General features: G+C 69.9%; 59 protein-coding genes, 1 tRNA gene and 4 pseudogenes. 56 read left to right on the top strand and 8 right to left on the bottom strand.

The annotated features are described in order from the left end of the window. Positions 1-43: 43 nt before the first annotated feature. Positions 44-1,282 carry a pyridoxal phosphate-dependent aminotransferase gene (locus ABEB13_RS17980; RefSeq protein ID WP_345706308.1) on the bottom strand — a complete coding sequence of 413 codons (1,239 nt, stop codon included), beginning with the start codon at positions 1,280-1,282 and terminating at the stop codon, positions 44-46. Between the two features lie 255 nt (positions 1,283-1,537). Between ABEB13_RS17980 and ABEB13_RS17975 the strand changes: the two genes are divergently transcribed. The 11 genes from ABEB13_RS17975 (at position 1,538) to ABEB13_RS17925 (ending at position 16,269) form a co-directional block, all read left to right on the top strand. Then, positions 1,538-1,610, top strand: a tRNA-Trp gene (locus ABEB13_RS17975). Positions 1,611-1,757: 147 nt separating this feature from the next. Continuing rightward, on the top strand, positions 1,758-2,117 hold the full coding sequence (gene secE / locus ABEB13_RS17970; RefSeq protein ID WP_100889744.1) for a preprotein translocase subunit SecE: 360 nt from the start codon (positions 1,758-1,760) through the stop codon (positions 2,115-2,117). Between the two features lie 256 nt (positions 2,118-2,373). Beyond that, positions 2,374-3,219, top strand: a complete 846-nt coding sequence (nusG, locus tag ABEB13_RS17965; protein ID WP_345709714.1) for a transcription termination/antitermination protein NusG — start codon at positions 2,374-2,376, stop codon at positions 3,217-3,219. Between the two features lie 163 nt (positions 3,220-3,382). Further along, positions 3,383-3,817 carry a 50S ribosomal protein L11 gene (gene rplK / locus ABEB13_RS17960; RefSeq protein ID WP_100889745.1) on the top strand — a complete coding sequence of 145 codons (435 nt, stop codon included), beginning with the start codon at positions 3,383-3,385 and terminating at the stop codon, positions 3,815-3,817. 122 nt (positions 3,818-3,939) lie between these two features. Continuing rightward, on the top strand, positions 3,940-4,662 hold the full coding sequence (gene rplA, locus ABEB13_RS17955) for a 50S ribosomal protein L1 (protein WP_100889746.1): 723 nt from the start codon (positions 3,940-3,942) through the stop codon (positions 4,660-4,662). A gap of 214 nt (positions 4,663-4,876) precedes the next feature. Continuing rightward, positions 4,877-5,707, top strand: coding sequence for an SCO4651 family lipoprotein (locus ABEB13_RS17950; RefSeq protein WP_345706307.1), 831 nt, complete (start codon positions 4,877-4,879; stop codon positions 5,705-5,707). Positions 5,708-6,075: 368 nt separating this feature from the next. Then, positions 6,076-6,639 (top strand): 50S ribosomal protein L10, encoded by a 564-nt coding sequence (gene rplJ, locus ABEB13_RS17945; protein ID WP_100889748.1) that lies wholly within the window; start codon positions 6,076-6,078, stop codon positions 6,637-6,639. A gap of 114 nt (positions 6,640-6,753) precedes the next feature. Then, entirely contained in the window at positions 6,754-7,137 is a 384-nt protein-coding gene (gene rplL, locus ABEB13_RS17940) for a 50S ribosomal protein L7/L12 (protein ID WP_345706306.1), read from the top strand. A 654-nt stretch (positions 7,138-7,791) separates the two neighbouring features. Further along, on the top strand, positions 7,792-11,268 hold the full coding sequence (rpoB, locus tag ABEB13_RS17935; RefSeq protein WP_345706305.1) for a DNA-directed RNA polymerase subunit beta: 3,477 nt from the start codon (positions 7,792-7,794) through the stop codon (positions 11,266-11,268). A 103-nt stretch (positions 11,269-11,371) separates the two neighbouring features. Then, the gene (locus ABEB13_RS17930) at positions 11,372-15,265 is read left to right on the top strand and encodes a DNA-directed RNA polymerase subunit beta' (RefSeq protein ID WP_345706304.1); all 3,894 of its coding nucleotides are present in this window, start codon (positions 11,372-11,374) and stop codon (positions 15,263-15,265) included. A 260-nt stretch (positions 15,266-15,525) separates the two neighbouring features. Beyond that, positions 15,526-16,269, top strand: a complete 744-nt coding sequence (locus ABEB13_RS17925; protein ID WP_345706303.1) for an SIR2 family NAD-dependent protein deacylase — start codon at positions 15,526-15,528, stop codon at positions 16,267-16,269. A 21-nt stretch (positions 16,270-16,290) separates the two neighbouring features. Here ABEB13_RS17925 and ABEB13_RS17920 read toward each other — a convergent pair whose 3' ends face one another. Beyond that, the gene (locus ABEB13_RS17920; RefSeq protein ID WP_345706302.1) at positions 16,291-17,301 is read right to left on the bottom strand and encodes a hypothetical protein; all 1,011 of its coding nucleotides are present in this window, start codon (positions 17,299-17,301) and stop codon (positions 16,291-16,293) included. Between the two features lie 445 nt (positions 17,302-17,746). Between ABEB13_RS17920 and ABEB13_RS17915 the strand changes: the two are divergent. After that, positions 17,747-18,954: pseudogene (locus ABEB13_RS17915) on the top strand (cytochrome P450). Positions 18,955-18,963: 9 nt separating this feature from the next. Further along, positions 18,964-19,962 (top strand): ADP-ribosylglycohydrolase family protein, encoded by a 999-nt coding sequence (locus ABEB13_RS17910; protein WP_345706301.1) that lies wholly within the window; start codon positions 18,964-18,966, stop codon positions 19,960-19,962. Between the two features lie 22 nt (positions 19,963-19,984). On the opposite strand, the gene ABEB13_RS17905 is transcribed toward ABEB13_RS17910, so the two are convergent. The 3 genes from ABEB13_RS17905 to ABEB13_RS17895 are packed head-to-tail and all read right to left on the bottom strand — an operon-like array spanning position 19,985 to position 23,085. Next, positions 19,985-20,701: a VWA domain-containing protein gene (locus tag ABEB13_RS17905; RefSeq protein ID WP_345706300.1), complete on the bottom strand. Its 717-nt coding sequence runs from the start codon at positions 20,699-20,701 to the stop codon at positions 19,985-19,987. A gap of 25 nt (positions 20,702-20,726) precedes the next feature. Next, positions 20,727-21,761: an ADP-ribosylglycohydrolase family protein gene (locus ABEB13_RS17900; RefSeq protein ID WP_345706299.1), complete on the bottom strand. Its 1,035-nt coding sequence runs from the start codon at positions 21,759-21,761 to the stop codon at positions 20,727-20,729. A gap of 34 nt (positions 21,762-21,795) precedes the next feature. Beyond that, positions 21,796-23,085 carry a DUF2786 domain-containing protein gene (locus ABEB13_RS17895; RefSeq protein WP_345706298.1) on the bottom strand — a complete coding sequence of 430 codons (1,290 nt, stop codon included), beginning with the start codon at positions 23,083-23,085 and terminating at the stop codon, positions 21,796-21,798. Positions 23,086-23,303: 218 nt separating this feature from the next. On the opposite strand from ABEB13_RS17895, the gene ABEB13_RS17890 reads away from it, so the two are divergent. From ABEB13_RS17890 to tuf, 5 genes and pseudogenes are all read left to right on the top strand, one after another. Next, positions 23,304-24,182 (top strand): DUF1707 and DUF4190 domain-containing protein, encoded by an 879-nt coding sequence (locus ABEB13_RS17890; RefSeq protein WP_345706297.1) that lies wholly within the window; start codon positions 23,304-23,306, stop codon positions 24,180-24,182. A gap of 104 nt (positions 24,183-24,286) precedes the next feature. After that, entirely contained in the window at positions 24,287-24,658 is a 372-nt protein-coding gene (gene rpsL / locus ABEB13_RS17885) for a 30S ribosomal protein S12 (protein WP_014144289.1), read from the top strand. A gap of 2 nt (positions 24,659-24,660) precedes the next feature. Continuing rightward, a complete protein-coding gene (rpsG, locus tag ABEB13_RS17880) occupies positions 24,661-25,131 on the top strand; it encodes a 30S ribosomal protein S7 (RefSeq protein ID WP_030263556.1) in 471 nt (156 codons plus the stop codon). 39 nt (positions 25,132-25,170) lie between these two features. Continuing rightward, positions 25,171-27,276: an elongation factor G gene (gene fusA / locus ABEB13_RS17875; protein WP_345706296.1), complete on the top strand. Its 2,106-nt coding sequence runs from the start codon at positions 25,171-25,173 to the stop codon at positions 27,274-27,276. Between the two features lie 194 nt (positions 27,277-27,470). After that, positions 27,471-28,663 (top strand): annotated as a pseudogene (gene tuf, locus ABEB13_RS17870) (elongation factor Tu). 120 nt (positions 28,664-28,783) lie between these two features. Here the strand turns inward: tuf and ABEB13_RS17865 are convergent. Then, positions 28,784-29,380: a dTDP-4-dehydrorhamnose 3,5-epimerase family protein gene (locus ABEB13_RS17865; RefSeq protein ID WP_345706295.1), complete on the bottom strand. Its 597-nt coding sequence runs from the start codon at positions 29,378-29,380 to the stop codon at positions 28,784-28,786. After that, positions 29,370-30,245 (bottom strand): glucose-1-phosphate thymidylyltransferase RfbA, encoded by an 876-nt coding sequence (rfbA, locus tag ABEB13_RS17860; RefSeq protein ID WP_345706294.1) that lies wholly within the window; start codon positions 30,243-30,245, stop codon positions 29,370-29,372. The genes ABEB13_RS17865 and rfbA overlap by 11 nt, the downstream gene beginning before the upstream one ends. 99 nt (positions 30,246-30,344) lie before the next feature. On the opposite strand from rfbA, the pseudogene rfbB reads away from it, so the two are divergent. The 38 genes and pseudogenes from rfbB (at position 30,345) to truA (ending at position 54,179) form a co-directional block, all read left to right on the top strand. Continuing rightward, positions 30,345-31,318: pseudogene (gene rfbB, locus ABEB13_RS17855) on the top strand (dTDP-glucose 4,6-dehydratase). A 29-nt stretch (positions 31,319-31,347) separates the two neighbouring features. Then, entirely contained in the window at positions 31,348-32,190 is an 843-nt protein-coding gene (rfbD, locus tag ABEB13_RS17850) for a dTDP-4-dehydrorhamnose reductase (protein ID WP_345709713.1), read from the top strand. A 133-nt stretch (positions 32,191-32,323) separates the two neighbouring features. Next, positions 32,324-32,758, top strand: coding sequence for a DUF2304 domain-containing protein (locus ABEB13_RS17845; RefSeq protein ID WP_345706293.1), 435 nt, complete (start codon positions 32,324-32,326; stop codon positions 32,756-32,758). Beyond that, on the top strand, positions 32,755-33,543 hold the full coding sequence (locus ABEB13_RS17840; protein ID WP_345706292.1) for a glycosyltransferase family 2 protein: 789 nt from the start codon (positions 32,755-32,757) through the stop codon (positions 33,541-33,543). The genes ABEB13_RS17845 and ABEB13_RS17840 overlap by 4 nt, the downstream gene beginning before the upstream one ends. Position 33,544: 1 nt before the next feature. Further along, positions 33,545-34,429: a glycosyltransferase family 2 protein gene (locus ABEB13_RS17835; protein ID WP_345706291.1), complete on the top strand. Its 885-nt coding sequence runs from the start codon at positions 33,545-33,547 to the stop codon at positions 34,427-34,429. A gap of 3 nt (positions 34,430-34,432) precedes the next feature. Then, entirely contained in the window at positions 34,433-36,166 is a 1,734-nt protein-coding gene (locus ABEB13_RS17830) for a lipopolysaccharide biosynthesis protein (RefSeq protein ID WP_345706290.1), read from the top strand. 91 nt (positions 36,167-36,257) lie between these two features. Next, on the top strand, positions 36,258-36,566 hold the full coding sequence (gene rpsJ / locus ABEB13_RS17825) for a 30S ribosomal protein S10 (RefSeq protein ID WP_012785157.1): 309 nt from the start codon (positions 36,258-36,260) through the stop codon (positions 36,564-36,566). A 14-nt stretch (positions 36,567-36,580) separates the two neighbouring features. Beyond that, positions 36,581-37,227: pseudogene (rplC, locus tag ABEB13_RS17820) on the top strand (50S ribosomal protein L3). A gap of 5 nt (positions 37,228-37,232) precedes the next feature. Continuing rightward, positions 37,233-37,910 (top strand): 50S ribosomal protein L4, encoded by a 678-nt coding sequence (gene rplD, locus ABEB13_RS17815; protein WP_345706289.1) that lies wholly within the window; start codon positions 37,233-37,235, stop codon positions 37,908-37,910. Next, positions 37,910-38,233, top strand: a complete 324-nt coding sequence (rplW, locus tag ABEB13_RS17810) for a 50S ribosomal protein L23 (protein ID WP_380230719.1) — start codon at positions 37,910-37,912, stop codon at positions 38,231-38,233. Before rplD ends, rplW begins: the two co-directional genes overlap by 1 nt. 36 nt (positions 38,234-38,269) lie before the next feature. Then, complete coding sequence (rplB, locus tag ABEB13_RS17805; RefSeq protein ID WP_100889772.1) at positions 38,270-39,106, top strand: 50S ribosomal protein L2; 837 nt, start codon at positions 38,270-38,272, stop codon at positions 39,104-39,106. Positions 39,107-39,117: 11 nt separating this feature from the next. Next, complete coding sequence (gene rpsS, locus ABEB13_RS17800; protein WP_014136283.1) at positions 39,118-39,399, top strand: 30S ribosomal protein S19; 282 nt, start codon at positions 39,118-39,120, stop codon at positions 39,397-39,399. Positions 39,400-39,466: 67 nt separating this feature from the next. After that, positions 39,467-39,814, top strand: a complete 348-nt coding sequence (rplV, locus tag ABEB13_RS17795; protein ID WP_030232471.1) for a 50S ribosomal protein L22 — start codon at positions 39,467-39,469, stop codon at positions 39,812-39,814. Beyond that, positions 39,814-40,638, top strand: a complete 825-nt coding sequence (gene rpsC / locus ABEB13_RS17790; RefSeq protein WP_100889773.1) for a 30S ribosomal protein S3 — start codon at positions 39,814-39,816, stop codon at positions 40,636-40,638. Before rplV ends, rpsC begins: the two co-directional genes overlap by 1 nt. Positions 40,639-40,643: 5 nt before the next feature. Further along, the gene (gene rplP / locus ABEB13_RS17785; RefSeq protein WP_030232476.1) at positions 40,644-41,063 is read left to right on the top strand and encodes a 50S ribosomal protein L16; all 420 of its coding nucleotides are present in this window, start codon (positions 40,644-40,646) and stop codon (positions 41,061-41,063) included. Beyond that, positions 41,063-41,287: a 50S ribosomal protein L29 gene (rpmC, locus tag ABEB13_RS17780; protein WP_030263491.1), complete on the top strand. Its 225-nt coding sequence runs from the start codon at positions 41,063-41,065 to the stop codon at positions 41,285-41,287. The genes rplP and rpmC overlap by 1 nt, the downstream gene beginning before the upstream one ends. Then, a complete protein-coding gene (rpsQ, locus tag ABEB13_RS17775; RefSeq protein ID WP_014136278.1) occupies positions 41,287-41,559 on the top strand; it encodes a 30S ribosomal protein S17 in 273 nt (90 codons plus the stop codon). The genes rpmC and rpsQ overlap by 1 nt, the downstream gene beginning before the upstream one ends. A gap of 99 nt (positions 41,560-41,658) precedes the next feature. Further along, positions 41,659-42,030 carry a 50S ribosomal protein L14 gene (gene rplN / locus ABEB13_RS17770; RefSeq protein WP_100889775.1) on the top strand — a complete coding sequence of 124 codons (372 nt, stop codon included), beginning with the start codon at positions 41,659-41,661 and terminating at the stop codon, positions 42,028-42,030. A 15-nt stretch (positions 42,031-42,045) separates the two neighbouring features. After that, the gene (gene rplX, locus ABEB13_RS17765) at positions 42,046-42,357 is read left to right on the top strand and encodes a 50S ribosomal protein L24 (protein WP_100892787.1); all 312 of its coding nucleotides are present in this window, start codon (positions 42,046-42,048) and stop codon (positions 42,355-42,357) included. 58 nt (positions 42,358-42,415) lie between these two features. After that, a complete protein-coding gene (gene rplE / locus ABEB13_RS17760) occupies positions 42,416-42,925 on the top strand; it encodes a 50S ribosomal protein L5 (protein ID WP_345709712.1) in 510 nt (169 codons plus the stop codon). Positions 42,926-42,928: 3 nt separating this feature from the next. Further along, positions 42,929-43,114, top strand: coding sequence for a type Z 30S ribosomal protein S14 (locus tag ABEB13_RS17755; protein WP_030263476.1), 186 nt, complete (start codon positions 42,929-42,931; stop codon positions 43,112-43,114). Between the two features lie 261 nt (positions 43,115-43,375). After that, on the top strand, positions 43,376-43,783 hold the full coding sequence (rpsH, locus tag ABEB13_RS17750) for a 30S ribosomal protein S8 (protein WP_100889776.1): 408 nt from the start codon (positions 43,376-43,378) through the stop codon (positions 43,781-43,783). 22 nt (positions 43,784-43,805) lie between these two features. After that, a complete protein-coding gene (rplF, locus tag ABEB13_RS17745) occupies positions 43,806-44,345 on the top strand; it encodes a 50S ribosomal protein L6 (RefSeq protein ID WP_100889777.1) in 540 nt (179 codons plus the stop codon). 3 nt (positions 44,346-44,348) lie between these two features. Then, on the top strand, positions 44,349-44,732 hold the full coding sequence (gene rplR, locus ABEB13_RS17740; protein ID WP_100889778.1) for a 50S ribosomal protein L18: 384 nt from the start codon (positions 44,349-44,351) through the stop codon (positions 44,730-44,732). Positions 44,733-44,780: 48 nt separating this feature from the next. Next, on the top strand, positions 44,781-45,401 hold the full coding sequence (gene rpsE / locus ABEB13_RS17735; protein WP_345706288.1) for a 30S ribosomal protein S5: 621 nt from the start codon (positions 44,781-44,783) through the stop codon (positions 45,399-45,401). Then, positions 45,401-45,583 (top strand): 50S ribosomal protein L30, encoded by a 183-nt coding sequence (rpmD, locus tag ABEB13_RS17730; protein ID WP_014136270.1) that lies wholly within the window; start codon positions 45,401-45,403, stop codon positions 45,581-45,583. Before rpsE ends, rpmD begins: the two co-directional genes overlap by 1 nt. Position 45,584: 1 nt before the next feature. Beyond that, positions 45,585-46,037, top strand: coding sequence for a 50S ribosomal protein L15 (gene rplO, locus ABEB13_RS17725; protein WP_100889780.1), 453 nt, complete (start codon positions 45,585-45,587; stop codon positions 46,035-46,037). A gap of 310 nt (positions 46,038-46,347) precedes the next feature. Next, on the top strand, positions 46,348-47,661 hold the full coding sequence (gene secY, locus ABEB13_RS17720; protein WP_345706287.1) for a preprotein translocase subunit SecY: 1,314 nt from the start codon (positions 46,348-46,350) through the stop codon (positions 47,659-47,661). Next, positions 47,661-48,320, top strand: coding sequence for an adenylate kinase (locus ABEB13_RS17715; protein WP_100889782.1), 660 nt, complete (start codon positions 47,661-47,663; stop codon positions 48,318-48,320). The genes secY and ABEB13_RS17715 overlap by 1 nt, the downstream gene beginning before the upstream one ends. 128 nt (positions 48,321-48,448) lie before the next feature. After that, positions 48,449-49,285: a type I methionyl aminopeptidase gene (map, locus tag ABEB13_RS17710; protein ID WP_345706286.1), complete on the top strand. Its 837-nt coding sequence runs from the start codon at positions 48,449-48,451 to the stop codon at positions 49,283-49,285. A gap of 92 nt (positions 49,286-49,377) precedes the next feature. Then, on the top strand, positions 49,378-49,812 hold the full coding sequence (mscL, locus tag ABEB13_RS17705) for a large conductance mechanosensitive channel protein MscL (protein WP_345706285.1): 435 nt from the start codon (positions 49,378-49,380) through the stop codon (positions 49,810-49,812). A gap of 193 nt (positions 49,813-50,005) precedes the next feature. Further along, positions 50,006-50,227: a translation initiation factor IF-1 gene (gene infA / locus ABEB13_RS17700; protein WP_003956442.1), complete on the top strand. Its 222-nt coding sequence runs from the start codon at positions 50,006-50,008 to the stop codon at positions 50,225-50,227. Between the two features lie 35 nt (positions 50,228-50,262). After that, positions 50,263-50,376, top strand: coding sequence for a 50S ribosomal protein L36 (gene rpmJ / locus ABEB13_RS17695; RefSeq protein WP_003956441.1), 114 nt, complete (start codon positions 50,263-50,265; stop codon positions 50,374-50,376). 177 nt (positions 50,377-50,553) lie between these two features. Next, the gene (gene rpsM / locus ABEB13_RS17690; RefSeq protein WP_100889785.1) at positions 50,554-50,934 is read left to right on the top strand and encodes a 30S ribosomal protein S13; all 381 of its coding nucleotides are present in this window, start codon (positions 50,554-50,556) and stop codon (positions 50,932-50,934) included. A 72-nt stretch (positions 50,935-51,006) separates the two neighbouring features. Continuing rightward, positions 51,007-51,414: a 30S ribosomal protein S11 gene (rpsK, locus tag ABEB13_RS17685; RefSeq protein WP_014136257.1), complete on the top strand. Its 408-nt coding sequence runs from the start codon at positions 51,007-51,009 to the stop codon at positions 51,412-51,414. Between the two features lie 138 nt (positions 51,415-51,552). Then, positions 51,553-52,575 carry a DNA-directed RNA polymerase subunit alpha gene (locus ABEB13_RS17680; protein ID WP_100889786.1) on the top strand — a complete coding sequence of 341 codons (1,023 nt, stop codon included), beginning with the start codon at positions 51,553-51,555 and terminating at the stop codon, positions 52,573-52,575. A 126-nt stretch (positions 52,576-52,701) separates the two neighbouring features. Next, positions 52,702-53,187, top strand: a complete 486-nt coding sequence (gene rplQ, locus ABEB13_RS17675; protein ID WP_100889787.1) for a 50S ribosomal protein L17 — start codon at positions 52,702-52,704, stop codon at positions 53,185-53,187. A gap of 92 nt (positions 53,188-53,279) precedes the next feature. Next, positions 53,280-54,179, top strand: a complete 900-nt coding sequence (gene truA, locus ABEB13_RS17670; RefSeq protein WP_345706284.1) for a tRNA pseudouridine(38-40) synthase TruA — start codon at positions 53,280-53,282, stop codon at positions 54,177-54,179. A gap of 7 nt (positions 54,180-54,186) precedes the next feature. Here truA and ABEB13_RS17665 read toward each other — a convergent pair whose 3' ends face one another. Further along, entirely contained in the window at positions 54,187-55,179 is a 993-nt protein-coding gene (locus tag ABEB13_RS17665) for a hypothetical protein (RefSeq protein ID WP_345706283.1), read from the bottom strand. Positions 55,180-55,268 lie beyond the last annotated feature (89 nt).

Below are 55,268 nucleotides of genomic sequence, written 5' to 3'. Positions count from 1 at the left end.
AATGAGTTTCGACGGAACCAGGGGGCGGTCGGGGGATTTCCGGTCAGTCCCGGGCCTCGGCCAGCAGGTGCTGGATCCGGGTCACGCCCTCGATCAGGTCCTCGTCACCGAGGGCGTACGAGAGCCGCAGGTAGCCCGGGGTGCCGAAGGCCTCGCCGGGGACGACGGCGACCTCGGCCTCGTCGAGGATCAGCGCGGCCAGCTCGGCCGAGGTGGCCGGGCGGCTGCCGCGGATCTCCTTGCCGAGCAGCGCCTTCACCGACGGGTACACGTAGAACGCGCCCTCGGGCTCCGGGCAGAGCACGCCGTCGATCTCGTTCAGCATCTTGACCATGGTGCGGCGGCGGCGGTCGAAGGCCACCTTCATCTCGTCGACGGCGGTCAGGTCGCCGGCCACCGCGGCGAGGGCGGCGCGCTGGGACACGTTGGCGACGTTCGAGGTGGCGTGCGACTGGAGGTTGGCCGCGGCCTTGACCACGTCGGCCGGGGCGATCAGCCACCCCACCCGCCAGCCGGTCATCGCGTAGGTCTTCGCCACGCCGTTGACCACGATGCACTTGTCCCGCAGCTCCGGCAGCAGGGCCGGCAGCGAGGTGAACGCGGCGTCGCCGTAGACCAGGTGCTCGTAGATCTCGTCGGTGAGCACCCACAGGCCGTGCTCGACGGCCCAGCGGCCGATCGCCTCGGTCTCGGCGCGGGTGTAGACCGCGCCGGTCGGGTTGGACGGCGAGACGAACAGCACCACCTTGGTGTTCTCGGTGCGGGCCGCCTCCAGCTGCTCGACCGAGGCCTTGTAGCCGGTGGTCTCGTCGGTGACGACCTCCACCGGCACGCCGCCGGCCAGCTGGATCGACTCGGGGTACGTCGTCCAGTACGGCGCCGGGACGATGACCTCGTCGCCCGGGTCGAGGATGGCGGCGAAGGCCTCGTAGATGGCCTGCTTGCCGCCGTTGGTGACGAGCACCTGGGAGGCGTCCACCTGGTAGCCCGAGTCGCGCAGCGTCTTGGCGGCGATCGCGGCCTTCAGCTCGGGCAGGCCGCCGGCCGGCGTGTAGCGGTGGTTCTTCGGGTCGCGGCAGGCCTCGACGGCGGCGTCGACGATGTAGCCGGGGGTCGGGAAGTCGGGCTCGCCCGCGCCGAAGCCGATGACCGGGCGGCCGGCCGCCTTGAGGGCCTTGGCCTTGGCGTCCACGGCGAGGGTGGCGGACTCCGCGATGGCGCCGATCCGGGCGGACACCCGGCGGTCGGCGGGAGGGACGTTGGCGGGGGTGGGAGCGCTCATGCCTGCATCGTCCCAGAGAGGGTGCGGCCCGGGCACGACGGTTTCAGCATGTGTACGGCACTGTCCACGATGCGTACCCGAGCGGTCCCGTCCGGTCCGGCGCGGCCGTCCGGGAGAGGAGGTTCGACCAAACGCTCAAGAACCCGTACACTCAACGCTCGACGGCCCCCGAAGTGCGGCTCCGCCGATGCGTACACCACGCAGCGATCCGGATGCGGTAGGTTGGGGGTCAACTCCGGGGCCGCGAGGCACCGTAGGGCACTAGCTCAATTGGTAGAGCACCGGTCTCCAAAACCGGCGGTTGGGGGTTCGAGTCCCTCGTGCCCTGCTGCTTTTTCCGTACCGAGCCCGTTCGCTCCGCTGAGCGAGCGGGCTTGATGCGGAGAGGGCCCCACCCGCAATGCTTTTTCGCCGGATCGGTCGTGCCCAAGCCGGGTACGCACGCTCGGCAGGACCCGGATTCAGGTGAGGACGAGTGACGGAGACCACGGGCTCCACCGCGACGCCTGAGAGCGGCAACCCCGAGGGTGCCGACGGCGTTGACGCCACGCCTGACGGCGACGAGAAGACGCTCTCCCGACGTGACCGCAAGCGGGCGCGCAAGGGCGAGGGCGGCGACCGCAAGTCGGGCAAGCGCGCGAAGAAGGGCCTCTTCGCCCGCATCGCGGTGTTCTACCGACAGATCATCGCCGAGCTTCGCAAGGTCGTCTGGCCGAGCCGCAACGAGCTGATCCAGTACACGACCGTCGTCGTCGTGTTCGTCGTGACGATCATGCTGGTCGTCTACGGCATGGACACCGCTTTCGCCAAGCTCAGCCTGTGGATCTTCGGCTGACCTTCTGCCGCTGACGGGCCCCCACCGGGGCGCCCGCCGCGCCCGGCCTGTGCCGGACGCCGCCGCTGCCCGCCGCAGGGATGCCGCGTCCGGATACCGCCCGCCCTTCCGCTGCCGCCGCGACCGGCCCGCCCCCCGGGGGTCGGGTCCGGCGGGCTTTCGGCGCCGACCGGGCGGGCCAGCTACCGTTGACTCGGTACTGTTGAGGTATCCGTTCATTTCCCAGGAAAGAAGCAGCGCCCGTGTCTGAGTCCCCCTGTACGACGCCGACGAGACCGTCACTGAGGCGGATGTCGCGGCCGAGGCTGCCGACGACGAGGCTGCGGAGCAGATCGTCGACGCCGTGGACGCCGACGAGGACGAGGTCGAGGCTGCGGACGAGGACGAGGCGGGCGCGCCGGCCGAGGCTGCCGCGCTGCACGAGGTCCCCGACGTCGAGGCCGCCGCCGACGAGGCCGTCGACGAGGCGGTCGAGGTCGCCGAGGACGAGGCCGAGAGCGACCCGGTGGCCGAGTTCCGCGAGAAGCTCCGCCTCGCGCCCGGCGAGTGGTACGTCATCCACACCTACGCCGGCTACGAGAACCGCGTGAAGCAGAACCTGGAGCAGCGCTCCGTCTCGCTGAACGTCGAGGACCGCATCTTCGAGTCGGCCGTGCCGCAGGAAGAGGTCGTCCAGATCAAGAACGGCGACCGCAAGACCATCCGCCAGAACAAGCTGCCCGGCTACGTCCTGGTCCGCATGGAGCTGGACGCCGAGTCCTGGGGCGTCGTCCGCAACACCCCGGGTGTGACCGGCTTCGTGGGCAACGCCTACGACCCGTACCCGCTGACCCTGGACGAGGTCGTCAAGATGCTCGCCCCGGACGTCGAGCGTGCCGCGGCCAAGGAGGCCGGCAAGGCGTCGCCCGTCCGCCCGGTCGAGGTCCAGGTGCTCGACTTCGAGGTCGGCGACTCGGTCACCGTCACCGACGGTCCGTTCGCCACCCTCCAGGCGACCATCAACGAGATCAACCCCGACTCGAAGAAGGTCAAGGGCCTGGTCGAGATCTTCGGCCGCGAGACCCCGGTCGAGCTGTCGTTCGACCAGATCCAGAAGAACTGATCCAGATCTTCGTCTCCGGGGCGGGGCCGCGGCCCCGCCCCGGAGACGTTTTGGTCCAGGGCCGCATCAGCGGTTAGCCTGGTCCGATGTGTGTCCTGGCGGCCGGGTGTCGCCCCGATGCCGGGCGCATCAGCAATCACCTCTCGGAAGGACCCGGAGAGAAATGCCTCCCAAGAAGAAGAAGATCACGGGGCTTATCAAGCTCCAGATCAACGCCGGCGCGGCCAACCCGGCTCCGCCGGTCGGCCCCGCGCTCGGCCAGCACGGCGTCAACATCATGGAGTTCTGCAAGGCCTACAACGCCGCGACCGAGTCGCAGCGCGGCATGATCGTGCCGGTGGAGATCACGGTCTACGACGACCGCTCCTTCACCTTCATCACGAAGACGCCGCCGGCCGCGCGCCTCATCCTGAAGGCCGCCGGCGTGGACAAGGGCTCCAGCGAGCCGCACAAGACCAAGGTCGCCAAGCTCACCGGCGCCCAGGTCCGCGAGATCGCCACCGTGAAGCTCCCCGACCTGAACGCCAACGACCTGGACGCCGCGTCCAAGATCATCGCCGGCACCGCCCGGTCGATGGGCATCACCGTCGAGGGCTGACCAGCCCCCCTGTCCCGTCAGGGACTGTCACCGTGGTAGGGCCCAGCGCGGCCCGCTCCCACCACGAACTCCTCCTCCCTGCCCGGCACCGTGCGGGAGGGGCCCATATTTCAGGAGACGCAGTGAAGCGCAGCAAGGCTCTCAAGGCCGCGGACGCCAAGGTCGACCGCAGCCGCATCTACGCCCCGCTCGAGGCCGTCCGCCTCGCCCGCGAGACGTCGACCACCAAGTTCGACTCGACCGTCGAGGTCGCCATGCGTCTGGGTGTCGACCCGCGCAAGGCCGACCAGATGGTCCGCAGCACCGTGATCCTTCCGCACGGCACCGGTAAGACTGCTCGGGTCCTGGTCTTCGCGACCGGTGACCGTGCCGAGGCCGCGCGTGCTGCCGGCGCCGACATCGTCGGCTCCGACGAGCTGATCGACGAGGTCGCCAAGGGTCGTCTGGACTTCGACGCCGTCGTCGCCACCCCGGACCTCATGGGCAAGGTCGGCCGCCTCGGCCGCGTGCTCGGTCCCCGTGGCCTGATGCCGAACCCGAAGACCGGCACCGTCACCCCCGACGTCGTGAAGGCCGTCAACGACATCAAGGGCGGCAAGATCGAGTTCCGCGTCGACAAGCACTCGAACCTGCACCTGATCATCGGTAAGGCCTCCTTCACCGACGAGCAGCTGGTCGAGAACTACGGCGCCGCGCTGGAGGAGATCCTCCGCGCCAAGCCGGCCGCCGCCAAGGGTCGCTACATCAAGAAGATCGCCGTTGCCACCACCATGGGCCCCGGCATCCAGGTCGACCCGAACCGCACCCGCAACCTCCTCGTCGAGGAGGACCCGGCCGCCGTCTGAGCCCCCGTGCTCCGACCGTAGCCGCGTCCTGGGCGCAGCAGCAGTCCGTACCGACGGGCCCGCATCCCCCACGGGGGTGCGGGCCCGTCGGGCTTCCGGGGCCGGGGCGTGCGGCCGGTGTCGGACGTGGCAGGGTGGTGGGCCCGGGCGTGCACGAGGACGCACGCCGCTGGAGCGTCGGAGTCGTCCGCGGGGACGGCGGCAGGAGGCGGGGATGACGGGACGGGCGGTGGGCCGCGCCGCGGCGGCGGCCGTACTGGCCGCGCTGCTGGCGGCCTGCGGCGGCGCCGGCGGCGGGACGCCCGAGGCGTCGCCGAGCAGCAGCGCGGTCGATCCCACCGCGCTGCCGAGCCCGACCGACCGCTCCCCGCACGGGGTGCTGATGGCGGCCCAGCTGGCCATGCACACCGCCCGCCGGGCGAGGTTCAGCGGCAACCTCGGCTCCGACACCGTGGCCGGGATGCTGTTCTGGGCGCCGAAGACCGTGCTGGAGCTGAAGCGGCCCGGCACCACCGAGCAGGTCGTGGTGCTGGACACCACCGCCTACCGCGGCGGCGACGCGGCGACCGCGGCCCGGCAGGGCGGCCGGCACTGGGAGCGGTTCACCGCGGCGCCCGGCCCGGACGGCGCGCACGAGGTGCCGTACGCGAGCGCCTTCGACCGGTTGAACCCGGTGGTGGCGCTGACCGCGGCGGTGGCCGCGGCCGCGCCGCAGCGGCTCGGCGAGGAGCAGCTGGACGACAGCACCGTGCAGCACTACCGGGCGGACGTGACGGCCGCGGACTACGCCGCCGCGCAGACGCAGCTCACCCCGGCCCGCCGGACGGCCCTGCTCGCCTCGCTCGGCGGCGGCGGCGTGGTGACCCTCGACCTCTGGCTGAACGGCAGCGACCAGCTCGTGCAGCTGCACCGGACGGGCTCCGGCGCGGCCGGCCAACTGGACGACACCCTGCGGTTCACGGACTTCGCCGGCCCGCTCTCCGTCCAGGCACCGGCCGAGTCCGACACCCGGGACGCGGCCGGACAGGCCCTCCCGCCGCTGTAGCGGCCGGCCCGCGACGGCCGGCCCCGGCCCGCCGCGGGCGGGATTTGGCCGCCGCGCGGGGTTTCGAGTACGGTGGTGTCTGCCAAAGACCGCTGGTTGTTGCCATGCGCCGCAAGGGGGCAGGGCAGCCGAAGGATCTGCGAGTTCTCGCAGACGGCCCGCGCAGGAGTGTTTGGAGCTTGGACTTCCGGTCCGGTGCGATTCGTCGCGTTCGACCGTCGAGGTCGTTCAGAGCCCCGTGCGCCTGCGCACCGGGGCTCTCACTGTTTTCTGCTGAGGTTTCCTTCCGTCCGGCGCGTCGAGGCGTTGAATGGTCGACTGCTCCAAGGTCGGCCCGACTTCGACATCACGGAAGGAGGCGTACGCCTATGGCAAGGCCCGACAAGGCTGCTGCCGTCGCCGAGATCACGGACAAGTTCCGTGCCTCGAACGCGGCCGTGCTGACCGAGTACCGCGGTCTGACGGTGAAGCAGATCAAGACTCTGCGTCGCTCGCTGGGTGAGAACGCCCAGTACGCCGTGGTGAAGAACACGCTGACCAAGATTGCGGCCAATGAGGCCGGGATCTCCGAGCTGGACGACCTGTTCGCGGGTCCGACGGCTGTCGCCTTCGTCACCGGTGACCCGGTGGAGTCGGCGAAGGCTCTGCGTGACTTCGCCAAGGAAAACCCCGCTCTCATCATCAAGGGCGGTGTCCTTGACGGCAAGGCGCTGTCTGCCGATGAGATCAAGAAGCTCGCGGACCTCGAGTCCCGCGAGGTGCTGCTCGCCAAGCTGGCGGGTGCCATGAAGGCCAAGCCCTCCCAGGCTGCCGCGCTCTTCCAGGCCCTGCCGTCGAAGCTCGTCCGCACCGTGGACGCGCTTCGCGACAAGCTCGAGCAGGGCGGTGCCGGTACGCCGGCTCCCGCCGCCGAGGACGAGGCTGCGGAGTAGTTTCCGCAGGCTCACGCCTCGCCGCGGGCCCGTCTACGCGGCAATGCCGTAAGGCACCACGCCCGCCCGACATGTACATCCGGCACCTGCCGAATTAGTGGAAGGACCGCCATCATGGCGAAGCTCAGCCAGGACGACCTGCTCGCGCAGTTCGAGGAGATGACCCTCATCGAGCTCTCCGAGTTCGTGAAGGCGTTCGAGGACAAGTTCGACGTCACCGCTGCCGCCCCGGTCGCGATCGCCGCCGCCGGTGGCCCGGCCGCCGCTGCCGAGGCCGTTGAGGAGCAGGACGAGTTCGACGTCGTCCTCGAGGGCGCCGGCGACAAGAAGATCCAGGTCATCAAGGAGGTGCGCGCCCTCACCTCCCTCGGCCTGAAGGAGGCCAAGGACCTCGTCGACACCGCTGGTGCGAAGGTTCTGGAGAAGGTCGCCAAGGACGTCGCGGAGAAGGCCAAGGCCCAGCTCGAGGCTGCCGGCGCCAAGGTCGTCGTCAAGTGACTCGCCGCCCCCGCTGAGGGGCGCGGGGCCGGGCCGGCCACCCTTCGGGGTGGTCGGCCCGGCCTTTTCGCGTCCGGGGCCGGGCCGCTGTGGGCTCGGCCACTGTCGGTGGGGGCGAGTAGGGTGATCGCTGTCGCTCGGAGCGGCTCCTGCCACGGCGTCTGTAACGCGGGGCGGGCCCGGAGCGATGGTCAGATCGAGGTCCACACCCTGGTGGGGGCCTTGACGAACCGCATCCGGCGCGCGATTCTCGACTCGCGTGCCTCACTGCGGTACGAGTCGGACCGGCCGTGGATGCATATTCGGCAGCGGCGCTGGGAACCTACTCAGTGACTCGTCGTGAGGTGCGGTGGCCCGGGATCACCCGGGCCGTCGGTTGTACGGGAGGAGCGTCCGATTCGGTCTCCGAATCAGGGCTTGTCAGCAGTGTCGCCATTGGCTACACTGTCCCTTTGCGCTGCCTGTTAGCTGCTCCGTGACTCGTCGCCCGGAGTCTGCGCTGCCCTGTAGGGGTCTGGCACCGCCTCCGTAAACCGGCTCCGACCTGGGGATTCAAGCCCCCGGTGGTGGAGGTTCCCGGAGGTGGGATCGGCTCCCGTCATGGCCCGGCCGGTACGCGCGTAGTGAGCTCCGAGCCCTCGGAAGGACCCCCTCTTGGCCGCGCCGCGCAACGCCTCGAACAATTCCGCCGCATCCACCGCCCCGCTCCGCGTCTCGTTCGCGAAGATCAAGGAGCCCCTTGAGGTCCCGAACCTCCTGGCCCTGCAGACCGAGAGCTTTGACTGGCTGCTCGGCAACGCGGCCTGGAAGGCCCGGGTCGAGGCGGCACTGGACAACGGTCAGGACGTCCCCACGAAGTCCGGTCTGGAGGAGATCTTCGAGGAGATCTCCCCGATCGAGGACTTCAGCGGGTCGATGTCGCTGACCTTCCGCGACCACCGTTTCGAGCCGCCGAAGAACTCCATTGACGAGTGCAAGGACCGCGACTTCACGTACGCGGCCCCGCTCTTCGTCACGGCCGAGTTCACCAACAACGAGACCGGTGAGATCAAGTCTCAGACGGTCTTCATGGGCGACTTCCCGCTCATGACCCACAAGGGCACGTTCGTGATCAACGGCACCGAGCGCGTCGTCGTGTCGCAGCTGGTGCGTTCCCCCGGCGTGTACTTCGACTCCACCCTCGACAAGGTGTCCGACAAGGACATCTACTCCGCCAAGATCATCCCCTCCCGCGGTGCCTGGCTGGAGATGGAGATCGACAAGCGCGACATGGTCGGTGTCCGCATCGACCGCAAGCGCAAGCAGTCGGTCACCGTCCTGCTCAAGGCGCTCGGCTGGACCAACGAGATGATCCTCGAGGAGTTCGGCGAGTACGAGTCGATGCGCGCCACCCTGGAGAAGGACCACACCCAGGGCCAGGACGACGCGCTTCTCGACATCTACCGCAAGCTGCGCCCCGGCGAGCCGCCGACCCGTGAGGCCGCGCAGACGCTGCTCGAGAACCTCTACTTCAACCCCAAGCGCTACGACCTCGCCAAGGTCGGCCGCTACAAGGTCAACCGCAAGCTCGGCAACGGCGAGTCCCTGGACTCCGGCGTGCTCACCGAGCCGGACATCATCAACACCATCAAGTACCTGGTGAAGCTGCACGCCGGCGAGACCGACTGGCGCGACGACGAGGGCCGCGACATCGTCATCGAGGTCGACGACATCGACCACTTCGGCAACCGGCGCCTGCGCAACGTCGGCGAGCTCATCCAGAACCAGGTCCGTACGGGTCTCGCCCGTATGGAGCGCGTCGTGCGCGAGCGCATGACCACCCAGGACGTCGAGGCGATCACGCCGCAGACCCTGATCAACATCCGGCCGGTCGTCGCCTCCATCAAGGAGTTCTTCGGCACCAGCCAGCTGTCGCAGTTCATGGACCAGACGAACCCGCTGTCGGGGCTGACCCACAAGCGTCGTCTGTCCGCGCTCGGCCCCGGTGGTCTGTCCCGTGAGCGGGCCGGCTTCGAGGTCCGTGACGTGCACCCCTCGCACTACGGCCGCATGTGTCCGATCGAGACCCCCGAAGGCCCGAACATCGGTCTGATCGGCTCGCTCGCCTCCTACGGCCGGGTCAACGCGTTCGGTTTCATCGAGACCCCGTACCGCAAGGTCATCGAGGGTGTCGTCACCGAGCAGGTCGACTACCTCACCGCCGACGAGGAGGACCGCTACGTCATCGCGCAGGCCAACGCCCCGCTCACCGCGGAGCTGACCTTCGCGGAGCCGCGCGTCCTGGTCCGCCGTCGTGGCGGCGAGATCGACTACATCCCCGGCACCGAGATCGACTACATGGACGTCTCGCCGCGCCAGATGGTGTCGGTCGCGACCGCCATGATCCCGTTCCTCGAGCACGACGACGCCAACCGCGCGCTCATGGGCTCCAACATGATGCGTCAGGCGGTGCCGCTGCTGAAGAGCGAGGCCCCGCTGGTCGGCACCGGCATGGAGTACCGCTGCGCGGTCGACGCCGCCGACGTCATCACCGCCGAGAAGGCCGGTGTGGTGCAGGAGGTCTCGGCCGACTACGTCACCGTGGCCAACGACGACGGCACGTACACCACGTACCGCGCCGCCAAGTTCACCCGCTCGAACCAGGGCACCGCCTTCAACCAGAAGGTGCTCGTCGACGAGGGCGCCCGCGTCGAGGTCAACCAGGTCCTCGCCGACGGTCCCTGCACCGACGAGGGCGAGATGGCGCTCGGCAAGAACCTCCTCGTGGCGTTCATGTCGTGGGAGGGCCACAACTACGAGGACGCGATCATCCTGTCGCAGCGCCTCGTCCAGGACGACGTCCTCTCCTCGATCCACATCGAGGAGCACGAGGTCGACGCCCGTGACACCAAGCTGGGCCCCGAGGAGATCACCCGGGACATCCCGAACGTCTCCGAGGAGGTCCTCGCCGACCTCGACGAGCGCGGCATCATCCGGATCGGCGCCGACGTCGTCACCGGCGACATCCTGGTCGGCAAGGTCACGCCCAAGGGCGAGACCGAGCTCACCCCGGAGGAGCGCCTGCTCCGCGCGATCTTCGGTGAGAAGGCCCGCGAGGTCCGCGACACCTCGCTGAAGGTGCCGCACGGCGAGTCCGGCAAGGTCATCGGCGTCCGCGTCTTCGACCGCGAAGAGGGCGACGAGCTGCCCCCGGGCGTGAACCAGCTGGTCCGCGTCTACGTGGCGCAGAAGCGCAAGATCACCAACGGTGACAAGCTCGCCGGCCGTCACGGCAACAAGGGTGTCATCTCCAAGATCCTCCCCGTCGAGGACATGCCGTTCCTCGAGGACGGCACCCCGGTCGACATCATCCTCAACCCGCTGGGTGTCCCGTCCCGCATGAACCCGGGGCAGGTCCTGGAGATCCACCTCGGATGGCTCTCCAAGCAGGGCTGGGACGTCTCCGGCCTCGCCGACGAGTGGGCCCAGCGCCTCCAGGCGATCGGCGCCGACGTCGTCGAGGGCGGCACCAACCTCGCCACCCCGGTGTTCGACGGCGCCCGCGAGGACGAGATCACCGGCCTGCTGGACCACACCACGCTCACCCGCGACGGCGAGCGCCTGGTGAACTCCACCGGTAAGGCCCGGCTGTACGACGGCCGCTCCGGCGAGCCGTTCCCGATGCCGGTCTCGGTCGGCTACATGTACATCCTCAAGCTGCACCACCTGGTCGACGACAAGCTCCACGCCCGTTCGACCGGTCCGTACTCGATGATCACCCAGCAGCCGCTCGGTGGTAAGGCCCAGTTCGGTGGCCAGCGCTTCGGCGAGATGGAGGTGTGGGCCCTGGAGGCGTACGGCGCCGCCTACGCCCTGCAGGAGCTCCTCACCATCAAGTCCGACGACGTGCTCGGCCGCGTGAAGGTCTACGAGGCCATCGTCAAGGGCGAGAACATCCCCGAGCCGGGCATCCCCGAGTCCTTCAAGGTCCTCATCAAGGAAATGCAGTCGCTCTGCCTCAACGTGGAGGTGCTGTCCTCGGACGGCCAGTCCATCGAGATGCGCGACTCGGACGAGGACGTGTTCCGCGCCGCCGAGGAGCTCGGCATTGACCTGTCCCGGCGCGAGCCGAGCAGCGTCGAAGAGGTCTGACGGAGGTCGGGCCGGCTGCCCCTGAACCAGGCAGCCGGCCCGCCCCCAGGCCCCCTCAGACCACAGACAAACTCTCGAATCACGAAAGAGGGCTTGACGACCAGTGCTTGACGTCAACTTCTTCGACGAGCTCCGCATCGGCCTGGCCACCGCCGACGACATCCGCCAGTGGTCGCACGGCGAGGTCAAGAAGCCGGAGACCATCAACTACCGCACCCTGAAGCCCGAAAAGGACGGACTCTTCTGCGAGAAGATCTTCGGCCCCACCCGGGACTGGGAGTGCTACTGCGGCAAGTACAAGCGCGTCCGCTTCAAGGGCATCATCTGTGAGCGCTGCGGCGTCGAGGTGACCCGCGCCAAGGTGCGCCGTGAGCGGATGGGCCACATCGAGCTCGCCGCCCCGGTCACCCACATCTGGTACTTCAAGGGTGTCCCGTCCCGCCTGGGCTACCTGCTCGACCTGGCGCCGAAGGACCTCGAGAAGGTCATCTACTTCGCCGCCTACATGATCACCTGGGTCGACGACGAGCGCCGCCAGCGCGACCTCCCGTCCCTGGAGGCGCACGTCTCGGTCGAGCGCCAGCAGATCGAGAACCGTCGCGACTCCGACCTGGAGAACCGCGCCAAGAAGGCCGAGTCCGACCTCGCCGAGCTGGAGGCCGAGGGCGCCAAGGCCGACGTGCGCCGCAAGGTGCGCGAGGGCGCCGAGCGCGAGATGAAGCAGCTGCGCGACCGCGCCCAGCGCGAGCTGGACCGCCTCGACGAGGTGTGGACGCGCTTCAAGAACCTCAAGGTCCAGGACCTGGAGGGCGACGAGCTGCTCTACCGCGAGCTCCGCGACCGCTTCGGCACCTACTTCTCCGGCTCGATGGGCGCGGCGGCCCTCAAGGACCGCCTCGAGTCCTTCGACCTGGCGGAGGAGTCCGAGCGCCTGCGCGAGATCATCCGCACCGGCAAGGGCCAGAAGAAGACCCGTGCGCTCAAGCGCCTCAAGGTCGTCTCCGCGTTCCTGCAGACCACCAACAAGCCCAAGGGCATGGTGCTGGACTGCGTCCCGGTCATCCCGCCGGACCTGCGTCCGATGGTGCAGCTGGACGGTGGCCGCTTCGCGACCTCCGACCTGAACGACCTGTACCGCCGCGTCATCAACCGCAACAACCGCCTGAAGCGCCTTCTCGACCTCGGTGCCCCCGAGATCATCGTGAACAACGAGAAGCGCATGCTCCAGGAGGCCGTCGACGCGCTCTTCGACAACGGCCGCCGCGGCCGCCCCGTCACGGGCCCCGGCAACCGCCCGCTGAAGTCGCTGTCCGACATGCTCAAGGGCAAGCAGGGTCGTTTCCGTCAGAACCTGCTCGGCAAGCGCGTCGACTACTCGGCCCGTTCGGTCATCGTCGTCGGCCCGCAGCTCAAGCTGCACCAGTGCGGTCTGCCGAAGGCCATGGCGCTGGAGCTCTTCAAGCCGTTCGTGATGAAGCGCCTGGTCGACCTGAACCACGCGCAGAACATCAAGTCGGCCAAGCGCATGGTCGAGCGCGCCCGCCCCGTGGTGTGGGACGTCCTCGAAGAGGTCATCGCCGAGCACCCGGTGCTGCTGAACCGTGCGCCCACCCTGCACCGCCTCGGCATCCAGGCCTTCGAGCCCCAGCTGGTCGAGGGCAAGGCCATCCAGATCCACCCGCTCGTCTGCACCGCGTTCAACGCGGACTTCGACGGTGACCAGATGGCCGTCCACCTGCCGCTCTCCGCGGAGGCGCAGGCCGAGGCCCGCATCCTGATGCTGTCCTCGAACAACATCCTCAAGCCGGCCGACGGCCGGCCGGTCACCATGCCGACCCAGGACATGGTCCTCGGTCTGTTCTTCCTCACCTCGGACCGGGACGAGGTGAAGGGCGCCGGCCGCTCCTTCTCCTCCACCGCCGAGGCGATCATGGCCTTCGACGCCCGCGACCTGGACGTCCAGGCCCCGATCGAGCTGCGCCTGCCCGCGGGCACCGTGCCGCCGCGCGGCTGGGTCGCCCCGGTCGACGAGGACGGCCAGACCACCTGGTTCGAGGGCGAGCCCTTCCGGCTCACCACGACCCTGGGCCGCGCGCTCTTCAACGAGCTGCTGCCCGAGGACTACCCGTTCGTCGACTACGAGATCGGCAAGAAGCAGCTCTCGGCCATCGTCAACGACCTGGCCGAGCGGTACCCCAAGGTCGTCGTCGCCGCGACGCTCGACAACCTGAAGGCGGCCGGCTTCCACTGGTCGACCCGTTCCGGTGTCACCGTCTCGATCTCGGACGTCATCGTCCCGCCGAGCAAGCCCGCCATCCTGGAGGGCTACGAGGCGCAGGCAGAGAAGGTCCAGAAGCAGTACGAGCGCGGTCTGATCACCAACGACGAGCGCAAGAACGAACTGGTCATCATCTGGACCCGCGCGACCAACGAGGTCGCCGAGGCCATGTCCGCGAACTTCCCGAAGACGAACCCCATCTTCATGATGGTCGACTCGGGTGCCCGTGGAAACATGATGCAGATGCGTCAGATCGCCGGTATGCGTGGTCTGGTGTCGAACGCCAAGAACGAGACGATCCCGCGTCCCATCAAGGCGTCGTTCCGTGAGGGCCTGTCCGTGCTGGAGTACTTCATCTCCACCCACGGTGCCCGTAAGGGTCTCGCGGACACCGCTCTGCGTACCGCCGACTCCGGCTACCTCACCCGTCGTCTGGTCGACGTCTCCCAGGACGTCATCATTCGCGAGGAGGACTGCGGCACCGAGCGCGGCCTCAAGCTGTCGATCGGCTCCGTGGGCGCCGACGGCGTGCTGCGCAAGGCCGACGACGTCGAGACCAGCGTCTACGCCCGCATGCTCGCCGAGGACATCACGGTGGACGGCAAGCTCCTTGCCACCGCCAACACCGACCTCGGTGACGTGCTGATCGACGAGCTGATCCGGCACGGCATCAGCGAGGTCAAGACCCGCTCGATCCTCACCTGTGAGTCGGCGGTCGGCACCTGCGCCATGTGCTACGGCCGTTCGCTGGCCACCGGCAAGCTGGTCGACATCGGTGAGGCGGTCGGCATCATCGCCGCCCAGTCCATCGGTGAGCCCGGCACCCAGCTGACCATGCGTACCTTCCACACCGGTGGTGTGGCCGGTGACGACATCACCCAGGGTCTGCCCCGTGTCGTCGAGCTCTTCGAGGCCCGTACCCCCAAGGGTGTGGCCCCGATCTCGGAGGCCGCGGGCCGCGTCCGCATCGAGGACACCGAGAAGACCCGCAAGATCGTCGTCACTCCGGACGACGGCAGCGACGAGATCGCCTACCCGGTCTCCAAGCGCGTCAAGCTGGAGGTCTCGGAGGGCGAGGCCGTCTCCGTCGGTCAGAAGCTGACCGCCGGTGCGACCAACCCGCACGACGTCCTGCGCATCATGGGCCAGCGCGCCGTCCAGATCCACCTGGTCGCCGAGGTCCAGAAGGTCTACAACTCGCAGGGTGTGTCGATCCACGACAAGCACATCGAGATCATCATCCGGCAGATGCTCCGCCGCGTGACGATCATCGAGTCGGGCGACGCCGAGCTGCTCCCGGGCGAGCTCGTCGAGCGCGGCCGCTTCGAGACCGAGAACCGTCGTGTGGTCTCCGAGAGCGGTCACCCCGCCTCGGGCCGTCCGCAGCTGATGGGTATCACCAAGGCCTCGCTGGCCACCGAGTCCTGGCTGTCGGCCGCCTCCTTCCAGGAGACGACCCGGGTGCTCACCGACGCGGCGATCCACGCCAAGTCGGACCCGCTGCTGGGCCTCAAGGAGAACGTCATCCTCGGTAAGCTCATCCCGGCCGGTACGGGTCTGCCCCGCTACCGCAACATCCGGGTCGAGCCGACCGAGGAGGCCAAGGCCGCGATGTACTCGGCCGTCGGCTACGACGACTACGACCTGTCGCCCTTCGGCGCCGGCTCCGGCCAGGCGGTTCCGCTGGACGACTACGACTACGGCCCGTACAGCGGCTGATGGTCAGGTCCCGATCGCAGGGCGGTCACCCCGGAAGGGGTGGCCGCCCTGCGGCGTTCCCGCCCGGGCCCCCGCCGGGTGTCGCGGCCGGGCCCGGCCGTCAGCGCATCCGGAGGACCGGTCCGCGCGGGGTCAAGGGCAGCACGGCGCCCGCCGGGACGAGGTAGGCGTGCTCGCGGCGCACCCGCAGCAGGTCGCAGTCGGCGCGCACCCGGTTTTTCGGTGGCGCGGGCCTTCGCACGCCGCGTACCGTCCCGGCCATGAACGCCAAGCGACCCCTGGTCGCCGTGCTGACCGGCGCGGGGATCTCCACCGACTCCGGCATCCCCGACTACCGCGGCCCGCAGGGCCTCTGGCAGCGGGACCCGAGCGCGCAGGAAATCGTCACCATCGGCCCGTACCTCGCCGACCCGGACGTGCGCCGGCGGTCCTGGCTGATGCGGCGCGACGTCGCCGCGGCCGTCACCGGGCCCAACGCCGGGCACCTCGCCCTGGTCGAACTGGAGCGCAGCGGACTGCCGGTGCGGGTGCTGACGCAGAACGTCGACGGCCTGCACCAGCGTTCCGGCCTGCCCGACCGCAAGGTCTTCGAACTGCACGGCACCGCGCAGCAGGTGCAGTGCGTCGGGTGCGGCGCGCGCGGGGCGACGGCCGACGTCCTGGCGCGGGTCGCGGCCGGCGAGGCCGACCCCGCCTGCACGGCCTGCGGCGGCGTGCTGAAGCCGTGCACCGTGATGTTCGGCGAGACCCTCGACCCGGTGGTCCTGGGCAACGCCGAGGCCGTCGCCCAGAACTGCGACCTGTTCGTCGCGGTGGGCACCCTGCTCAAGGTCCACCCGGTGGCCGGACTCGTCCGCCTCGCCGTGGACGCGGGGGCCCGACTGGTGATCGTCAACGCCGAGCCGACCCCCTACGACCCGCTGGCGGACGAGGTGATCCGCAAGCCGATCTCCACCGCACTGCCGGCGCTCGTCCGCCGGATCATCGCCGACAGCCGGGCCTGAACCCCCGTCACAGCCAGGCGATCAGACGGGGCGCGCCCCGGTCGGTGCCCGGCAGGACGGTGCGGGCACTGTCCGAGGGAATCGGCCCGGCGGACGGGATCCGGGAGACCCGCACGGGCCGGGCACCGGCTGCCAGGTCCAGCCGGTACAGCGAGGTCTCGCCGTCCTGTGCGGTGAGGTACGCGAGGGACCGCCCGTCGGGGGAGGCCACCGCGTCGGTGGTGCGGGGCCGCCGGCGGGCAGCAGCGGCTCGGCCTGCCGGACGGCACCGAAGTCGTCGGCGAGCGTCACCCGGTAGAGGTTGTCCGCCGAGATGCAGAGCAGGGTCCGCGGACCGAGCCAGAGCCGGGGCCAGCACCGGGGCAGCTGGTCGGCGCCGGGCAGCCCGGAACCACTGTCGCCGCGGCCGAGCCGCACCGGCTCGACGTACTGCTGCCCGTAGGAGGACGCCGGGTCGGTGCGGTGCCAGAGCACCGCGCCGCCGCCCGCCTCCCCGGCGGCGACCTCGCCGCCGGGCACGACGACCACCCCGTCGGCCTTGGTCTCCAGCGGACGCCGGGACCAGACCCTGTCGCCGTCCAGCGCGAAGTCCGGCCCCGGTACCTGCCCTTGGGGCGCCGGTGCGGCCCCGGGCACCGCGAGGTCGTGGGCGGCGACCCGGCCGTCGGCCCGGGCGTACCAGAGGGCGGAGCTCCCGGTGCGGAACAGCGGCCCGCGTCCGTCGGCCACCGTGCCCGGCTCCGGGGCGGTGGCCCGCCCGTCGGAGAGCGCGAACGCGGCGGCGGCCCGGCCGCCGCCCGGCGCGGGGACGGTACCGGCCAGCAGCGTGAGGTCGGCATTGAACATCTGCCGGTCGGCGGCGGCGGAGGTGGACCGGGGCGGCCCGCACAGCCCCGGCGCGGTGGCGCCGTCCGGCAGGACGGCGGAACGCCCCTCCAGCGGCCGGTGCTCGTCCATGCCGTACGCGTGCACGGTCACCAGGTCGGCCTTGCCGCCGGCGGTGGTCGGCGAGGCGACCCCCAGCGGTCGCACCAGGCGATGACCAGCCGCCCCGGCCCGGCGATCGAACCGCCGACGCCCGGTACCACCGGGCCCGCCGCGGCGCTTTGCGGCCCGGTCGGCGTCGGCCCGCCACCGGGTCGGCAGGCCGGCACGGCGGCCAGCAGGACGGCGACGGGCACGACGGCCACCAGCCGGCCGCCCCTGAGCCGGCCACCGCCCATCCGACGGCCCGCGCCCCGCGCATCCGCGATCCGACTGCCCGCGATCCCCCTGCCCGTACTGCGACTGCCCGTGCTGCGACGCACCCCTGGCCCCCCGGCCCCCGAACGCGCGCGGCCGCGGCGCGGCTCCACCCCTGAACGCGTTCGAATTCTCTGGGCGGGCACGCTACCAGGCCGCCCGCCGACCGGGACGGGCCCCCGCGTGGGATGACGCGCGTAGCATGTCAGCGCCCCGAGCAGCAGGGAGTTCACCCATGGCAGCAGCCTTCGACCCGTGGTCGCCCGCCTTCGTCGCCCACCCCTACGACGCCTACGCGGAGCTCCGGGAGAAGACCCCCGTCCACTTCTACGAACCCAGCGGACAGTGGCTGATCTCCCGTCACGCCGACGTCTCCGCCCTGCTGCGCGACCGGCGGCTCGGCCGCACCTACACCCACCGCTTCACCCACGAGGAATTCGGCCGCCCCGCCCCCGACCCCGCCCACGAGCCGTTCCACACCCTCAACGACCACGGCCTGCTCGACCTGGAGGCCCCGGACCACACCCGGATCCGCCGCCTCGTCGCCAAGGCCTTCACCCCGCGCATGGTCGAGGCGCTGCGGCCCACCGTCGCCCGCCTCGCCGGCCGGCTCGTCGACGACCTGCTCGCGGACGGCGGCGGCGACCTCGTCGCCACCGTCGCCGAACCCTCCCGGTCGCCGTGATCGCCGAAATGCTCGGCGTCCCCGAGAGCGACCGGCACCTGCTGCGGCCCTGGTCCGCCGACATCACCGGCATGTTCGAACTCAACCCGGGCGAGGAGACCGCCCGGCGGGCCGTCCGCGCCAGCACCGAGTTCTCCGACTACCTGCGCGCCCTGATCCGCGCCCGCCGCACCGACCCGGGCGACGACCTGATCAGCGCCCTCGCCCTGGTCACCGACGACGGCGACGTGCTCAGCGAGCAGGAGACCGTCTCCACCTGCGTCCTGCTGCTCAACGCCGGCCACGAAGCCACCGTCAACACCACCGGCAACGGCTGGTGGGCGCTGTTCCGCAACCCCGGCCAGCTCGCCCGGCTCCGCGGCGCCGTGGACGCACTCCTGCCCACCGCCGTCGAGGAGCTGATGCGCTACGACACCCCGCTCCAGATGTTCGAACGCTGGGTGCTGGAGGACATCGAGGTCGGCGGCACTCTCATCCCGCGCGGCAGCGAGGTCGCCCTGCTCTTCGGCTCCGCCAACAGCGACCCGGAGCGCTTCACCGACCCCGACCGGCTCGACGTCGGCCGCACCGACAACCCGCACATCACCTTCGGCGCCGGAATTCACTTCTGCCTCGGAGCCCCGCTCGCCAGAATGGAGCTCGCCGAGTCGTACGGCGCACTGCTGCGGCGCGCGCCGGGCCTGCGGCTCGTCCGCGAGCCCCGGTGGCGACCCGGCTACGTCATCCGGGGGCTCCAGGAGCTCCTGGTCGAGATCTGAGGAGGGGCCATGGGCGCGGCGACCGGAGCACTGCTGGGGCTGGCGATCGGCGACGCCCTCGGGCACCCCACCGAGTTCGAGGAGATCGAGCACGTCGCGGCGTACTGCCCCGACTGGCGCCGACTCCCGCTCCCCGAGCCCGCCCTGGTCACCGACGACACCCAGATGACCCTCGCCCTCGGCCGCGGCCTGCGCACCGCCCTGGAGCGCGGCCCGCTCACCCCGCTGCGCCTGGAGCGGCCGGTGCGCGAGGAGTTCGTCGACTGGTGGCGCTCGCCCGCCAACAACCGCGCCCCGGGCGCGACCTGCCTGCGCTCGTGTTGGCGCCTCAGCAAGGCCGAGCGCCGCTGGCAGGAGGCCAGTGACGTCGGCTCCAAGGGCTGCGGCGCCAACATGCGGGTCGCCCCGCTCGGCCTGGTGCGCGACCTGACGATCGGCCAGCTCGCCGGACCGGCCCAGCTCCAGTCCGCGCTCACGCACGGCCACCCGACCGCGCTCGCCGCGAGCGAACTCACCGCGTACACCGTCCGGCTGCTCGCCGACGGCACGCCGCCCGCCGAACTGCCGGCCCGGCTGCGGCAGCACGCGCACGCCAACCGCAGCCGCTACGACGCTTTCTGGCTCGGCGACCTCGCCGCCCACGCCCAGGACCACAGCCCCGAGGAATTCATCGCCCGCGGTTGGGCGGACTGCCTCTTCGTCCTCGACCGGCTCGACGCCGCGCTCGCCCGCCCCTCCGTCGAGACCGACCCGTGCGAGATCACCGGCGAGGGCTGGATCGCCGAGGAGGCCTTCGCCACCGCGCTGCTCTGCTTCCTGCTGCTCCCGGACGACCCGGTGGCCGCCGTCCGCCGCGCCGCGTACTCCAGCGGCGACTCCGACTCCATCGCCTGCCTCACCGGCGCCTTCGCCGGCGCCCGCCACGGCGAGGCGGCCTGGCCCGAGGAGTGGGCCGGCCGCATCGAGTACCGCGACGAACTGCTCGCCCTCGGCGCCCTCTGGGACTGACCCGCGCGAGGGTGCCCAGGCCCTAGGCCAGCACCCCCGCCGCGCGGGCCTCGGCCAGCCAGTCGCCGAAGCCCGCCAGCAGCCGGTCGTACAGCTCCGCGTCGGCCACCAGGCGCGGATCTGCGCCGGCCGGGAAGAACCCCGCGTTGTCCACCAACCGGGCCCCCGGCACCGGCAGTTCGTCCAGCCGGTGGAGGAACGAGAACTCCTGGTCGGCCGGGTCGCCGAACCCCACGAACTGCCAGAACACCGGCAGTTCGGCGGCCAGGCAGAGCAACTCCCGGGCCGCGCCCCGCGCACTCGGGCCGCCGTCCGTCTGGAACACCACCAGCGCCGGCTCGACGGCACCCGACATCAGGTAGTGCCGGATCACCGCCTTCATCGCCAGGTGGTAGTTGGTCCGCCCCATGTGCCCGTACGAGGCGTGCAGGGCGCCGATCCGGTCCCGGTAGCCGCCCAGCTCCAGCTCGGCGACCCCGTCCACCGCGGTGGAGAAGAACACCACCGGCACCCGGCCGTCGTCGTCCAGGTGCGCGGAGAGCGCCAGCACCTGCTCGGCGAAGTGCTGCACCGTGCCGTCCCGGTAGAAGGGCCGCATCGACCCCGACCGGTCCAGCACCAGGTACACCGCAGCCCGGACCCCGCCCAGGCCCGCGCGCGCCACCCCGTCCCGGGCACTCTTGTACAGGCTCACCAGCCCCGGCGCCTCGGCCGCGACCCTCTCCGGGCTCAGCGCCATGCCGGCCGCCCCGGCACGGAGCCCGTCACACCGACACCGGGTAACGCGCACCGAGCACCGCACGGTCGCCCTCCGCGCACGCCACCAGATCGTCCGCCACCCGCAGCAGCACCTCCCGGCCCTCCACCCCGCCCGTCCACTCGGCGGGCAGCCCCGACAGGCCGTAGACCGCGCCGACCAGGTTCCCGCAGACCGCGCCGGTGGAGTCGCTGTCCCCGGAGTGGTTCACCGACAGCAGCAGCGCCTCCCGCGGGCCCGCCGCCAACGCGCAGTACACCGCGATCGCCAGGCACTCCTCCGCGATCCAGCCCAGCCCCACCCGCTCGACCGCCTCCGCCGACGCACCGCCCTCACCGGCCACCCGCACCGCCCGCCGCAGCGCCTCCACCAGCTCCCCGCCGCCCGGGAACGCCGCGGCCTGGTCGATCACCGCCGCCACCGCCTCCGGCAGCGGCACCCCCGCCACCACCCGCTCCACCAGCGCCGCGAAGGCGCCCGCCGCCAGGTAGCCGGTCGGATGACCGTGGGTCAGCTGCGCACACTCCGCGGCCAGCCGGAACGCGTCGTCCGCACCCAGCCGCAGCAGCCCGAACGGCGCCGAACGCATCACCGTCCCGCACCCCTTGGAGTGCGGGTTCACCGGACCGGCCGAGCCGAACGGCGCCGCCGGCACGTACCGCGGCCACCCCGCGATCCCGCTCGTACAGGCGTTGCCCGGCGCCCGCGACGCGTACAGGAACGGATGCCCCAGCAGCCAGCCGTCCGGCTGCCGCTCCGGCCCGGACAGCCGCTGCGTCAGCAGCCAGCGGTGGTACGCCGCGTGCAGCGCCGCCGGCGTGGCGCCCCGCAGCAGCCCCTCCGCCGTGAACAGCGTCATCTGGGTGTCGTCGGTGACCTGGTCCCCCTCCGCCCCGCCGCGGCCCGGCAGCCCGGTCACCCCGTCCGGGCCGAACCGCGCCCGGATCTGGTCGAGCCGCTGGAACTCCACCGGCCAGCCCAGCGCGTCGCCGACCGCGCCCCCCAGCAGCGCACCGCGCACCCGGTCCCGGTAAGCCGTCATCCGTCCCCCTCGTCGATCCTCCGGCGACCCGGCCTCAGCGCCGGATCTCGCCCGCCCCGCCGTGCAGCGCCGCCCGGTCGGCGGCGGCCCGTCCGGCCATCCACCCCTCACCGTCGCTCACCCGCACCCGCTGGGACACCAGTTTCGGGAACATCCTGCCCACCGTGTCGTCCACCGCCTGCTCCCGGGCGGCCAGCACCGGCAGCAGCCGCTCGTCCGGCACCACCTGCTCCGCCGTGCCGTCCTCCCGGAGGTGGCGTCCGGCCGCCGCGTCCGCGGTGGCCTGCTCGACCGCCTCGGACAGCCGCTCGCGGATCCGTGCCGCGTACGAGATCAGGAACGACTGCCGGAAGGCCTTCGTCCGCGGCGCGCCGTCCCGGTGCCGACGGCTGCCGGCCCGGCTCATCGTCGCCGTCGCCTGCACCAGCAACGAGGTGTACAGCAGCTCCACCGCGTCCAGGTCCCCGTCGAACCCGATGATGGTGCAGAAGCCGAACTCCTTCGCCCACACCACCCGGCACCGGTTCGCCGCGGCCACCGCGTCCAGCAGCATCGCCTTCGGGCTCTCGTACGGGTTGTCGATCCCGATCCGCAGCGCCGCGGGAGAGTCCTTCGACGGCGCCCCCACCGACAGCAGCGCATCGTCGATCGAGTGCTGCGCCATCAGCTGCTGGGCCTTGGCGGACAGCGCCTCCGCCTCCTCCGGGAACTCCGTCGACTCGGCCTTGGCCAGCAGCGCCCGGATCCGGCCGAGCATCCGCGGCTCGCCCGCGACCCGCACGTTCGACGCCACCGCACTGCGGCCGGGCGCCGGCCCGACCGGCGCCACCGGCGGCAGCAGCGCCCACGCCCGCAGCAGCTCCAGCGCCGCCGTCGCCACTGCGAACCGGTCCAGCCGCTGCCGGCCGCCGAACTCCGACAGGAACTCCGCGTCGTCCGCCCACCACACCTCGACGGCCAGCTCCCGCAGCTGCTCGTGCCAGCGCCGGTCCAGCGCGGCCGCAGCGTGCCGCCGGCCCTCCGCCGCGATCAGGTCCACCGCCAGCGCCAGGTGCGCCGCCCCGAGCTCGCGCCGCACCACCCGCACCAGGTCGGCCGGCCGCCACCCCGCCGCCCAGCACCGGCCCACCGCCTGCTCCGCGTGCCCGAGCAGGGCCCGGCTCACCTGCGGCCACCGCTCGGCCGACGCCGCCAGCAGCGACGCACCGACGTCCAGCGCGAGGTCCAGCCCGTCCGGCTGCGCCGCCACGACCTGCTGCACCGCCTGCGCCAGCAGCCCGTCGGCGGCCGAGCCCTGCTCGTCCCTGCTGCTGCGCCTGCCCACGGTGTCTCCTGCGTTCGGTGCCGATCCCCGCTCCATGATGCCGGAGCGCGCGGGCCGCCCGGCCGGCGCGACCCGGCGGCGGGCGCCCCGGACCCTGCCGGGTCGTCACCGGCGAAGCCGGAACGGCGGATCGGCAACTACTCGACCCGCCCACTCGTCCTGCATCCTGTAGGCACACGCGCGGGGACCGCGCGACGGGGCGTCGGGAGGTGGCCGCAGTGGCCGTACAGCCGTGGGGGCAGCAGCCTCAGCAGCCGCAGCACCCGTACGGACAGCAGGCCTGGCAGCCTGCCCCGACCCCGCAGTCCGCGATGCGGGCCGCGCACGCCGACCGGGAGCGGACGGTGGACGTGCTGAAGGCGGCGTACGCCGAGGGGCGGCTGGCGGCGGAGGAGTACTCGCAGCGGTTCGACGCCGCGCACCGCGCGCAGACCTACGGTCAGCTCGCGCAGCTGGTGGCGGACCTGCCGTCCGGTCCGATGGTGGCCCCGCAGCAGGCCCCGGTGCCGGTCGTCCCGATGGTGCCGCAGACCTTCCTGCCGCCGCCGCTGCCCTACGTCCCGCGGCGGACCAACGGCATGGCGGTCGCCTCGATGGTGCTCGGGCTGCTCTGCCTGCCGACCGGCGGGATGCTCGGGGTGCCCGCCGTGGTGACCGGCCACATCGCCAAGAACCAGCTGCGGCAGAGCGGCGAGGAGGGCGACGGGATGGCCACCGCCGGCCTGGTGATCGGCTGGCTGTCGGTCGGGGGTGGGCGCTGCTGTTCCTGCTCATGGCCGTGTCGATGGCCGCGGGCGGCTGACCCCCGCGCCGTCCGGGAGGCCGGGGCCGGGGCGCCGCCGAGTGGCAGCCCGTGGCCCCGTGTGGTAGGACGGTCGGAGGTTCTCAGGACGTTCCGGTGGCGCGGCGCCATCCCGGGTGAGCTGCGGCGTTGCATTTGTTTTGACCGCCGCCGATGCGCTAGGTACGCTCTGATTCGTGCCTGGGGTGTCCCCGGGTCCTTGTGCGTGCCAGTAGACCGGCCGCCGGAGCAGAGCGCTCATACCGCTCTCGCTGTGCGAGCGCCGACGCTGTCCTTAGCTCATGGGATTCCGTGATTCCTCCGCCAGGAGGCTCAACACACCCGACCGCGTGGGTCGGAGCGTTGGGGTCGCCACAGGTTAGTTTTACGCAGCCTTGGCACACAGAAAACGGAGAAACGGTGCCTACGATCCAGCAGCTGGTCCGAAAGGGCCGGCAGGACAAGGTCGAGAAGAACAAGACGCCCGCCCTCAAGGGCTCGCCGCAGCGTCGTGGCGTCTGCACGCGTGTGTACACGACCACCCCGAAGAAGCCGAACTCGGCGCTTCGTAAGGTCGCCCGTGTGCGCCTCACCAGCGGGATCGAGGTCACCGCTTACATCCCGGGCGAGGGCCACAACCTGCAGGAGCACTCCATCGTGCTGGTGCGCGGTGGTCGTGTGAAGGACCTTCCTGGTGTCCGCTACAAGATCATCCGCGGTTCCCTCGACACCCAGGGTGTCAAGAACCGCAAGCAGGCTCGCAGCCGCTACGGCGCCAAGAAGGAGAAGTAAGAATGCCTCGTAAGGGCCCCGCCCCGAAGCGCCCGGTCATCATCGACCCGGTCTACGGCTCCCCGCTGGTGACCTCGCTGGTCAACAAGATCCTGCTGCACGGCAAGCGCTCCACCGCCGAGCGGATCGTGTACGGCGCCCTCGAGGGCGTCCGCGAGAAGACCGGCGCCGACCCGGTGGTCGCGCTCAAGCGCGCCCTGGAGAACGTCAAGCCGACCCTCGAGGTCAAGTCCCGCCGTGTCGGTGGCGCCACCTACCAGGTGCCGGTCGAGGTCAAGCCCGGCCGCGCCAACACCCTCGCGCTGCGCTGGCTCGTCGGCTACTCCCGCGCCCGTCGCGAGAAGACCATGACCGAGCGCCTGCTCAACGAGATCCTGGACGCCAGCAACGGTCTGGGCGCCTCGGTGAAGCGTCGCGAGGACACCCACAAGATGGCCGAGTCCAACAAGGCCTTCGCGCACTACCGCTGGTAGTCCGAACCCCGTCACTAGACAGAGAGAGAACGAGCCACCATGGCTGCAACCTCCCTTGACCTCGCCAGGGTCCGCAACATCGGGATCATGGCGCACATCGACGCGGGCAAGACCACCACCACCGAGCGGATCCTGTTCTACACCGGTGTCTCGTACAAGATCGGTGAGGTCCACGATGGCGCTGCCACCATGGACTGGATGGAGCAGGAGCAGGAGCGCGGCATCACGATCACGTCGGCCGCGACGACCTGTCACTGGACGCTCGAAGGCGTCGACAACACCATCAACATCATCGACACCCCGGGCCACGTCGACTTCACCGTCGAGGTGGAGCGTTCGCTGCGCGTGCTCGACGGTGCGGTGACGGTGTTCGACGGCGTCGCCGGCGTGGAGCCCCAGTCCGAGACCGTGTGGCGGCAGGCCGACCGCTACGGCGTCCCGCGCATCTGCTTCATCAACAAGCTGGACCGCACGGGCGCCGACTTCTACTTCTGCGTGCAGACCATCGTGGACCGCCTCGGCGCCACCCCGCTGGTCATGCAGCTGCCGATCGGCGCGGAGTCCGACTTCGTCGGCGTCGTCGACCTGGTGAAGATGAAGGCGCTCGTCTGGTCGCCCGAGGCCACCAAGGGCGAGATGTACGACACCGTCGACATCCCGGCTGAGCTGGCCGACAAGGCCGCGGAGTACCGCGAGGCGCTCCTGGACACCGTGTCGAACGTCAGCGACGAGGTGATGGAGCTCGCCCTGGAGGGCGAGGACATCCCCGAGGAGCTGCTGGTCGCCGCGATCCGCAAGGGCACCCTCGAGTCGTCCTTCACGCCGATCTTCTGCGGCACCGCGTTCAAGAACAAGGGCGTTCAGCCCCTGCTCGACGCGGTCGTCAAGTACCTGCCGTCGCCGCTGGACATCGAGTCCATCGAGGGCACCAAGCCCGGCGACGACTCGGTCAAGATCTCGCGCAAGGCCTCGGACGAGGAGCCGCTCGCGGCGCTCGCGTTCAAGATCATGTCCGACCCGCACCTGGGCAAGCTCACCTTCGTCCGGGTCTACTCCGGTCGTCTTGAGGCCGGCACCGCCGTCCTCAACGCGGTGAAGGGTCGCAAGGAGCGCATCGGCAAGATCTACCGCATGCACGCGAACAAGCGTGAGGAGATCGACTCGGTGGGCGCCGGCGACATCGTCGCTGTCATGGGTCTCAAGCAGACCACCACCGGCGAGACCCTGAGCGACGAGAAGCAGCCGGTCATCCTGGAGTCCATGGACTTCCCGGCCCCGGTCATCCGCGTCGCGATCGAGCCGAAGTCGAAGGGTGACCAGGAGCGTCTGGGCACCGCGATCCAGCGGCTGGCCGAGGAGGACCCGTCCTTCCAGGTCAACACCGACGAGGAGACCGGCCAGACCATCATCGCCGGTATGGGCGAGCTGCACCTCGAGGTGCTGGTCGACCGTATGAAGCGTGAGTTCAAGGTCGAGGCCAACGTCGGCAAGCCGCAGGTCGCGTACCGCGAGACGATCCGCAAGGCCGTCGAGCGCATCGACTACACGCACAAGAAGCAGACCGGTGGTTCGGGTCAGTTCGCGAAGATCCAGATCGCGATCGAGCCGATCGAGTCCGGCGAGGGCTACGAGTTCGTCAACAAGGTCACCGGTGGCCGCGTGCCGAAGGAGTACATCCCCTCGGTCGACGCCGGTTGCCAGGAGGCCATGGAGTTCGGTGTCCTCGCCGGCTACCCGCTCCAGGGTGTCCGCGTGACCCTGCTCGACGGTGCCTCGCACGATGTCGACTCGTCCGAGCTCGCCTTCAAGATCGCCGGTTCCATGGCGTTCAAGGAGGGTGCTCGCAAGGCCGGCCCGGCTCTGCTCGAGCCGATGATGGCCGTCGAGGTCACCACGCCCGAGGACTACATGGGCGATGTGATCGGCGACATCAACTCCCGCCGTGGCCAGATCCGGGCCATGGAGGAGCGTCACGGTGCCCGCGTCGTCAAGGCGCTGGTGCCGCTCTCCGAGATGTTCGGCTACGTCGGTGACCTGCGCAGCAAGACCTCTGGTCGCGCGAGCTACTCGATGCAGTTCGACTCGTACGCCGAGGTTCCGCGGAACGTGGCGGACGACATCATCGCCAAGGCCAAGGGTGAGTAAGTCCTGACAATCAGGACTTTCCCGACCCCTTAGGCTAGAAGGAGGCACCCCGGGGGAATCCCACCGGATTCCCCCGGGCCCTCCGGCACCCCACCCCGCGGGACGGCAAGGGGCGCGACCAGCGCCCCCTTCCCAATCCCATCCAGACCAACTGACGTCGTACGGCGTACAGAACTGTCCTCAGGAGGACTGCAGTGGCGAAGGCGAAGTTCGAGCGGACGAAGCCCCACGTCAACATCGGCACCATCGGTCACATCGACCACGGTAAGACCACGCTGACCGCGGCGATCACCAAGGTGCTGCACGACGCGTACCCGGCGATCAACCCCTTCACGCCGTTCGACCAGATCGACAAGGCGCCGGAGGAGCGGCAGCGCGGTATCACCATCTCCATCGCGCACGTCGAGTACCAGACCGAGGCGCGTCACTACGCCCACGTTGACTGCCCGGGTCACGCGGACTACATCAAGAACATGATCACCGGTGCGGCCCAGATGGACGGTGCGATCCTCGTCGTCGCCGCCACCGACGGCCCGATGCCGCAGACCAAGGAGCACGTGCTCCTGGCCCGCCAGGTCGGCGTCCCCTACATCGTCGTCGCCCTGAACAAGGCCGACATGGTGGACGACGAGGAGATCCTGGAGCTCGTCGAGCTCGAGGTCCGTGAGCTCCTCTCCGAGTACGAGTTCCCGGGCGACGACCTGCCGGTCGTGCGCGTCTCGGCGCTCAAGGCGCTCGAGGGCGACGCCGAGTGGGGCCAGAAGCTCCTCGGCCTCATGGAGGCCGTGGACGAGGCCATCCCGACCCCGGCCCGTGCCACCGAGCTCCCGTTCCTGATGCCGATCGAGGACGTCTTCACGATCACCGGTCGTGGCACCGTCGTCACCGGCCGCATCGAGCGTGGTGTCCTCAAGGTCAACGAGACCGTCGACATCATCGGCATCAAGACCACCAAGACCACCACCACGGTCACCGGTATCGAGATGTTCCGCAAGCTGCTCGACGAGGGCCAGGCCGGTGAGAACGTCGGTCTGCTCCTCCGTGGCATCAAGCGCGAGGACGTCGAGCGCGGCCAGGTCATCATCAAGCCGGGTTCGGTCACGCCGCACACCGACTTCGAGGCCCAGGCCTACATCCTGTCGAAGGACGAGGGTGGCCGTCACACCCCTTCTTCAACAACTACCGCCCGCAGTTCTACTTCCGTACCACGGACGTGACCGGCGTCGTGACCCTCCCCGAGGGCACCGAGATGGTCATGCCGGGCGACAACACCGGCATGACGGTGGCGCTGATCCAGCCCATCGCCATGGAGGAGGGCCTCAAGTTCGCCATCCGTGAGGGTGGCCGCACCGTCGGCGCCGGCCAGGTCACCAAGATCATCAAGTAATGATCTGACCCTGGTCTGTCGACGACAGGCTCGCCGCAAGGCAAACGGAAGGGCCCGCCCCCTCCGTCCGCGAGGACGGGGAGGGCGGGCCCTTCCGCGTGCGCCGGCCCGGCCGGCCGGTCAGAGGCCCGCGGTGTACGCCCGGCACTCCTCGTACGACGGCAGCAGGCCGCCCGCCAGCGCCTCGGCCAGCGAGGGCGCGGCCGCGTCGCGGTCCGACAGCTGCGGCGTGCCGGCCGGCCAGTCGATGCCGAGCTCCGGGTCGAGCGGGTGCACCGCGTGCTCGCCCACCGGGTTGTACGTCTCCGAGCACAGGTAGGAGAGCGTCGCGTCGTCGGTGAGCGCGCAGAATCCGTGCCCGATGCCCTCCGGGACGTACACCGCCCGCCGGTCCACGTCGTCCAGCCGGAAGCCCTCCCAGCGGCCGAACGTCGGCGAGCCGACCCGCAGGTCCACCAGCACGTCCAGCACCGCACCGCGCACACAGCTCACGTACTTGGCCTGGCCCGGCGGCACGTCCGCGAAGTGCACCCCGCGCACCACGTCGCGGGCCGACACCGACAGGTTGCCCTGGGCGAGGCGCAGCGGATGCCCGACCACCTCGGCGAGCCGGTCGAAGCGGTACCACTCGGTGAACAGCCCGCGCGGATCCCCGTGCAGCTGCGGGGTGACCTCGAAGGCCCCTCGATCAACGACTCGCGGAACTTCACCGCTCATCCTCCTCGTCCAACAGGTCCAGCAGGTACCGGCCGTACCCGCTCTTGAGCAACGGCTCGGCCAGCGTGCGCAGTCGGGCCGAGTCGATCAGCCCGCGCCGCCAGCAGGCCTCCTCGATGCAGCCGATCTTGAAGCCCTGTCGCTCCTCCATCACCCGCACGAACTCCGACGCCTGCACCATCGACACGAAGGTGCCGGTGTCCAACCAGGCTGTGCCGCGGTCGAGTCGGGTCACCTGGAGCTCACCCGCCCGCAGGTAGGCGTCGTTGACGGCGGTGATCTCCAACTCGCCCCGGGCGCTGGGCCGCAGGCCACGCGCTATCTCCACCACGCGGTTGTCGTAGAAGTACAGGCCCGGCACCGCGTACCGCGACTTCGGCCGCTGCGGCTTCTCCTCGATCGAGATCGCCCGGCCGTCCGCGTCGAACTCCACCACGCCGTACGCGGTGGGATCGGCCACCGGGTAGGCGAACACCACGCCGCCCTTCGGATCGGCGTGCTGCGCGAGCCTGGTGCCCAGGCCGCTGCCGTGGAAGATGTTGTCACCGAGGATCAGTGCCACCGGCTCGTCCCCGATGAAGTCCGCACCCAGCACGAAGGCCTGCGCGATCCCTTCCGGCCGCTCCTGGACGGCGTACTCCAGCCGCAGACCGAACTGCGAGCCGTCACCGAGCAGTCGCACGAACTGCGGCTGGTCCTCGGCCGTGGTGACGATCAGGACCTCGTCGATGCCCGCCATCACCAGGGTGGACAGCGGGTAGTAGATCATCGGCTTGTCGAAGACCGGCAGCAGCTGTTTCGAGACCGCGCGGGTCAGCGGCCACAGCCGCGACCCGGTACCGCCGGCCAGCAGGATTCCACGCATGGACAGCAGCCTAGGGCTTGCCCCGGGCCCGCCCCCGCCGTGCCCTGCCGAGCATCGGCCGAACACCGCCCGGACGGGCGCGGCTAGACTGCCCGGACTATGCGCATCCTGGTCACCGGCGGTGCCGGCTTCATCGGGTCCGAGTTCGTCCGCGCCCAGCTGGGCGCCGACCCCTCGGCTGAGATCACCGTCCTCGACAAGCTCACCTACTCGGGCGTCGAGGCCAACCTCGACCCCGTGCGCGAGCACCCCGGCTACCGCTTCGTCCGCGCCGACATCTGCGACGAGCAGGCCGTGGACGCCGCCGTCGCCGGCCACGACGTCCTCGTGCACTTCGCCGCCGAGTCGCACGTCGACCGCTCCATCGAGGGCGCCGGCCCGTTCGTGCAGACCAACGTGGTGGGCACCCAGGTCCTCCTCGACGCCGCCCGCCGGCACGGCGTCGGCCGCTTCGTCCACGTCTCCACCGACGAGGTCTACGGCTCGATCACGGAGGGCTCCTGGACGGAGGACTGGCCGCTCGCGCCGAACTCCCCGTACTCCGCCTCCAAGGCCTCCTCCGACCTGCTGGCGCTCGCCTACCACCGCACCCACGGCATGGACGTGGTGGTCACCCGCTGCTCCAACAACTACGGGCACCACCAGTTCCCGGAGAAGGTCGTCCCGCTGTTCACCACCAACCTGCTCGACGGGCGGAAGGTGCCGCTGTACGGCGAGGGCGGCAACGTCCGCGACTGGCTGCACGTCTCCGACCACTGCCGCGGCATCGACCTGGTGATGCGCGGCGGCCGGCCCGGCCGCGTCTACAACATCGGCGGCGGCACCGAGATCACCAACAAGGAGCTCACCGGCCTGCTGCTGGAGGCGGCCGGCGCGGGCTGGGAGATGGTCGAGCACGTCCAGGACCGCAAGGGCCACGACCTGCGCTACTCCTCGACATCACCCGGATCCGCGAGGAGCTCGGCTACGAGCCGCAGGTCTCCTTCGCCGACGGCCTGGCCGACACCATCGCCTGGTACCGGGACAACCGCGCCTGGTGGGAGCCGCTCAAGGCCCGGGCGGCCCTCGCGTGAGCGCCGTCCTGGTCACCGGCGCGGGCGGGATGCTCGGGCGGGACCTGCTCGCCGTCCTCGACGCCGCCGGGCGCAAGGCCACCGGGCTCGACCGGGCCGCCCTCGACGTGACGGACGCCGACGCCGTCCGCGCCGCCGTCGCCGGCCACGACACCGTCGTCAACTGCGCCGCCTGGACGGACGTCGACGGCGCCGAGAGCGCCGAGGCGGCCGCCACCGCCGTCAACGGCACCGGTGTCCGCCACCTCGCGCTGGCCTGCCGGGAGACCGGCGCGCGCCTGCTGCAGGTCTCCACCGACTACGTACTGCCCGGCGACACCGACCGGCCCTGCCCGGAGTCCGCCGCCACCGGCCCGGTCAACGCCTACGGCCGCTCCAAGCTGGCCGGCGAACAGGCCGTCCTGGAACTGCTCCCCGACACCGGGTACGTGGTGCGCACCGCCTGGCTGTACGGGGAACACGGACCCAACTTCGTCGCCACCATGCTCCGGCTCGCCGCCGTCCGCGACACCCTCGACGTCGTCGACGACCAGCACGGCCAGCCCACCTGGTCCCACGACCTCGCCCGGCAGCTGCTCGCCCTCGCCGACGCCCGGCACGCGCCCGCCGGGATCTACCACGGCACCGCCGCGGGCCGCACCACCTGGTACGGGCTCGCCCGGGAGGCCTACCGGCTGGCCGGCCTCGACCCCGAACGGATCCGCCCCACCACCTCCGCGGCCTTCCCCCGGCCCGCCGCCCGGCCCGCCTGGAGCGTGCTCGGCCACGACCGCTGGGACGCCGCCGGGATCGCCCCGCTGCCCGACTGGCGCAGCTCGCTGGCCGAGGCCCTGCGGCGCCCCGCCTTCCGGGCGCTCGCCGCGGCGCCGTAGGCGCACCGCCCGGCCGGCCACCGGCCCCGGGGCCCGCCCCGCATCAGGCCGACCACCCGTTCGAGCGCGGGCGGCCGCTGCCTTAGGCTGTTGGCCACCCACGGGGACCCCGGCACGGAAGGCGCCACCGGCAGTGCATCTGTCCATCCTCACCTCGATCACCGGCGTCGCGGTGCTCGCGTACATCGTGGAGCTGCTCCGCCGTCAGCAGCTCCGGGAGAAGTACGCCGCGATCTGGCTCACCATCGGCCTGGCGATAGCACCCCTCGGGTTCTTCCCGTCGCTGCTGGACTCCACCGCCCGCCGGCTCGGCGTCGCCTCCGGCGTCAGCCTGGTGCTCTTCGCCGGCTTCGTCCTCGTCCTGCTGGTCAGCCTCCACCTCAGCTGGGAGGTCAGCCGCCTGGAGTCGGAGACCCGCACCCTGGCCGAGGACGTCGCGCTGATCCGCGCGCACCTCGCCGAACACGGCGCCCTCCCGGCCCGGCCCGAGCACACCGGCCCGTCCGAGCACACCGCGCTGCCCGAGCACACCGCCGGCACCGCCCGCACCCCGGAGGCCACACCGTGAACGACGGGCGCCGCGTCCTGATCATCCTCCCGGCCTGGAACGAGGCCGACGGCCTGCCCGCCGTCCTCGGCGAGATCAAGCGCCAGCTCCCGTACGTCGACACCCTCGTCGTCGACGACGGATCCACCGACCGGACGTCCGAGGTCGCCGCCGCGGCCGGCTCCGCCGTCGCCCGGCTGCCGTTCAACCTCGGCGTCGGCGGCGCCATGCGGCTCGGCTACCGCTACGCCCAGCAGCACGGCTACGACGTCGCCATCCAGGTCGACGCCGACGGCCAGCACGACCCGTTCTACATACCCGTCCTGCTGGAGCGCCTCGGCGAGGCCGACCTCGTCATCGGCGCCCGCTTCGACGGCGAGGGCGACTACCGGGTCCGCGGCCCCCGCCGCTGGGCGATGCGGCTGCTCTCCCTGGTGCTGTCCCGGATCACCCGCACCCGGCTCACCGACACCACCTCGGGATTCCGCGCCTGCAACCGCCCGATGATCGAGTTCTTCGCCCGCTGGTACCCCGTGGAGTACCTCGGCGACACCGTCGAGAGCCTGGTCGGCGCCGCCCGCTGCGGATTCACCGTCCGCCAGGCCCCGGTCGCCATGCGCGCCCGCACCACCGGCCGGCCCAGCGCCTCCCCGGTGAAGGCCATGGTGTACCTCGTCCGGGCCGGTCTCGTCCTGCTGCTCGCCATGATCCGCCGGATGCCTCCGCACCTGAAGGACTTCGCGCCGGGCTCGCCGTACTACCTCTCCGCCACCACCGGTCCCGCCGCCTCCCCGGCCGAGGTCTGACGTGTCCCGTTACGAGATCCTGCTCCCGTACTACGGCGACGTCCGGCTGATGCAGGACGCCGTCCGCAGCGTGCTCGCCCAGAGCGGCGACGACTGGCGGCTCACCGTGGTCGACGACGGCCGCGAGAGCGGCGTCCCCGAGTGGTTCGAACAGCTCGCCGACCCGCGGGTGCGGTACCTGCGCAACGAGACCAACCTCGGCGTCACCGGCAACTTCAACCGCTGTGTCGGCCTCGCCGAGTACGAGTACCTGGTGATCATGGGGTGTGACGACCTCATGCACCCCGACTACCTGGACGTCGTCCGGGCCGCCGTCGCCCGCGAGCCGAAGGCCGCGATGATCCAGCCCGGAGTGGAGGTCATCGGCACCGACGGGGAGCCCTTCGACACCCTCGTCGACCGGACCAAGCGCCGCCTGTACGCCCCCAAGGGGCCCGGCCGCGCCCTGCTCGCCGGCGAGGACCTCGCACTCAGCCTGCTGCGCGGCAACTGGCTGTACTTCCCGTCGATCTGCTGGCGCACCGCGGCCGTCCGGCGGTTCGGCTTCCGCGCCGACCTCGGCGTCATCCAGGACCTCGCCCTGGTCGTCGACCTGCTGCTCGCGGGGGAGTCCCTCGCCACCACGCCCGAGGTCTGCTTCAGCTACCGACGGCACGCCGGGAGCGAGTCCTCCGCCAAGGCCTACACCGGCAGCCGGTTCACCGAGGCCAAGCGGTTCTTCCTGGAGACCGCCGACCGGCTCGACGCCCACGGCTGGCACCGCGCCGCCAAGGCGTCCCGGCGGCACCTCTCGTCCCGCCTGCACGCCCTCACCCTGCTGCCCGGCGCCGCCCGGCACGCCGGCCGCCCCGGAGTCACCGCCATGATCAAGCACGCGGCCCGCTGACCCATGAACCGTCTGCGCGCACTCGCCTCCGTCCTGCCCGCCGGTGTCCGGTCCGTCGCGGTCGGCACCGTCGTCCTCGGTGCCGCCTCCTACCTCCACCTGGCGGTCGCCGGGCACAGCCTCACGACCCGGGCCATGGCCGGCGTCTCCGTGCTGTGGACCATCGTCATGTCCATCGGCATCGGGCTCTTCTTCCCGATCGAGCAGGAGCTCACCAGGATCGTCGCCTCCCGGGCCGTACGCGGCGAGGGCGCCGGGCCCGTCCTGCGGCGCGCCGCCCTGCTCACCGGTGCCATCCTCGCGGCCATCCTCACCGCGATGGCGGTGTTCGCCGGTCCGCTCGCCGACCTGCTCTTCCACGGCGACCGCTCGCTGGTCGCGGCCCTCGGCAGCGCGTTCGTCACGATGGCCTTCTGCTACCTCACCCGCGGCATCCTGGCCGGCGCCGGACGCTTCACGGCCTACGGATCGCAACTGGTCGTCGACGGCGTCCTGCGGATCCTGCTCGCCGCAGGCTGCGCGCTCGCAGGGCTGCACTCCGCCCTCGCCTTCAGCCTGATCCTCACGGCGGCCCCGCTGGTCGCCCTGCTGGTGACGCTGCCCGCAACGCTGCGCTCCGCACGCCCCGGCCCGGCCCAGGACTGGCCCGGACTCGTCCGCGGCCTCGGCCCGCTGATGGGATCCACCCTGCTGGCCCAGTGGATGGTCAGTGCCGCGGTGATGAGTGTCCAGCTCCTGCGGCCCGACCAGGTCGACCTGGTCGCGGCGCTGCTCAGCGCACTCGTCCTGGCCCGGGTGCCGATCTTCGTCTTCGGCGCCCTGCAGGCATCACTGCTCTCCGGGCTCGCCGGCGCCGCCGCGGCCGGCCGGCACCGGGACTTCCGCGCCATGTTGCGCAGGGCGGCGTCGGCGGTCGCCCTGCTCTCCTGCGCGATCGGGCTGCCGGTCGTCCTGCTCGGCCCCTGGCTGATCCACCTGCTGTTCGCCGCGCCCGCGGCCCTGACCCACCTCGACTTCCTGTGGCTCTGCCTCGGGACGTGCGGCTACCTGCTGGCCATGGTGCTCGGGCAGGCCCTGATCGTGCTGCACCGCCACCGCGCGCAGCTGGTGTGCTGGCTGCTCGGCACTGCGGTGCTGGCCGCCGTCACCTTCGCACCGGGACCGATCGCCGTCCGGGTCTGCCTGGCCTTCGCCGCCGGTCCGCTGACCTGCGTCGCAGCCATGCTCTGGAGCCTGCGCGGCACCCCTTCGGCGACCCGGCGGAACCGGCCACCGACACCAGGACCGAGCCGCTGCCCTCGCACTGAACGCGGCGCCGGCCACCGGACGGCCGACCGCCGCACCACGGCGGCCACCTGCGGCGCCGCGCCGGGCCGATTGGCGTTCGGCGTCCTCCGTATGGCAGTATGTCCAAGTTGCTCGGTTGAGTTGCCGATGCTGCGCGCCTCCCGCCGGGAGGACTGGAAGCGAGTCCCATGTACTCGTCGTTCCCGTGATGGCCGTTCATGTGTCCACGTGCTGTGTGTGGATGCAGTGGTGTGTAAGCGACACCGCGGCAGCTGCGGGGCGGACGTACGGGAATCTTCCGGGAAGCGTGGGCGGGGCCTCGACCCGGCGCCTGGTGGGTGCAAGACCTCACCGATCCGGAGCTGGAACCGAAGAGGGCGTGAACCTCTTTGGTTTTTTGCAAGCGGCAGGGCGACACGCCCGACCGCGGGGGTCGGAGGGAAACCGTGAGGGTAACCACCCGGGGGCGCCGCCGGAAATGTCCACCCGGACGGATCCGGTCGCAGAAGCAGCAGACGACACAAAGGACTACTGAGTAGCCATGGCGGGACAGAAGATCCGCATCCGGCTCAAGGCCTACGACCACGAGGTCATCGACTCCTCGGCGAAGAAGATCGTCGAGACGGTGATTCGTACTGGTGCGCAGGTCGCGGGCCCGGTGCCGCTGCCCACTGAGAAGAACGTGTACTGCGTCATCCGCTCGCCGCACAAGTACAAGGACTCGCGCGAGCACTTCGAGATGCGTACTCACAAGCGTCTGATCGACATCCTCGACCCCACGCCGAAGACGGTTGACTCGCTCATGCGTCTCGACCTGCCGGCCGGTGTCGACATCGAGATCAAGCTCTGAGAGGCACACCGAAGATGGCTAAGCAGATTAAGGGCATCCTGGGTGAGAAGCTCGGCATGACCCAGGTCTGGGACGAGAACAACCGGGTCGTCCCGGTGACCGTCGTCAAGGCCGGGCCGAATGTCGTGACCCAGGTCCACACCGCCGACAGCGAGGCCGGCTACGACGCCGTCCAGCTCGGCTTCGGCGAGATCGACCCCCGCAAGGTGAACAAGCCCCTCGCGGGCCACTTCGCCAAGGCCGGTGTCACCCCCGCCGCCACCTGGTCGAGATCCGTACCACGGACGCGTCCGAGTACACCCTCGGCCAGGAGATCACCGCAGAGCTGTTCGAGGCGGGTGTCAAGGTCGACGTGACCGGCACCTCCAAGGGCAAGGGCTTCGCCGGTGTCATGAAGCGTCACAACTTCAAGGGCCTCGGCGCCGGTCACGGCACCCAGCGCAAGCACCGTTCGCCCGGCTCCATCGGTGGCTGCGCCACCCCGGGCCGCGTGTTCAAGGGCATGCGCATGGCGGGTCGGATGGGCCACGAGCGTGTGACCACCCAGAACCTGACCGTGCACGCGGTCGACGCGGAGAAGGGTCTGCTGCTCATCAAGGGCGCGATCCCGGGTCCGAACGGCGGCCTCGTCCTCGTCCGCACCGCGGCGAAGGGGCTGTGAAGGATATGACCACCATTGACATCCTGTCGCCGGCCGGCGACAAGGCCGGCAGCATCGAGCTGCCCGCCGAGATCTTCGACGCCAAGGTCAGCGTTCCGCTGATGCACCAGGTCGTCGTGGCGCAGCTCGCTGCCGCCCGTCAGGGCACCCACAAGACCAAGACCCGTGGCGAGGTCCGCGGCGGCGGCAAGAAGCCGTACCGCCAGAAGGGCACCGGCCGCGCCCGTCAGGGCTCGACCCGCGCGCCCCAGTTCGCGGGCGGTGGCGTCGTGCACGGTCCCGTGCCGCGCGACTACTCGCAGCGGACCCCGAAGAAGATGATCGCTGCCGCTCTCCGCGGTGCGCTCACCGACCGGGCCCGCCACGAGCGCATCCACGTCATCACCGGCGTGACCGCCACCGAGGCGCCGTCGACCAAGGCTGCCAAGAGCCTGATCGGCAAGATCACCGAGCGCAAGAACGTCCTCCTGGTCGTCGAGCGCGAGGACGAGCTGGGCCAGCTGTCCGCTCGGAACCTGCCGAACGTGCACATCCTGGACGCCGGCCAGCTGAACACCTACGACGTGCTCGTCTCCGACGACGTGGTCTTCACCCAGGCCGCCTTCGAGCGTTTCGTGGCCGGTCCGGCCGCGTCCGCCAAGGCCGTTGCCTCTGAGGGCGAGCTCGAAGGGAGCGCTGCCTGATGGCTGCGGAGATCACGAGCAAGACGTTCACGGACCCCCGTGACGTCCTGGTCAAGCCGGTCATCTCGGAGAAGAGCTACTCGCTCCTCGACGAGAACAAGTACACGTTCGTCGTGGCGCCCGGTGCCAACAAGACCCAGATCAAGCAGGCCGTCGAGGCGGTCTTCTCGGTCAAGGTCGAGGCCGTCAACACGCTGAACCGTCAGGGCAAGCGCAAGCGCTCCAAGACGGGCTTCGGTAAGCGCAAGGACACCAAGCGCGCCATCGTGACGCTGGCCGAGGGCAACCGTATCGACATCTTCGGTGGTCCGGTCTCCGCCTGACGGGGAACGTGATCGTCGTTAAGGACGAGGACTAAAATGGGTATCCGCAAGTACAAGCCGACTACGCCGGGCCGTCGTGGCTCGAGCGTGGCCGACTTCGTCGAAATCACGCGGTCCACGCCGGAGAAGTCGCTGGTTCGCCCCCTGCACAGCAAGGGCGGCCGTAACAACGCCGGTCGTGTCACCGCCCGCCACCAGGGTGGCGGTCACAAGCGCGCCTACCGTCTGATCGACTTCCGTCGTCACGACAAGGACGGCGTGCCGGCCAAGGTCGCGCACATCGAGTACGACCCCAACCGCACCGCGCGCATCGCGCTCCTGCACTACGTCGACGGCGAGAAGCGCTACATCATCGCGCCGCGCGGCATTGCTCAGGGCGACCGGATCGAGAACGGCCCCGCGGCCGACATCAAGCCGGGCAACAACCTGCCGCTGCGCAACATCCCGGTCGGTACCACCATCCACGCGGTGGAGCTGCGTCCCGGTGGCGGTGCCAAGCTGGCCCGCTCCGCCGGTTCCGGCATCCAGCTGCTGGCGCGCGAGGGCCGCATGGCGACCCTGCGCATGCCGTCGGGTGAGACCCGCATGGTCGACGCCCGCTGCCGTGCCACCATCGGCGAGGTCGGCAACGCCGAGCAGTCGAACATCAACTGGGGCAAGGCCGGCCGTATGCGCTGGAAGGGCGTCCGCCCGACCGTGCGTGGTGTGGCCATGAACCCGATCGACCACCCGCACGGTGGTGGTGAGGGTAAGACCTCCGGTGGTCGCCACCCGGTCTCGCCGTGGGGCAAGCCCGAGGGCCGTACCCGTCGCCCGAACAAGGCGTCGGACAAGCTCATCGTGCGCCGCCGCAAGACCAACAAGAAGCGCTAGGAGCAGGTCAGATGCCGCGCAGTCTCAAGAAGGGCCCCTTCATCGACGACCACCTTCAGAAGAAGGTGGATGTCCAGAACGAGGCGGGCACGCAGAACGTCATCAAGACCTGGTCCCGTCGTTCCGTGATCTCCCCGGCCATGCTTGGCCACACGATCGCGGTCCACGATGGCCGCAAGCACGTCCCGGTGTTCGTCACCGAGTCGATGGTCGGCCACAAGCTCGGCGAGTTCGCTCCCACGCGCACCTTCAAGGGGCACGTGAAGGAAGACCGCAAGTCGAAGCGTCGCTAGTCGCTCCGCTGAGCTTGAGCTTTAGCGCCAGAACGACTCAATGACTTACTCCATTAAGGGGACAACCATGGAAGCCAGGGCCCAGGCGCGGTACATCCGCGTCACGCCCATGAAGGCCCGCCGCGTGGTGGACCTCATCCGTGGCCTGAACGCCACGGAGGCCCAGGCCGTCCTGCGTTTCGCTCCGCAGGCCGCCACCGTGCCGGTCGGCAAGGTGCTCGACAGCGCCATCGCCAACGCCGCACACAACTACAACCACTCCAACGTGGACGACCTCTACATCTCTGAGGCGTACGTTGACGAGGGTCCGACCCTGAAGCGGTTCCGTCCGCGTGCGCAGGGTCGTGCCTACCGGATCCGCAAGCGGACCAGCCACATCACCGTGGTCGTCAGCAGCAAGGAAGGGACCCGGTAATGGGCCAGAAGGTTAACCCGCACGGGTTCCGCCTCGGCATCAGCACGGACTTCAAGTCCCGCTGGTACGCCGACAAGCTGTACAAGGACTACGTCAAGGAAGACGTTGCCATTCGTCGCATGATGACGAAGGGCATGGAGCGCGCCGGCATCTCCAAGGTCGAGATCGAGCGCACCCGCGACCGCGTCCGCGTCGACATCCACACCGCTCGCCCCGGCATCGTCATCGGCCGCCGTGGCACCGAGGCCGACCGCATCCGCGGCGACCTCGAGAAGCTGACCGGCAAGCAGGTCCAGCTGAACATCCTCGAGGTCAAGAACCCCGAGCTGGACGCCCAGCTCGTGGCTCAGGGCGTCGCGGAGCAGCTGTCCTCCCGCGTGTCGTTCCGCCGTGCCATGCGCAAGTCGATGCAGGGCACCATGAAGTCCGGCGCCAAGGGCATCAAGGTCCAGTGCTCCGGTCGTCTCGGCGGCGCCGAGATGAGCCGTTCGGAGTTCTACCGCGAGGGTCGTGTGCCGCTGCACACCCTTCGTGCGAACGTCGACTACGGCTTCTTCGAGGCCAAGACCACCTTCGGCCGCATCGGCGTGAAGGTCTGGATCTACAAGGGCGACGTCAAGAACATCGCCGAGGTCCGCGCTGAGAACGCCGCCGCCCGCTCGGGCAACCGCCCGGCCCGTCCCGAGGGTGGTCGTCCCGCCCGCGGTGGCGAGCGCCGCGGTGGCGAGCGTGGTGGCCGTGGTGGCCGTCGTCCCGCCGCCGAGGCCCCCGCGGCCGCGGCGACCGAGGCTCCGGCTGCCGAGAACACCGGAACGGAGGCCTGACCCCCATGCTGATCCCCCGTAGGGTCAAGCACCGCAAGCAGCACCACCCCAAGCGGCGTGGCGCGGCCAAGGGCGGTACGGAGCTGGCATTCGGCCAGTTCGGTATCCAGGCCGTCACCCCGGCGTACGTGACGAACCGCCAGATCGAGTCCGCTCGTATCGCGATCACCCGTCACATCCGCCGTGGCGGCAAGGTCTGGATCAACATCTACCCGGACCGTCCCCTCACCAAGAAGCCGGCCGAGACCCGCATGGGTTCCGGTAAGGGTTCGCCGGAGTGGTGGATCGCGAACGTGCACCCGGGTCGGGTCATGTTCGAGCTGTCGTACCCGAACGAGAAGGTTGCTCGCGAGGCGCTCACCCGCGCCGCGCACAAGCTGCCGATGAAGTGCCGGATCGTCCGGCGCGAGGACGGTGAGAGCTGATGTCGGCCGCTACCAAGGCTGCTGAGCTTCGTCAGCTGGACAACGAGGGCCTCGTTGCCAAGCTGCGTGAGGCCAAGGAGGAGCTGTTCAACCTCCGCTTCCAGGCGGCGACCGGGCAGCTCGACAACCACGGCCGGCTCAAGCTGGTCCGTAAGGACATCGCGCGGATCTACACCCTGATGCGCGAGCGCGAGCTGGGCATCGAGACGGTGGAGAACGCCTGATGACTGAGAACACCAACGAGACGCGCGGTTTCCGCAAGACCCGTGAGGGTCTCGTCGTCAGCGACAAGATGGACAAGACCGTCGTCGTCGCCGTCGAGGACCGCGTCAAGCACGCGCTGTACGGCAAGGTCATCCGCCGTACGAACAAGCTGAAGGCGCACGACGAGCAGAACGCGTGCGGTGTCGGCGACCGTGTCCTCCTCATGGAGACCCGGCCGCTGTCCGCGACGAAGCGCTGGCGCGTCGTCGAGATCCTCGAGAAGGCCAAGTAACGAAGCCGATGAGGTACGGCCGTATGTGCTCGATGCAGCGATGCGATCGAGTGAGCAGCGGCCGGCCCGTCGACTCTCGTTGACGATCAGGAGAAAGCTGTGATCCAGCAGGAGTCGCGACTGCGCGTCGCCGACAACACGGGTGCCAAGGAGATTCTCTGCATCCGCGTTCTCGGTGGCTCCGGTCGCCGCTACGCCGGTATCGGGGACGTCATCGTCGCCACCGTCAAGGACGCGATCCCCGGCGGTTCGGTGAAGAAGGGTGACGTCGTCAAGTGCGTCATCGTTCGCACCGTCAAGGAGCGTCGTCGCCCGGATGGCTCGTACATCCGTTTCGACGAGAACGCCGCGGTCGTTCTGAAGAACGCCGACGGTGACCCCCGCGGTACCCGCATCTTCGGCCCGGTGGGCCGCGAGCTGCGCGACAAGAAGTTCATGAAGATCATCTCGCTGGCGCCGGAGGTGCTCTAACCCATGGCGAACAGCATGAAGATCAAGAAGGGTGACCTGGTCCAGGTCATCACCGGCAAGGACAAGGGCAAGCAGGGCAAGGTCATCCAGGCCCTCCCCGCCGAGAACAAGGTCCTGGTCGAGGGTGTCAACCGGGTCAAGAAGCACACCAAGCCGGGTCCGGGCACCCAGGGTGGCATCGTCACCGTCGAGGCCCCCGTGCACGTCTCCAACGTCCAGCTGGTCGTGGAGAAGGACGGCAAGAAGGTCGTCACCCGCGTTGGCTACCGCTTCGACGACGAGGGCAACAAGATCCGCGTTGCCAAGCGAACCGGTGAGGACATCTGATGTCTGAGACGACTGTTGAGAAGGTGGCCCCCGTCTCAAGGAGCGTTACAACTCCGAGATCAAGGGCCAGCTGCACGAGCAGTTCTCGTACGAGAACGTCATGCTGATCCCCGGCCTGGTCAAGGTCGTGGTCAACATGGGTGTCGGCGAGGCCGCCCGTGACAGCAAGCTGATCGAGGGCGCGATCAAGGACCTGACCGCGATCACCGGCCAGAAGCCGGCCGTGACCAAGGCCCGCAAGTCCATCGCGCAGTTCAAGCTCCGCGAGGGTCAGCCGATCGGCGCCCACGTCACCCTCCGTGGTGACCGCATGTGGGAGTTCGTGGACCGTCTGGTGTCGCTGGCTCTGCCGCGTATCCGTGACTTCCGCGGCCTCTCGCCCAAGCAGTTCGACGGCCGTGGCAACTACACCTTCGGTCTGACCGAGCAGGTCATGTTCCACGAGATCGACCAGGACAAGGTCGACCGTCAGCGCGGTATGGACATCACCGTCGTGACCACCGCTCAGACCGACGATGAGGGCCGGGCGCTCCTGCGCGCTCTGGGCTTCCCGTTCAAGGAGGCGTGAGCCATGGCGAAGAAGGCCCTGATCGCAAAGGCCGAGCGTAAGCCGAAGTTCGGCGTTCGGGCGTACACCCGGTGCCAGCGCTGCGGTCGTCCGCACTCGGTGTACCGCAAGTTCGGCCTCTGCCGTGTGTGCCTCCGTGAGATGGCGCACCGCGGCGAGCTGCCGGGCGTGACCAAGAGCTCCTGGTAGTCCAGGCGCCCTAGGCACACCATCGCGAAGCAGTGTGCCCGGCCTCCCGCTTTTGGGCTTCCGTTCGGAATCCCGTAAGGTGGTGGGGTCGGGCCCCCTGCCGCGGCATCTCCATAGGTGCTCGCGGCTCTCGTATGAGGGCTCGCAACCCAGTCTTACTACGTCGCAGGTCCCCTGTGCTTGTGCCCCTTTCGCACTCTCGGAGTGCGCGGAGGGGGACCTGGTGCGGAGAAACCACGGCGAGAGAGGCCTGAGGCCACCATGACCATGACCGACCCCATCGCAGACATGCTCACTCGTCTGCGGAACGCCAACTCGGCGTACCACGACTCCGTCGTGATGCCGTCGAGCAAGATCAAGGCGCATGTCGCCGAGATGCTGCAGCAGGAGGGTTACATCTCCTCCTACAAGGTCGAGGACCCCGCAGAGGGCGAGGTCGGCAAGAAGCTGACCATCGAGCTCAAGTTCGGTCCGAACCGCGAGCGTTCCATCGCCGGCATCAAGCGCATCAGCAAGCCGGGTCTGCGTGTTTACGCAAAGTCCACCAACCTGCCGAAGGTGCTCGGCGGCCTGGGCGTGGCGATCATCTCCACGTCTTCCGGTCTCCTCACCGACAAGCAGGCCGCCAAGAAGGGCGTAGGCGGAGAAGTTCTCGCCTACGTCTGGTAATTCGGGAAACGGAGGTACAGCAATGTCGCGCATTGGACGGCTGCCCATCCCGGTTCCCGCCGGCGTGGACGTCACCATCGAGGGCCAGACGGTTGCGGTGAAGGGTCCCAAGGGCTCCCTCACCCATGTCGTCGCCGCGCCGATCGAGATCGGCAAGGGCGAGGACGGCACTGTGCTCGTCTCCCGCCCGAACGACGAGCGTCAGTCGAAGGCCCTTCACGGCCTGACCCGCACGCTGGTGGCGAACATGATCACCGGCGTGACCCAGGGCTACCGCAAGTCGCTGGAGATCAGCGGTGTTGGTTACCGAGTCGCAGCGAAGGGCTCCACCATGGAGTTCGCGCTCGGCTACAGCCACCCGATCGTCGTCGAGGCCCCGGAGGGCATCTCCTTCGTCGTCGAGACGCCCACCAAGTTCCACGTGGACGGCATCGACAAGCAGAAGGTCGGCGAGGTCGCTGCCAAGATCCGCAAGCTGCGCAAGCCCGACCCGTACAAGGCCAAGGGCGTCAAGTACGCGGGCGAGGTCATCCGCCGCAAGGTCGGAAAGAGTGGTAAGTAAGCGATGAGCGTCTCTGTCAAGATCGGCAAGGGCAACGCCTACAAGAACGCCGCCCGCAAGCGCCGCGCCATCCGCGTTCGCAAGCGCGTCGTCGGCACCGAGGTGCGTCCGCGCCTCGTCGTGACGCGTTCGAACCGTCACATGGTCGCCCAGGTCATTGACGACGCCAAGGGTCACACCCTGGCGTCGGCGTCCACCCTCGATGTGTCCATCCGTGGCGCCGAGGGCGACAAGACCGAGCTGGCCAAGAAGGTCGGGAGCCTGGTCGCCGAGCGTGCCAAGGCCGCCGGCATCGAGTCGGTCGTCTTCGACCGCGCGGGCAACCGGTACGCCGGCCGCATCGCCGCCCTGGCGGACGCGGCCCGTGAGGCCGGGCTCGACTTCTAAGCCGCTCGTCGGCCCTGTCGACGGACGTAAACGAGAGAGGTAAATCCAATGGCTGGACCCCAGCGCCGCGGTAGCGGCGCCGGCGGTGGCACCGGCGGCGAGCGGCGCGACCGTAAGCGTGACGACCGGGGCAACGCCCCCGCCGTCGAGAAGACTGCTTACGTCGAGCGCGTCGTCGCGATCAACCGTGTCGCCAAGGTTGTCAAGGGTGGTCGTCGTTTCAGCTTCACCGCGCTGGTCGTGGTGGGCGACGGTGACGGCACCGTGGGTGTCGGTTACGGGAAGGCGAAGGAGGTTCCGGCCGCCATCGCCAAGGGTGTTGAGGAGGCCAAGAAGAGCTTCTTCAAGGTCCCCCGTATCCAGGGCACCATCCCGCACCCCGTTCAGGGCGAGAAGGCCGCCGGCGTCGTGCTCCTGAAGCCGGCGTCCCCCGGTACCGGCGTCATCGCCGGTGGCCCGGTGCGTGCCGTCCTCGAGTGCGCCGGCGTTCACGACATCCTGTCGAAGTCGCTCGGCTCGGACAACGCGATCAACATCGTGCACGCCACGGTCGCCGCTCTGAAGGGCCTCGTGCGCCCCGAGGAGATCGCCGCCCGTCGTGGCCTGCCGCTGGAGGACGTGGCTCCCGCCGCCCTGCTGCGGGCGCGTGCTGCAGGGGTGGGTGCCTGATGGCCCGCCTCAAGGTCACGCAGACCAAGTCGTACATCGGTAGCAAGCAGAACCACCGTGACACCCTGCGTTCGCTCGGCCTGAAGCGGCTGAACGACACCGTGGTGAAGGAGGACCGCCCGGAGATCCGCGGCATGGTCCACACCGTTCGTCACCTCGTCACGGTCGAGGAGGTGGACTGACATGGCGGACTCGCCGATCAAGCTCCACAACCTGCGGCCCGCCCCGGGCGCCAAGACCGCGAAGACCCGTGTGGGTCGCGGTGAGGGTTCCAAGGGTAAGACCGCCGGTCGTGGTACCAAGGGCACCAAGGCCCGTTACCAGGTTCCGCAGCGCTTCGAGGGTGGCCAGATGCCCCTCCACATGCGCCTGCCGAAGCTGAAGGGCTTCAAGAACCCGGCCCACAAGCAGTTCCAGGTCGTGAACCTGGAGAAGCTGGCCGAGCTCTACCCGAACGGTGGCGAGGTCACCGTGGCCGACCTGATCGCGAAGGGCGCCGTTCGCAAGAACGAGCTCGTCAAGGTCCTCGGCCAGGGCGACATCGCCGTGGCGCTGCAGGTGACGGTCGACGCCGTCTCCGGCTCCGCCGCCGAGAAGATTGCCGCCGCCGGCGGTTCCGTCACCGAGCTCCTCTGAGCTCGTTGACCCTGTGGGCCCGTACCTCCTCCGGGAGGTGCGGGCCCGCTGTGCTTTACCCGGGTTTTCCATTCCGTGCGAAATCTGACGTGCGCTCAACCCCTGCCAAATCCGGGCATCCCGGTTCCCACACGAGGGATCGGTGCCTGACGCGCTTCTCCGCTGTTGCCGCGCACTGTTAGAGTCCGTGGAGTTCCCTTGTAGGCTGCGGGTCAGGCGTGCCTGTGCAGCCCGTACGGGAGCCCGTTAGACCCCACCCCCATCAGGACCGACCCTCCCGTCGATGACGGCGGGAGGCGCAGGAGGCACCGTGCTCAGTGCGTTCGCGCGGGCGTTCCAGACGCCCGACCTGCGCAAGAAGCTGCTGTTCACGCTGGGCATCATGGTGCTGTTCCGGCTGGGCGCGCACATTCCCATTCCCGGCGTGAACTTCGTGGCCGTCCATGAGTGTCTGTCCGGGCCCAACAAGGCCAACGGCCTCTTCGGTCTGGTCAACCTGTTCAGCGGCAATGCGCTGCTGCAGCTGACGATCTTCGCGCTCGGCATCATGCCGTACATCACCGCCAGCATCATCCTGCAGCTCCTCACCGTCGTGATCCCGCGACTCGAGGCGCTGAAGAAGGAGGGCCAGGCGGGTACGGCGAAGATCACCCAGTACACCCGCTACCTGACCATCGCGCTCGCCGTGCTCCAGGGCACCGGCATCGTGGCGACGGCCTCCAGCGGCGCGCTGTTCTCCGGCTGCTCGGTGGCCGGCGACGTCGTGCCCGACACGGGCGTCTTCCGGGTGGCCACCATGGTCATCACGATGACGGCCGGCACCACCGTGATCATGTGGCTCGGCGAGCTCATCACCGACCGCGGCATCGGCAACGGCATGTCGATCCTGATCTTCACCTCCATCGCGGCCGGCTTCCCCGGCTCGATGTGGGCGATCAAGCAGTCCGGCAAGATCGGCGGCGGCTGGGTCGAGTTCTTCAGCGTCATCGCGATCGGCATCGTGGTGGTCTGCCTCGTCATCTTCGTCGAGCAGGCCCAGCGCCGGATCCCGGTGCAGTACGCGAAGCGGATGATCGGGCGCCGCGCCTTCGGCGGTACCTCGACCTACATCCCGCTCAAGGTCAACCAGGCCGGTGTGATCCCGGTCATCTTCGCCTCGTCGCTCCTCTACATCCCGGCCCTGGTGGTGCAGCTCACCAACAGCCAGGCCGGCTGGGCGGCGTGGGTCCGGACGAACTTCGTCAGGGGTGACCACCCGATCTACATGGCGACCTACTTCGTGCTGATCGTCTTCTTCGCCTTCTTCTACGTGGCCATCTCGTTCAACCCCGAAGAAGTTGCGGACAATATGAAGAAGTATGGTGGCTTCATCCCGGGTATCCGGGCCGGCCGCCCGACGGCCGAGTACCTGAACTACGTGCTCACCCGCATCACGTGGCCAGGATCGCTCTACCTGGGCCTGATCGCGTTGATCCCGATGATCGCCCTGGTTGCCTTCAACGCGAACCAGAACTTCCCGTTCGGCGGCACCAGCGTGCTCATCGTCGTCGGCGTCGGACTCGAAACTGTGAAGCAGATCGAGAGCCAGCTCCAGCAGCGCAATTACGAAGGGTTCCTCCGCTGATGCGTATCGTCCTCGTCGGACCTCCCGGGGCCGGGAAGGGTACTCAGGCGCACGTGCTCGCCAAGACCCTGTCCATCCCGCACATCTCCACCGGTGACCTGTTCCGCGCCAACATCAGCCAGGGCACCCCGTTGGGGCTCGAGGCCAAGGCGTACATGGACGCGGGTCGCCTGGTGCCGGATGAGGTCACCATCGGGATGGCCAAGGACCGGATGCTGCAGTCGGACGCCGCGGGCGGCTTCCTGCTCGACGGCTTCCCGCGCAACCTTGGCCAGGCCAAGGCCCTGGACGAGTTCCTCGCCGAGCAGGGCATCGCCCTGGACGGCGTACTCGACCTGGAGGTCCCCGAGGACGAGGTCGTCAAGCGCATCGCCGGGCGCCGGCTGTGCCGCAACGACGGCGGCCACGTGTACCACGTGGTCTACAACCCCACCAAGACCGACGGTGTCTGCGACGAGTGCGGCGGCGAGCTGTACCAGCGTCCGGACGACACCGAGGAGAAGGTGCGGACCAGGCTGGAGGTCTACCACACGGAGACCGAGCCGATCATCGAGTACTACGCCCAGCAGGGCCTGCTGGTCACCATCACCGCCCTCGGCAAGGTGGACGAGGTGACCGAGCGCGCGGTCGGTGCCCTGGAGCAGAAGAAGAGCGCCTGAGACGGTCCGCAACGGCCGGGAAGCCCCTTGCACGGGGCCTCCCGGCCGTTGCGGCGTCGTACGGTGGTACGAGTGCACGGCCGCCCGGCAAGGACCGGTCGGCGTCCGACAGTGGAAGGCGTGACCAGATGGTGGAGATCAAGACCTCCGAGCAGATCGCGAAGATGCGGGCGGCCGGGCTGGTCGTCGCCGAAGCGCTCAAGGCCTGCCGGGAGGCGGTCGCTCCGGGGATCACCACCCAGGAGCTCAACGACATCGCGGACAAGGTCATCACCGACCACGGTGCGACCTCGAACTTCCGCGCCGACCACGGCGGCCTCTGGTTCCCGGGCGTGATCTGCGCCTCGGTGAACAACGAGATCGTCCACGGGATCCCCGGCGACCGGGTGCTCCGCGAGGGCGACCTGATCTCGATCGACTGCGGCGCGATCCTGGACGGCTGGCACGGCGACGCGGCGATCACCGTCGCGGTCGGCGAGGTGGCCCCCGAGCACACCCTGCTCAGCAGGGTGACCGAGGGCTCCATGTGGGCCGGCATCGCCCAGATGAAGAAGGGCAACCGGCTGGTCGACGTCTCCCGGTCGATCGAGGGCTTCATCCGCCGCCAGCAGCTGCCGCCCAAGGGCAAGTGGGGCATCGTCGAGGGCTACGGCGGCCACGGCATCGGCACCGCGATGCACATGGAGCCGCATGTGCTGAACTACGTCGCCGGCCGCGGCAAGGGCATGAAGCTGATCCCCGGCACCGTCCTCGCGATCGAGCCCATGGTGACGCTCGGCACCCCGCACTCCACCGTGCTGGAGGACGACTGGACGGTCGTCACCAACGACCACACCTGGGCCTCGCACTGGGAGCACTCGGTCGCCGTCACCGAGCAGGGCCCCCTGGTGCTGACCGCCTTCGACGGCGGCCGGGCCGAGCTGGCCCGGCTCGGCGTGACGGCGGCCCCGGACCCGCTGGGCTGACCCCGGACACCGCAGGGGCCTGGAGGTTTCGTCCTCCGGGCCCCTTGTCCTATTTTTGTCAGCTGACAGCGGCACGAGGAGAAGAGAGCACAGTGTTCAAGGGCTTCCGGGACTTCATGATGCGGGGCAACGTCATCGACCTGGCGGTCGGTGTCGTGATCGGCGCGGCGTTCACCGGTGTGGTGACCGGGTTCGTCGGCGCCTTCCTCACCCCGCTGGTCGGCGTGGCCGTCGGCGCGGCGGGTGACTTCCGCAACAAGTCGGCCGACCTGGGCGGCGTGGTCTTCCCGTACGGCCAGTTCCTCAACGCCCTGATCGCCTTCGTGCTCACCGCCGCGGTGCTGTACTTCTGCGTGGTCCTGCCCGTCACCAAGGCGACCGCGCGCTACCTGCCGAAGAAGCCGAGCGTGCCGAAGCGGCCCTGCCCGGAGTGCCTGACCGAGATCCCGCAGGCGGCCCGCCGGTGTTCCTCGTGCACCGCGGTCGTGCAGCCGCTGGTTCCCGTCCCGAGCCAGCACCGAGTGTGACCGGGCGGGCCGTTTTGGCGTCCGCTTGGGGCCTGTCGTAGACTGATGCGTCGGCTCCTCGTAGCGTGCTTCGGCACGTCCTCTTCCCGACGGGTTCCCGCAAGGGTGTCTCCCGACAGGGACGGGGTGGACCCAGGCTCGCACGAGCGTGCCGCATGCGGTAGCCGGCCCCGGAAGGTGGATCTCGCAGTTCATGGCAAAGAAGCAAGGCGCCATTGAGATCGAGGGCACCGTGATCGAGTCTCTTCCGAACGCCATGTTCAAGGTCGAGCTGCAGAACGGTCACAAGGTCCTCGCGCACATCAGCGGCAAGATGCGGATGCACTACATCCGTATCCTCCCGGACGACCGGGTCGTGGTGGAGCTCAGCCCCTATGACCTGACGCGTGGCCGGATCGTCTACCGCTACAAGTAAAGACCCGTCAGATCGAGACCCGGAGAACCTGAACCATGAAGGTCAAGCCGAGCGTCAAGAAGATCTGCGACAAGTGCAAGGTGATCCGCCGTCACGGCCGGGTCATGGTGATCTGCGACAACCTGCGCCACAAGCAGCGCCAGGGCTGATCCGCTCACCGCATTTCTCGTAGTACTTCGCGCGACGCGCACAACGTCATACGCGGGCTGCCCGATCCGTCCCGGAAGGGACGGACTGCCACCCCCGGTCAGAGGCCGGGGCTCCCTCGCCGAGAGGCGACGGAGTAGGCGGTTCGCAAGACCTCTGAAGAACCACAGGAGCCATGAATGGCACGCCTCGCCGGCGTTGATCTCCCCCGCGAGAAGCGGATCGAGATCGCCCTCACCTACGTGTACGGCATCGGTCGCACCCGCGCCCAGCAGACCCTCGCCGAGACGGGCGTGAGCGCGGACATCCGCGTTCGCGACATCTCCGAGGAAGACCTCATCAAGCTGCGCGAGTACATCGACGCGAACTACAAGGTGGAGGGTGACCTCCGCCGTGAGGTCGCCGCCGACATCCGCCGCAAGGTCGAGATCGGCTGCTACGAGGGCCTGCGCCACCGTCGCGGTCTGCCCGTCCGCGGCCAGCGCACCCACACCAACGCGCGTACCCGCAAGGGCCCGCGTCGCGCGATTGCCGGCAAGAAGAAGCCGGGCAAGAAGTAGTCCGTCCCGTCACCGGACATCCCTCCGGCCCGCGGGTTAGCGGACCGACCACCTCAGTAGGAGAACAGACTTATGCCCCCCAAGGGTCGTCAGGCTGCCGGCGCGAAGAAGATCCGCCGCAAGGAGAAGAAGAACGTCGCTCACGGGCACGCCCACATCAAGAGCACGTTCAACAACACCATCGTTTCGATCACCGACCCCTCGGGCAACGTGATCTCCTGGGCCTCTGCCGGCCACGTCGGCTTCAAGGGCTCGCGCAAGTCCACCCCGTTCGCCGCGCAGATGGCCGCCGAGGCCGCCGCGCGTCGTGCGCAGGAGCACGGCATGCGCAAGGTCGACGTCTTCGTCAAGGGTCCGGGCTCCGGCCGTGAGACCGCGATCCGCTCGCTCCAGGCCACCGGCCTGGAGGTCGGCTCGATCCAGGACGTCACCCCCACCCCGCACAACGGCTGCCGCCCGCCGAAGCGCCGCCGCGTCTGACGCAGCTGCGTCGTGGGCCTGTCCGGCCTGCGGGTGAAGTACACCTGGTACGGGGTCCCGTTTCGCACGGGACCCCGTACGCTGGTTCTGTTCGGCATCAAATAGTGGGTGCCGAAAACCACTGGAGGATCTGAAAACATGCTGATCGCTCAGCGTCCCTCGCTGACCGAAGAGGTCGTCGACGAATTCCGCTCGCGGTTCGTGATCGAGCCGCTGGAGCCGGGCTTCGGCTACACCCTCGGCAACTCGCTCCGCCGCACGCTCCTCTCCTCGATCCCCGGCGCCGCTGTCACCAGCATCCGGGTCGACGGTGTCCTGCACGAGTTCACCACCGTGCCGGGCGTCAAGGAGGACGTCACCGACCTCATCCTCAACATCAAGCAGCTGGTCGTCTCCTCGGAGCACGACGAGCCGGTCGTGATGTACCTGCGCAAGCAGGGCCCCGGTGTGGTCACCGCCGCCGACATCGCGCCCCCGGCCGGTGTCGAGGTGCACAACCCGGAGCTCGTCCTCGCCACGCTCAACGGCAAGGGCAAGCTGGAGATGGAGCTGACCGTCGAGCGCGGTCGCGGCTACGTCTCCGCCGTCCAGAACAAGGCCTCCGGCCAGGAGATCGGCCGCATCCCGGTCGACTCGATCTACAGCCCCGTGCTGAAGGTCACCTACAAGGTCGAGGCCACCCGTGTCGAGCAGCGGACGGACTTCGACAAGCTCATCGTCGACGTCGAGACCAAGCCCGCCATGCGCCCCCGTGACGCCATGGCCTCGGCCGGCAAGACCCTGGTGGAGCTGTTCGGTCTCGCCCGCGAGCTGAACATCGACGCCGAGGGCATCGACATGGGCCCGTCCCCGACGGACGCCGCCCTGGCCGCCGACCTGGCGCTGCCGATCGAGGAGCTGGAGCTCACCGTTCGGTCGTACAACTGCCTCAAGCGCGAGGGCATCCACACCGTGGGTGAGCTCGTCGCCCGCTCCGAGGCCGACCTGCTCGACATCCGCAACTTCGGTGCGAAGTCGATCGACGAGGTCAAGGCGAAGCTGGCCGGCATGGGCCTGGCCCTCAAGGACAGCCCGCCCGGATTCGACCCGACCGCCGCCGCCGACGCCTTCGGCGCCGACGACCTGGACGACCAGGGCTACGCGGAGACCGAGCAGTACTAAGAGTTTGAGGACGGGGGCGGCCCCTCGCGGCCGCCCCCGCTTCGATGCCAAGCCGTACGGGCACCGTGCCCGTACGCCCGCTGCGGTACCTGATACGGCCGTAGTCGGAGATTCAAGGAGTCATCCATGCCGCGTCCCACGAAGGGTGCCCGCCTCGGCGGCGGCCCGCACCACGAGCCGCTGCTGCTCGCCGGTCTGTGCCGGGAGCTGTTCCAGTACGGCCGCATCACCACGACCGAGGCCAAGGCCCGTCGGATGCGCCCGCTGGCGGAGAAGCTGATCACCAAGGCGAAGAAGGGCGACATCCACAACCGTCGCCTGGTCCGCAAGACGATCACCGACGTGGCCGTCCTGCACACCCTCTTCACCGAGATCGCGCCCCGCTACGAGGCCCGTCCCGGTGGCTACACCCGCATCACCAAGATCGGCACCCGTCGTGGCGACAACGCCCCGATGGCCGTGATCGAGCTGGTCGAGGGCGAGATCGCCGCCAAGGCGACCGTCGCCGAGGCCGAGGCCGCCGCCAAGCGCGCGGTCAAGGAGGCCGACGAGGCCAAGGTCGAGGAGACCAAGGCCGACGAGGCCGAGGCCGCGGAGACCACCGAGGCCTGACGCCCCCCGAGGTGTCACCCGGGCCCGCCCTCCCCATCCGTGGGGAGGGCGGGCCCGAGCAGTTCCCGCAGGCCTTCCTCACTGGAGAAGAAGTGGTCAACGACTGTGCCGAGCCGGCCCCCGTCAAGGACGGGCCCGCCGACGGCCACCGCCGGATCCGGCTCGACCTCGCCTACCAGGGCGCCGACTTCTCCGGCTGGGCCCGCCAGCGCGGCCGGCGCACCGTGCAGGAGGAGATCGAGACCGCCCTGCAGATCGTCACCCGCAGCGCCCTCCCGTACCAGCTGACCGTGGCCGGCCGCACCGACGCCGGGGTGCACGCCCGCGGCCAGGTGGCGCACGTCGACCTGCCCGACGCGGTCTGGGACGAGCACGGCGAGAAGCTGCTGCGCCGGCTCGCCGGCCGGCTGCCCGCCGACATCCGGATCTACCGCCTCGGCGAGGCGCCGCACGGCTTCGACGCCCGCTTCGCCGCCGTCTGGCGGCGCTACGCCTACCGGGTCGCCGACCACCCCGGCGGCGTCGACCCGCTGCTGCGCGGCCACGTGCTCTGGCACGACCGGCCGCTGGACGTCGACCGGATGAACGAGGCCGCCCGGCTGCTCCTCGGCGAGCACGACTTCGCCGCGTACTGCAAGAAGCGCGAGGGCGCCACCACCATCCGCACCCTGCTCGAACTGCACTGGGACCGCGTCCCGGTCGACCCGTACGCCGCGCAGGAGGGCACCCTGGCGGTCGCCACCGTCCGCGCCGACGCGTTCTGCCACAACATGGTGCGCTCGCTGGTCGGCGCGATGCTGCTGGTCGGCGACGGCCACCGGCCGGTCGACTTCCCCGGCCAGGTCCTGGCCGGCCGGGTACGCAACTCGGCGGTGAACGTCGTCCGTCCCTACGGCCTGACCCTGGAGGAGGTCGGCTACCCGGCCGACGACCTGCTCGCCGAGCGCAACCGGGCCGCCCGGCGGATGCGGACCCTGCCGGGCCAGGCCTGACCGCCGCTCAGCCGGCGGCGGCCAGCCCCGTCCGGCCGCGCTCCAGCAGGGTCTCGTAGACCGAGCCGGAGATGTCCCGGGCCGCCTGCTGGGCCGTCTTGTCGTTCGACGCCACCGCCGAACCGTCGTCCGGACCGGCGAGGGTGAAGTAGGCGTAGCGGCCCAGCGACGACCGGGTCGTCGCGCACGTCACGCCCGTCCGGCAGAAGTCCTTCACCGGGCCCTTGACCAGCGCGGACATGTTCCCCTTGCCGCCGGACTTGGCCTTGGTGGCGCGCGAGGCGCTGGCGAACGTGGCGACGCCGACGGTGATCTGCACGTGGTCCGGGCCGGCGTAGGTCGCCCGGTACACGTTGTAGCAGTCGAGCGACGCCAGGGTCTGCTCCAGGCCGTTCACCGGCGCGAGCTTGCAGCCCTTGTCGAGCTCCTTCTCCAGCAGCGTGTACACCCGCCCCTGGATCGTCAGCGTCGGCGCCGCGAACAGCACGCCCACCGACACGGGGGCCCGGTCGAGGCGGGCGTCGCTGAGCAGCGCCAGCGGGGTGGTCGGCGTCGGCAGCGGCGAGGCCGTCGACGCCGAGGCGCTGGAGGACACCGACGGCGCGGGGGTGTCGGCGGCCGCCGGAGTCCGCGCGTCGTCGGAGAGCACCAGGGTCGTGCCGACGATGCCGGCCAGCGCGGCCGCCGCCAGCACTCCGCCCCCGATCAGGAACGCCCGCTTGCGGCGCTGCTGGGCCTGCGCGTTCCGGTCGGCCAGCTGCTGCCAGTCCGGCTCGGCCGCGGCGGCCGGCGGATAGCCGTAGCCGCCGAAGCCCTGCGGGTACCCGTACCCGGGCTGTCCCGGCTCCTGCGGCGGCGGGTAGCCGTACGCGGCCTGCTGCGGTTCCGCGTGCGGCGGAAACGGCGAGCCGGGCGCTGCGCCCTGCGAGGGAGGCGCAGCGGGGTGCTGCGGCTGCTGCTGTCCGCCGGATTCAGGTGTGGTTGCCGACCCATCGTTCATGTGCGCGAACATTAGGGCATGGCTCCCCCTGACCTGGGGCGAGGTGCCGAATCGGGACGAAAAGCGTTTTGGTCGTGGCGCCGGTAGGT

The organism is Kitasatospora paranensis (genome assembly GCF_039544005.1).
GTDB classification, from domain to species: domain Bacteria; phylum Actinomycetota; class Actinomycetes; order Streptomycetales; family Streptomycetaceae; genus Kitasatospora; species Kitasatospora paranensis.
The sequence above is the reverse complement of the archived record's forward strand: the minus strand, read 5'-3'. Positions and strand labels throughout refer to the sequence as shown.

Coding starts and splice junctions, on each gene's coding strand:
- ABEB13_RS17925 (WP_345706303.1), top strand. CDS start 15,526: ATGAACGCCAAGCGACCCCTGGTCGCCGTGCTGACCGGCGCGGGGATC.
- rpsQ (WP_014136278.1), top strand. CDS start 41,287: ATGACTGAGAACACCAACGAGACGCGCGGTTTCCGCAAGACCCGTGAG.
- ABEB13_RS17900 (WP_345706299.1), bottom strand. CDS start 21,761: ATGACGGCTTACCGGGACCGGGTGCGCGGTGCGCTGCTGGGGGGCGCG.
- ABEB13_RS17755 (WP_030263476.1), top strand. CDS start 42,929: ATGGCGAAGAAGGCCCTGATCGCAAAGGCCGAGCGTAAGCCGAAGTTC.
- rpsK (WP_014136257.1), top strand. CDS start 51,007: ATGCCCCCCAAGGGTCGTCAGGCTGCCGGCGCGAAGAAGATCCGCCGC.
- rplF (WP_100889777.1), top strand. CDS start 43,806: ATGTCGCGCATTGGACGGCTGCCCATCCCGGTTCCCGCCGGCGTGGAC.
- ABEB13_RS17680 (WP_100889786.1), top strand. CDS start 51,553: ATGCTGATCGCTCAGCGTCCCTCGCTGACCGAAGAGGTCGTCGACGAA.
- fusA (WP_345706296.1), top strand. CDS start 25,171: ATGGCTGCAACCTCCCTTGACCTCGCCAGGGTCCGCAACATCGGGATC.
- ABEB13_RS17830 (WP_345706290.1), top strand. CDS start 34,433: ATGAACCGTCTGCGCGCACTCGCCTCCGTCCTGCCCGCCGGTGTCCGG.
- rplQ (WP_100889787.1), top strand. CDS start 52,702: ATGCCGCGTCCCACGAAGGGTGCCCGCCTCGGCGGCGGCCCGCACCAC.
- ABEB13_RS17950 (WP_345706307.1), top strand. CDS start 4,877: ATGACGGGACGGGCGGTGGGCCGCGCCGCGGCGGCGGCCGTACTGGCC.
- rpsS (WP_014136283.1), top strand. CDS start 39,118: ATGCCGCGCAGTCTCAAGAAGGGCCCCTTCATCGACGACCACCTTCAG.
- rpmD (WP_014136270.1), top strand. CDS start 45,401: ATGGCCCGCCTCAAGGTCACGCAGACCAAGTCGTACATCGGTAGCAAG.
- rpsG (WP_030263556.1), top strand. CDS start 24,661: ATGCCTCGTAAGGGCCCCGCCCCGAAGCGCCCGGTCATCATCGACCCG.
- rplJ (WP_100889748.1), top strand. CDS start 6,076: ATGGCAAGGCCCGACAAGGCTGCTGCCGTCGCCGAGATCACGGACAAG.
- rpsE (WP_345706288.1), top strand. CDS start 44,781: ATGGCTGGACCCCAGCGCCGCGGTAGCGGCGCCGGCGGTGGCACCGGC.
- rplL (WP_345706306.1), top strand. CDS start 6,754: ATGGCGAAGCTCAGCCAGGACGACCTGCTCGCGCAGTTCGAGGAGATG.
- ABEB13_RS17980 (WP_345706308.1), bottom strand. CDS start 1,282: ATGAGCGCTCCCACCCCCGCCAACGTCCCTCCCGCCGACCGCCGGGTG.
- rplP (WP_030232476.1), top strand. CDS start 40,644: ATGCTGATCCCCCGTAGGGTCAAGCACCGCAAGCAGCACCACCCCAAG.
- rplB (WP_100889772.1), top strand. CDS start 38,270: ATGGGTATCCGCAAGTACAAGCCGACTACGCCGGGCCGTCGTGGCTCG.
- ABEB13_RS17905 (WP_345706300.1), bottom strand. CDS start 20,701: ATGGCGCTGAGCCCGGAGAGGGTCGCGGCCGAGGCGCCGGGGCTGGTG.
- ABEB13_RS17715 (WP_100889782.1), top strand. CDS start 47,661: ATGCGTATCGTCCTCGTCGGACCTCCCGGGGCCGGGAAGGGTACTCAG.
- rplO (WP_100889780.1), top strand. CDS start 45,585: ATGGCGGACTCGCCGATCAAGCTCCACAACCTGCGGCCCGCCCCGGGC.
- rplX (WP_100892787.1), top strand. CDS start 42,046: ATGAAGATCAAGAAGGGTGACCTGGTCCAGGTCATCACCGGCAAGGAC.
- rplR (WP_100889778.1), top strand. CDS start 44,349: ATGAGCGTCTCTGTCAAGATCGGCAAGGGCAACGCCTACAAGAACGCC.
- rplW (WP_380230719.1), top strand. CDS start 37,910: ATGGCTGCGGAGATCACGAGCAAGACGTTCACGGACCCCCGTGACGTC.
- ABEB13_RS17865 (WP_345706295.1), bottom strand. CDS start 29,380: ATGAGCGGTGAAGTTCCGCGAGTCGTTGATCGAGGGGCCTTCGAGGTC.
- ABEB13_RS17665 (WP_345706283.1), bottom strand. CDS start 55,179: ATGAACGATGGGTCGGCAACCACACCTGAATCCGGCGGACAGCAGCAG.
- map (WP_345706286.1), top strand. CDS start 48,449: ATGGTGGAGATCAAGACCTCCGAGCAGATCGCGAAGATGCGGGCGGCC.
- rfbD (WP_345709713.1), top strand. CDS start 31,348: ATGCTCGGGCGGGACCTGCTCGCCGTCCTCGACGCCGCCGGGCGCAAG.
- infA (WP_003956442.1), top strand. CDS start 50,006: ATGGCAAAGAAGCAAGGCGCCATTGAGATCGAGGGCACCGTGATCGAG.
- rplK (WP_100889745.1), top strand. CDS start 3,383: ATGCCTCCCAAGAAGAAGAAGATCACGGGGCTTATCAAGCTCCAGATC.
- rpsH (WP_100889776.1), top strand. CDS start 43,376: ATGACCATGACCGACCCCATCGCAGACATGCTCACTCGTCTGCGGAAC.
- rfbA (WP_345706294.1), bottom strand. CDS start 30,245: ATGCGTGGAATCCTGCTGGCCGGCGGTACCGGGTCGCGGCTGTGGCCG.
- rpsM (WP_100889785.1), top strand. CDS start 50,554: ATGGCACGCCTCGCCGGCGTTGATCTCCCCCGCGAGAAGCGGATCGAG.
- rpsC (WP_100889773.1), top strand. CDS start 39,814: ATGGGCCAGAAGGTTAACCCGCACGGGTTCCGCCTCGGCATCAGCACG.
- rpsJ (WP_012785157.1), top strand. CDS start 36,258: ATGGCGGGACAGAAGATCCGCATCCGGCTCAAGGCCTACGACCACGAG.
- rplV (WP_030232471.1), top strand. CDS start 39,467: ATGGAAGCCAGGGCCCAGGCGCGGTACATCCGCGTCACGCCCATGAAG.
- ABEB13_RS17910 (WP_345706301.1), top strand. CDS start 18,964: ATGGGCGCGGCGACCGGAGCACTGCTGGGGCTGGCGATCGGCGACGCC.
- rplD (WP_345706289.1), top strand. CDS start 37,233: ATGACCACCATTGACATCCTGTCGCCGGCCGGCGACAAGGCCGGCAGC.
- rpmC (WP_030263491.1), top strand. CDS start 41,063: ATGTCGGCCGCTACCAAGGCTGCTGAGCTTCGTCAGCTGGACAACGAG.
- rpmJ (WP_003956441.1), top strand. CDS start 50,263: ATGAAGGTCAAGCCGAGCGTCAAGAAGATCTGCGACAAGTGCAAGGTG.